Here is a 55,313-nt window from a genome sequence, read left to right on the forward strand (position 1 = left end):
CGGCATGCGCCGATTTACGCGCCCGCACCAGGCAGGCCTCGGAACGCAGGATCACGCCGTCCGTCAGGATCTTCAGATGGTTCGCCTTCAGCGTCGAGCCGGTCGAGGTGATATCGACGATGATGTCGGCCGAGCCGGACGCCGGCGCGCCTTCGGTCGCACCGAGGCTTTCGACGATGCGATAGAGCTGGATGCCGTGGCTTCCCGAGAAATGGTTCTGCGTCAGTCGCCAGTACTTGGTCGCGATCGCCAGGCGGCGGCCATGGCGGGCACGGAAGTCGGCGGCAACGTCGCCGAGATCGGCCATGGTGTCGACGTCGTACCAAATCTCCGGCACTGCGACGACGACATCGGCATGACCGAAGCCGAGACGGGCGCAGAACTCGACGCGGGCATCGGCATTGGCGAGCCCCTCGCGCACCAGGTCTTCGCCGGTGACGCCGAAATCGATCGAGCCATTGCCAAGTTCGCGGGAAATCTCGGAGGCCGACAGGAACGCGATCTCCACATCATCAGAACCTTCGACCCGGCCGCGATAGGAGCGATCGTTGCCGACGGCGACGATCTTCATTCCGGCCCGCTCAAAGATCGCCGAGGCGTCATCCTTCATCCGCCCCTTGGACGGCAGCGCGATGGTGATGGTCATTGAACGCCTCCCTGGGAGGTAATCGCCTTTTCGATGCGGTCGAGCCAGAGCGAGAAACCGACAGCGGGAATGTGTTCGCGGGCGCCGAGCAGCGTCAGCAGCCGGTCAAAGCGACCTCCGCCGGCCAGAACTGCCTGAATGCCGGCGACTTCGACCTCGAAGACGAGGCCTGTGTAATAGTCGAGCGGACGACCGAAGGCCGCGCGGTAGCGGATCGCGCCGATGTCGGCACCGGCCGCGGAAAGTGCTGCGACACGGGCATCGAAGCGGGCGAGCGCCTCATCGAGCTTGAGGCCGGACTTCTGCGCGAAGGCGAAGAGTGCCGCCGGAGCATCGGCGAGCGGAACGTCGAGCGCCAGGAACGCGCCAACCTGGTCCAGCGTCTTGCGATCGAGCTGCGTGTTCGCCAGCTCCATCTTTTCCTTCAGCCGCCGGGCGATGTCCTGCGGCGAGCGGCTGGCATTGGTGGAGTAGCCGGTCGATTCCATCGTTTCGGCGATATGGGCGATGAGGCGGGCTTCATCCTCAAGCAATCCGTCCATCGACAGGCGCACGACCTCGGGACCGAAGACACCGACCGTCCGCGGATGAGCGAGTTCGGTGAGCAGCTTCTGCAGGTGCTTCTGGTCGCCAAAGGCATGGATCAGCCGCTTCTGCCAGCCGACCGGCAGGCCGCAGGCGCCGACGACGGCTTCGAACACCGCCTGGTCACCGAGCGTCACGTTGAGACCCCGGCCCGGCAAGCGGTTGGCAACGACACGCATCGCGTCACCGACAATGCGTGCATCGGCTGTGGCGATATCCGTATCGCCGAGATCCTCGATGCCGGCCTGGTAAAATTCGTTGCCGCCCTCGCGGCGCTGGCGGAAGACCTCGCCGAGATAGGCGTAGCGCTTCGGCGTGCCGGTCACCGTCTCGATGTGGCGGAGGCAAACGGGAATGGTGAATTCCGGGCGCAGGCAGAGGCTTTCGCCGGTCTCGCTCTCGGTCATGAAGATACGGCGGCGCAGATCCTCGCCAGCCATGGCGAGGAAGGGTTCGGCCGGCTGGATCACCGGTGTGTCGACACGCAGCGTGCCAAGGCTTTCAAAGTCGGCAAGCAGATCGTCGGCGAAGGCAGGCAGATTGATGAGGGCCATGACCGTCAGCCCCTTGCCCGATCCTCGGCCTGCGCCGCCAGCATCTCGCGTACCTTTTTGACCAGCTCGGCGGTCGGAACGGAAACCTGGGCCACGCGCGCCTCGCGCCAGGCCGCATTGTCCTCGATCTCGCCCGACAGGCGCTTGCCCTCGATCAGATCCTTGATCTGCACGACACCGGCGGCGCGTTCGTCGCCACCCTGGATGATCGCCAGCGGCGAGCCGCGGCGGTCGGCATATTTCAGCTGATCGCCAAAATTCTTCTTGTTGCCCTGGTACATCTCAGCGCGGATGCCGGCGTGGCGCAGCTGCTGCACGAAACGCTGGTAGTGTCCCATGCTTTCGATGTCGCGGTCCATGACACAGACGACGACCGGGGCGAGCACTTCCGACGCGCCGAGCTTGCCGAGGTTCTTCAGCGCCGTCATCAGACGGGAAACGCCGATCGAGAAACCGGTGGCCGGCACCGGTTGGCCCATGAAGCGCGACACGAGGCCATCATAGCGGCCGCCGCCGCCAACCGAACCGAAGACGACCTTCTCGCCCTTCTCGTTGGTGACGGCAAACTGCAGCTCGGCCTCGAAGACTGGGCCGGTGTAGTATTCAAGACCGCGCACGACCGAGGGGTCGATCTTGATACGATCGGCCTCGTAGCCGACGCTCAGAACCAGACTGCGGATCGTGTTCAGTTCCTCGACGCCTTCCCCACCCTTGGCCGTACCGGCAACCAGGGCAGCGAGATCGGCGGCGCTTTCGGCATAGTCCTTGATGCCGACGAAGAAGAGCACCTTGTCGATCTGCTCGGCACTCAGGCCGGCGCCCTTGGTGAAGTCGCCGCTCTCATCCTTGCGGCCTTCGCCGAGCAGGAGCCGCACGCCTTCGGTGCCGAACTTGTCAAGCTTGTCGATGGCGCGCAGCACCGTCAGGCGCGCGTTCGCCTTGTCGTCACCGCCGAGACCGATCGCCTCCATGACGCCGTCGAGCACCTTGCGGTTATTGACGCGGATCACGTAGTCGCCGCGCGCGATGCCGAGGGCTTCCATGGTGTCGGCCATCATCATGCACATTTCGGCATCCGCCTGGACGCCGGCGGCACCGACCGTATCGGCGTCGAACTGCATGAACTGGCGGAAGCGGCCCGGACCCGGCTTTTCGTTGCGGAAGACGTAACCGGCACGGTAGGTGCGGAACGGCAGCTGGATCTCGTTGAAATTCTCGGCAACGTGGCGGGCGAGCGGCGCCGTCAGGTCGTAGCGCAGCGACATCCACTGGTCGTCATCGTCCGTCAGCGAGAAGACGCCTTCGTTGGGCCGGTCGCTATCCGGCAGGAACTTGCCGAGCGCGTCGGTATATTCGAACAGCGGCGTTTCGACCGGATCGAAACCATAATGCTCGTAGACCGCCCGGATCTTGCCGATCATTTCGTCGGTCGCACGGATATCGGCGGCGGAGCGATCGACAAAGCCGCGCGGCAGGCGCGCCTTGAGCTTCTGCGGTTTCTTCTGTTTCTCGGTCATGGGAGCATTCCGGACTGTCAGCGTGTTGGCTGCTTTCCCTATCGGATCAAGTGGGGGGCGGCAAGGGTTTGCACCGCGCAAAGCGCGCGTCGCGCTGGTCGTAGCAAGCGATGCGGGGTACTCGGCGCGAGCCGAAGCTGGAGCCGGTCGTCTCGACCTATCGATCGGAACGGGTTGATTTCAACCATAAGGCGCAATAAATCGCCAACAATCACTAAAAGTTTATCGCTCGATCGATCGCCGACGTTTCGATCATGGAGATCATCGGCTATTTTCGGTCCGGCATTTACCCGCAGGTCACTCCGGATGCAATGCGAGCATCGGACCCAATACCCCAACGGCAAAATGGAACGGCGAACCATTTCATCGGGAATGGCGGATTTCTGCGGAGACGTCTCGCCGTCGGCGCGAAGAGAGGGATGGGCATCATGTTGAGATTCATGACACCGGGCTGCGGGGCGATCCGGCCCGGACATCTGGGCGCACATCACAATTGGATGCGGGGCCTCGACGAGGGGACCTACCTCATGGAAGCCTGGCGCTGCGATCTCGCGACCGGCATTTTCCAGCTCGGCCAACAGACCGCCGCCTTGCTCGGCATCTCCGCTCCTTCCTGCGGCATCATCGATCTGGTGCGCGCCTATGACCGCAAGGATCGCCCGACCGTGCTCAACATTCTCGAACAGGCGACCGCCTCGTCATCCTCGTTCTGCTTTACCGCCATGGTGCGCGCGCCGACCTCGCAAGCGGCGCAGCTCTTCTGCGTCGGTCGGTCCTTGCTGGACATGCCTGATGGCAAGAATCTGCTGCAAGGCGTCTTCGCCTTTCCGCGCGAGCGCGTGATGCTCTGCGCTTGAGCGCAAAGCTTGAAACCGCGGACACTATTCCCTGGGTTGAAGCAGCTCTATGAGGCGCCTCGATGGCGCTCCCTCAAGCAAAGCCTTCACCGGGAAACTCCCACCCCCAAACTGATGACGGGCGCATCAATCAGGCCACGCGAGCCCTGGGTCTTGCGAGCTTGCCACGCAGTTCCTCGACAACCACGCGGCAATGGCAGCCTTCGATGTGATCGTTGACGAGACCCATGGCCTGCATGAAGGCGTAAATCGTCGTCGGGCCGACGAAGGTCCAGCCGCGCTTCTTCAGGTCCTTGGAAATCCGCATCGAGGTCGGGGTCGTCGGGTTGGCGACGATCGCCTCGTAGGTCACCAGTTTCGGGCGCTCGGCTGCCTGCGGCTCGTATGACCAGAAATAGCCCGCGAGCGAACCGAATTCCTGCCTGAGTTCCTGGGCGCGACGGGCATTGTTGATGGTCGAGACGATCTTGCCGCGATGGCGCACGATGCCGGTATCGGCAAGGCAGCGCTCGATATCGGTCTCATCGAACATCGCGACCTTGTCGAAATCGAAGCCGGCAAAGGCGGCACGGAATGCCTCGCGCTTGCGCAGGATCGTCAGCCATGACAGGCCGGACTGGAACCCTTCGAGGCAGATCTTCTCGAACAGGCGGCGATCGTCGGTGACCGGACGGCCCCATTCGTCGTCATGATAGCGACGGTAGTCGTCGAGATTGCCCTGCCAGGCGCAGCGCTGAAGTCCGTCCTCGCCGATCACTATGCCCTTGACCGTCATCGCTTTCCTCGCTCCATCCTGTTCATTTCCCTGCCTTTACCATTTGCAAACCAGATTCCTAAAGCGGCGGATAACCCTACCCAAAGCTTTATCGGCGCCTTCGCCTTTTAATGAAGCGCCGTTTACCATTCGGTGGCCCCCCGGTGACACGATCGCGCCATTGCCAAGGCGCATACCCCCCGCTCGAGCGTCCGGTTCTTCGGCTGTCTGCGCCCCTTGATGAATTTCGGCGAAAGGTAGCGAGTCCGTCCGATGTTGAAAAAATCCCTTCTTTTAGCAGTCTCCCTGCTGACCCTCGTCGCCGCTCCCGCCGTGGCGCAGGATCGGTATCAGAACCGGCCTCCGGTGGTCGTCAGCCCCGACCTCACCGCCCCCTGGGTAATGCAGCTCGGCGGGCAGCAGGCCCGCACGCGGCAGGTCATCTACCGGCAGCAGATTCCGGCAGCCACCCGAAAACAGTATTATCAGGGACAGGTCGCGCAGCCGCAGGTCAAACGCCGCGCCATCAACCCGCTGATCCAGCCGGCCAACGCCATGCGCGCCCAGCGGCCGGTCAAGTCGAAATTCGACCCGCAATACCTGCCGCAGACGGTCGCCTATGAGAGCAAGGAAAAGCCGGGCACGATCGTCATCGATACGAACAACCGCTTTCTCTATCTGGTGACCGGCAACGGCGAGGCACGGCGCTATGGCGTCGGCGTCGGCAAGCCGGGCTTCGAATGGGCAGGCGCCCACAAGGTCACCCGCAAGGCGGAGTGGCCGAGCTGGACGCCGCCGCAGGAGATGATCAGCCGCGAAGCCGCCAAGGGCCACTACCTGCCGGCGCGCATGGACGGCGGCCCGGAAAACCCGCTTGGCGCGCGCGCCATGTATCTCGGCTCGACGCTCTATCGAATCCACGGCACCAATGCGCCCTGGACGATTGGCTATGCCGTTTCCTCCGGCTGCATCCGCATGCGCAATGAAGACGTCGTCGACCTTTACGAGCACGTGAAGGTGGGCACGAAGGTTATCGTCATATAATTGGAGCATAGCATAGAATATTCCCTCCCCCTCGCACGTTTTGCTATTGCCTATGCGTGATTTTCAGGCAACAGCAGCATGAACAGATATAAGTTCGGCGGTCCGCCGGCTGTATGGCAGGCTTGAACTTCGGCGCATTTTGCTTAGCCTGCCTGCAACGAGGGTTAGAGGGAATCGTATATGAAGCGTCATGCCAGCAAAGTGGTCGCGATCGCCATCGCGACCAGCACTATTCTTGTCGCCGCCAGCGCCTCGGCTTTCACGCCGACGCCGGCGACAGGCTCCAAGGTCAAATCATCAGACGTTGTACTCGTGGCCACGCCGAAGAAGCCGGCAAAACAATACTGGCGCACCAAGGTTCGCTTCCGCACCGACGAAGCCCCCGGCACGATCATCGTCGATACCAACAACAAGTACCTTTACTACATCGACGGCCCGAACCGCGCGACGCGCTACGGCATCGGTGTCGGCCGCGACGGCTTCGGCTGGTCGGGTGTCGTGAAGGTTGGCCGCAAGGCCGAATGGCCGACCTGGACACCGCCGGCGGAGATGCGCCAGCGCGAGGCTGCCAAGGGCCGCATCCTGCCGGTCACCCAGGAAGGCGGCATCGACAACCCGCTCGGCGCCCGCGCCATGTATCTCTACAAGGGCGGCCGCGACACGATCTTCCGGATCCATGGCACCAACCAGCCCTGGACCATCGGCCAGAACATGTCATCCGGATGCATCCGCATGATGAACGACGACGTGGAACACCTCTACGATCGCGCCGACATCGGCACCAAGGTCATCGTCATCGGCCCCGGCAGCAAAGCCGGCGACACCTATTTCGACGATCGCGGCGTCGACATCTTCCGCCAGATCTTCGGCGGCTGACGGTCATCGACCATGCACAGTTTGAAAGGCCGGTTCCTCACGGAGCCGGCCTTTTGCCTGTCCATCAGAGCCCCTTGGGCTTTGCTCCACCATAGGCCCAGTCGAGCAGTTCGACCGTATGCAGGATGGGGATCGCAGTGCCGCTGGCGATCTGGGTAATGCAGCCGATATTGCCGGTCGCGATCGCATCCGGCTTCGTCGCCTCGATGTTCTTGACCTTGCGCGCCTTCAGTTTCGCCGAGATTTCCGGCTGCAGGATGTTGTAGGTGCCGGCCGAACCGCAGCAGAGGTGGCCTTCGGCCGGATCGCGGACGACGAAGCCAGCACGCTTCAAAAGCTGCTTCGGCGCCACGGTGATCTTCTGGCCATGCTGCATGGAGCAGGCGGAATGATAGGCAAGCGTCATGCCCCTCGCATCCTGTTCCGGCAGGTCTAGCGTAGACAGGTACTCGGTGATGTCTTTTGCCAGCGCCGAGACACGTGCCGCCTTTTCTGCATACTCAGGATCGAGCCGCAGCATGTGGCCGTAGTCCTTGATCGTCGTTCCGCAGCCCGAAGCGGTGATGACGATGGCATCGAGCCCGCCCTCGTCTGCGACCTTCAGCCAGGCGTCGACGTTGCGGCGCGCCGCCTCAAGCGCCTGGTTCTCGCGGCCCATGTGGTGCACCAGGGCGCCGCAACAGCCTTCGCCGGCCGAAACAACCACCTCGACACCAAAGCGCGTCAAAAGACGGATCGTCGCCTCGTTGATCTCCGGCTTCAGCACCGGCTGCGCGCATCCGGACAGGAGCGCGACACGACCGACACGTTTTCCCTGCGCCGTGTGGACGCCGGGCATGGCGGAAGTGGAGGGCTGCGGCACGGCGCTTGGCGCGAGATCGAGCATGACGCCGAAGGTCTTCAGCAACGGCATGCGCTTCATCATCCCTGCGAAGGGCCGGGCAAGGCCGACCGCCTTCAGCGACAGGCGGAAGCGCGCGGGATAGGGCAGCACCGCCGCCAGCACGGAACGCGCCAATCTATCCCTAAACGGGCGCCGATAGGTGTTTTCGATGTGGACGCGCGCATGGTCGACAAGATGCATGTAGTCGACGCCGGAGGGACAGGTGGTTGCGCAGGCGAGACAGGAGAGACAGCGGTCAATGTGGGTGACCGTTTCCTTGTCGGCCGCCCTGCCGTTTTCCAGCATGTCCTTGATGAGATAGATGCGCCCGCGCGGACTATCGAGTTCGTCGCCGAGCGTCACATAGGTCGGACAGGTGGCGGTGCAGAAGCCGCAGTGCACGCATTTGCGCAGGATGGCCTCGGATTCGGCCACATGCGGGTCGGCAAGCTGCGCGGGGGTAAAATTGGTCTGCAAACGCGAACTCCACTTTCCGGTTCCGCGGTAACGGGCACTTGCGACGTGCTTCGGTCACCGCGGCATTCTCATTTCAGCATCCTTCGACCGGACCCGGTTTCAGGGTTTGCGCCGTGGTCTACACCATCCAGCTTTCGGGATTGGTGATCGGCTCCTGGCGCGCGGCCCGTTGCAGGCCGACGACGCAGCGCACGACGATCCAGACGGCGGTGGCGATGAAACCGAGAACGCCGATCAACAGCACCGTCAGCAGCAACGATATTACGCCGAACAACAGGGCGATCCAAAAGGTCCGGATCGCCCATTCATAGTGCGTCTGGACCCACGGCGCACCCTTGCCGCGATTGAGATAGGCCATCACCACGCCGATGATCGGAGTGATCCCCACCGCAAAGCCCACGAGATAAAGGACATAGATCACCTGGACATTGATCTTGCCCGGCTCCAGCCAGCGATCAGTCTCGCGGGAAAACGGTGTCTGCGGACCATTATCGCTCATCAACTCCTCCCATGTTCACCGCCGTCGCCTCAGGAGACCGCAGCCATGCGGCCCGGATTGAAGATCCGGTGCGGGTCGAACTTCGCGCGGACGCGCTCGCTCAATTGTGCCACGGCCAAGGGTTGTGGTTCAAACGATGGAATGGCGGCACGATAACCTTCTTCGGCCCTGACCAGCGTTGCATGTCCGCCACCGAGAACCTTGATATAGCGACGCACGAGTTCCGCTTCTGGGTCGGCCTCCATGCGCAGCCAGACGAGACCGCCCTGCCAGTCATAGAAGGCATCGACCCCGGTCTGCAACCGGAGCGCCGCCACCAATTGATGGCCGAGCGACGGGGCGACGGAGACGCGCCAGAGCGGCTTCCTGGTGCCGTCGGCATAGGGTTTGACGTCGCGGATCTCGGCCCAGAGCTGCCGAGTCTGCGGCGCATCGAGCCGGGTCACCGCACCGAAGCGGCCGACCGCGTTCGTCAGTTTTTCAGCCCGGAGCGCAACCGATGCCTCCAGTCCTTCGAGCCGTAGTACCGTCGCGGCGCCGTCCGGAAGCCCGCCATCCAGGAACCGCCCACGCACGCTCTCCGGCAGATGTGCGGCACCCGAAACCTCCACCGTCTGCGCCATCGCCTCGGCCATGACCGCCGCGGCTTCGGCATCGTTGAGCCCGGAGACCACAATGGTCTCAGACGCTGGCGGCAGCGGCAGGACGCGGAAGGTGACTTCGGTGAGGATGCCGAGCGTGCCGTGCGAGCCGGCCAAAAGCTTGACCAGATCCAGGCCGGTGACGTTCTTCATCACCCGTCCGCCGGCCTTGATTGCCTCCCCCTCACCGTTGACGAAGCGAACGCCGAGCAGGCTGTCGCGGGCGGCACCGGCGACATAGCGCCTGGGGCCGGACACGTTGGCGGCGAAGACCCCGCCGATCGTCGGCTCGCCCGACGCGGCGAAAATCGGCCGATGGTCCATCGGTTCGAAGGCAAGCATCTGCCGGTTTTCCGCCAGTGCCTCTTCGATCGCGCGCAGCGGCGTCCCCGAAAGCGCGGTGATCGTCATCTCGGCCGGATTGTAGCTGACGATGCCGGACAAGCGGCGCGTCGACAGTACCCGGTCGGCACGCACGGGATTGCCAAGACCCGAGCGCGTGTTGCCGCCGATCACCGCGAGCGAAGCCCTATCGGCCGCCATCGCGCGAACGACGGTCGCAATCCCCTCTTCGCTTGCCGGTTCGAAATGCACGATCATGCGGCGGGACGCCCTTCGAGCGGGAAGACCTTGGACGGGTTCAGGATCCATTGCGGATCGAAGGCGGCACGTGCCGCCATCTGCTGGTCGAGGTCGATCCGGTTGTACTGGTGCAGCATGAGGTCCCGCTTTTCGATGCCCACGCCGTGCTCGCCCGTCAGGCAACCGCCGGCGTCAACACAGAGCTTGAGGATATCGTTGCCGGCGGCTTCGGCGCGCGCCGCATCCTCCGGGTCGTTGATGTTGTAGAGGATCAGCGGATGCATGTTGCCGTCGCCGGCGTGGAAGACATTGGCGACGCGCAGGCCGTAGCTCGCAACGATCTCACCGGTGCGACGCAGCACATGCGAAAGCTGGCTGAGCGGCACCGTACCGTCCATGCAGATATAATCGGCGATGCGGCCGGTGGCACCGAAGGCGGATTTCCGGCCTTTCCAGATCGCAGCCGCTTCCATGGCCGACTGGCACTCCTTGATCGTCGCCACCCCATGACGGCGCGCGACCGCAACGATACCGGCAAGCGTCGCATCCATTTCCGGCTCGGAGCCTTCGACTTCGACGATCAGCAGCGCTTCGACATCGAGCGGATAGCCGGCATGGGCGAAGGCTTCGCAGATCTCGATCGCCGGCTTGTCCATGAACTCGATCGCGACGGGGATGATACCGGAGCCGATGACATCGGCGACGCAAGCGCCGGCCGCTTCGGAAGAGGCAAAGCCGAAGAGCACGGGACGAGCGCCCTCCGGCTTGGCAATCAGTCGCACTGTCGCCTCAGTAACGATGCTGAGCTGCCCCTCGGAACCGCAGACGAGGCCGAGCAGATCGTAGCCCGCCGAATCCAGCCCCTTGCCGCCGAGCTCGATAACCGTGCCGTCGAACAGCACCATCTTCACGCCGAGCAGATTGTTGGCGGTGACGCCATATTTCAGGCAATGGGCGCCGCCGGAATTCATGCCGATGTTACCGCCGATCGTGCAGGCAAGCTGCGAACTCGGGTCCGGCGCATAGAAGAAACCGTCGGCGGAAACCGCCTCGGAAATATTGAGATTGGTGACGCCTGCCTGAACCGTCGCGGCGCGATTGAAGAGGTCGATATCGAGTATGCGCGACATCTTCGAAAGGCCGATGACGACCGCATCCTCTTGCGGGATGGCACCGCCCGAAAGCGAGGTTCCGGCGCCGCGCGGCACGACCGGGATGCCATAGCGGCTGCAATATTTGAGAAGGGCTGCGACCTGCTCGGTCGTCTCCGGCAGCGCGACGGCAAGCGGCATGCGACGATAGGCGATAAAGGCATCTGTCTCGAAGGGCTTCAGCCCGCGCTCGTCGCTGATCAGGCAGCCCTCGGGCAACAGGTCGGCGAGGTCGGCGACGATCTCGCGGCGCCGGGCGATAACAGCCTGTTTCGGTTGCAGAAAACCGATCGTCTCCGCCATCAGTTTCTCCCGCCGCATGTAAATTGGTCTATTTTCTTTACCACTAGGCTAGAGTCCCTGCAAATGCTATTGAGCTTTTCCGTTTTGGAAACAATGGCAACGATTGATGACGAATTTAGGCGATCTTGAGATTTTTGCACGGGTCGTTTCCACCGGCAGTATGTCGGCAGCGGGGCGGGCGCTGGGGTTTTCCCCAGCTGTGATCTCCAAGCGCATCAAGAGGCTCGAAGATCGCCTCGGAACGCGGCTTCTGCAGCGCACGACACGCCAGATCTCTCTGACCGAAGCCGGCCAGGGGTTCTACGATCGCGTACTCGGCATTCTCTCGGGCATCGAGGAGGCCGAGGCCTATGCCTCCGGACGCTCGTCGCATGCGCTCGGCGTGCTCAGAATCTCAGCGCCCACCTCCTTCGGCCGGATGCACATCGCGCCGCACCTGACGAAGTTCATGAAGGACCATCCGGACCTGAAACTGCACATCGTGCTGACGGACGAATTCACGGATATCGTCGCGGACGGCTTCGACATGGCGGTCAGGATCGGCGAATTGGTGGATTCGTCCCTGGTCGCACGGAAACTTGCGCCCGTCCGCCGGCTGCTCTGCGCCTCGCCGGAATACATTGCCCGCAATGGTGCGCCGACGGAAATTGGCGACCTCGCAGACCATCTCTGCCTGCCGGCGCACAACAACGACAACTGGAAGCTTGAAGGGCCGGAAGGCGCGCTGGTCTGGCACCCGGAGGGGCCGCTCGTGACCAATTCCTCCGAGATCGTGCGCGCCGCCGTCATCGCCGGCGCGGGGATTGCGCTGCGCTCCACCTGGGATATCGGCCCGGAATTGCGCAGCGGCCAGCTGGTACAGGTGCTGCCGCAATGGGAAGGCTCCAAGCAACTGACCCTCTCGGCCGTCTATCCGAGCCGCCAGTTCCTGCCGGCCAAGGTGCGCCTTTTCATCGACTACCTGGCCAGGCTTTACGGGCCGATCCCCTACTGGGAACAGTAGTTTCCAAGACGGGCTATTTGTTTTTCGCAATTCCGGACGCAAAACGCTGCACACTTTTGCTGGAATTGCTTACTTGTGCTCACCTTCCTCGTGATGGCGGCGGATGCGGCGCACGATCAGCCAGACGCCGGCAACGGCGAAGGGAACGGCAAGGCCAGTCAAGAGGCCCGGATCGATCGGCAGCTCGTGGCTGACTGCCTTGGCGAGATAGCCGAACAGGCCAACGACGTAGTAGGAAATGGCGGCGACCGACAGGCCTTCGACGGTCTGCTGCAGGCGTAGCTGCAGCTTGGCGCGCCGGTCCATCGAGTTCAAAAGCGCGCTGTTCTGCCGTTCGAGCTCGACATCGACCCAGCTTCTGAGAAGAGCGGTCGCGCGGGCGAGCTTCCGCGACAGGTTGGCCTGGCGCTCCTCGACCGACTGGCAGGTGCGCATCGCCGGCGCGAGGCGTCGTTCGAGGAAGGTGCCGATGGTCTCGTAGCCCGGAAGCGGCGTCTCGGAGAGCGTGCGAATGCGCTCCTGCACGATGCCGTAATAGGCGCGGCTGGCGCCGAAGCGATAGAGGCTGAGCGCGGCACCCGCCTCGAGGTCGGCGGCAAGCCGGGTGATCTCGGCCAGCATGTCGTCGGCCTCCTCGCGCACATTTTCCTTCATACGCTGGGTGATTCCGGTCAAGCCATCCTCGGTCCGGCGGATCTCCGGCGACAGCGACTGGGCGAGCGGCAGGCCCATCATCGCCAGTGTCCGGTAGGTCTCGATATCGAGCAGGCGCTGAATGAGCGCGCCGGTGCCCGCCTCGGTCATGCCACGGTCGATGACCAGTATCTGCGTCAGGCCGTCGCCGTTCTGGCGGAAGTCGGTGACGATTACCGCCTGGCCGTTCTTGGTTTCGCTGTAGCAGAGGCTCGTCGGATCGAAGAGCCCGATCGCGTCACGGGTTTCGGGCGTGTCCGGCCGGATCTCCAGGCGGATGCCCGAGATCAGCGAGCCCGGCGGCGAAAAGCCGTCGCCGAAGGGATGGATCGGCACCTCGCCGCCGAACTGCTCCGGCGGCGGCGCATCCCAGAAGTAGGTGGAGAACTCGGTGTGACGCTCCCAACGCAACGTGCCCTGCCCCCAGGGCATTGCATGATGGTTCGCGTCCCGCCCCGGCGGTGCGATGCCGCGTGCGCGCGACAGCTCCGACAACACGGCATGATCGACGATCGAGCCGCCATCCGTCAGGAAGGCGAGCTGAAAGATCACCCGCGGCGTGGTGACCAGCGCATAGGGGCGCGAATGAACCTCGCCCAAGGCCAAGGCGCGCATCGGCGCCACCGGAAATGCAAAACTACCCTTTGCCATGAAGCGCTCTTGTCCCCCTCACGCGTTCATCACGACTCTCTTATCAATCGAACGAGCAAAAGAAAAAGGACGCATTGCCGCAGTTTGACTTTTGTCAGCCGCACAAAGTGGACAAGCAAATTGACCACTTGCCGCCGGCTGCCTAGATTGCGGCGCAGAGCGGTGCGAGCAACCTAGGCGCGGATTTCCGTCCCCTCCCCCTCTAACCTATGAGAATCATGATCAATTTTGGGCCGAAAAGACCGAAATTCATCGTGATCCGGGAGACCAAGACGTGACCGACGACCAGATCGACCTCTTCGCCCGCATCAGCCACAGCCGCACGGCGGACGAAGTCGTGCATCAGATCGAGCTCCTGATCCTCGAAGGCGTGCTGCGCGACGGCGATCGTTTACCGGGCGAAAGGGAGCTTTCCAAACGCTTCGACGTATCGAGGCCGATCCTGCGCGAGGCGCTCAAGGAACTCGAAGGACGCGGCCTGGTCGAAAGCCACCATGGCGGCGGCACCTTCGTCGCCGATGTCGTAGGGAAGATTTTCTCCAGGCCGCTGATCGACCTGATTGCCCGTCATCACAAGGCGACCCAGGATTATCTCGAATACCGGCGCGAGCTGGAGGGCCTGACCGCAGAACTGGCCGCCACCCGCGCCACGGATTTCGACCGGGACATCCTGACCAGGATCATCGAGCGCATGCGTACAGCGCACGCCGCCGGCGACTTCGAGGCGGAGCTCGAGGCCGATATCGAGCTGCACCAGGCAATCGGTGAGAGCGCCCACAACATCATCCTGATGCATACGCTGCGCGCCTGTTATCGGCTGCTTCAGCAGGGCATCTTCTTTCACCGCAACTCGGTTTTCGATGCACCGGGCGCGCGCGATCGGCTGCTTGGCCAGCACGAGGCGATCTACGACGCGATCATGGCGAGGGATCCGGCGAAAGCAAAGGCCGCGTCGCAGAACCATATCGACTTCGTTGCCGCCGCAACCCGCGAGGCGGAGCGCACCGGCGAATGGAACCGTATCGCCCGCCTGCGCTTGCAGCAGCGCGACCGCGCGAACTGACGGAGCAGGCCTACGCCCACTTGCCCGCGATTGGCAAACCGACGCGGAAACACCATATTCTGTCGTATCTGAACCACAGTTCAGCGGAAAGCTGACTGCATATCCGGCTGCCCAATTGCCGTAACATTTACACGCAACAGGACGCTGCCATACTCGCTTTGACAGAAAACAAGAACACTGATTCGCTGAGAGGAGCGCTGACGACCTTGAACTTCTTGAACAGACTCACATCCGATGTCCAATTGATGCTGCGCCGCCCGGCGCGCATGCAATATGCCGCGCTCTGCTATCGGATCCGCAAGAAGACCAAGGCCCTCGAAATCCTCATGATCACCAGCCGTGACACCGGCCGCTGGGTCATTCCCAAGGGATGGCCGATGCAGGGCAAGCGCGCCCACGAGGTGGCCGAGCGGGAGGCCTATGAAGAGGCCGGCGTCAAAGGGCATGTGCAGAAGTCGACGATCGGATACTATCTTTACCAGAAGCGCATGGACCATGGCCTGAAGATCTCGGTCAAGGTGCAGGTTCATGCCCTCGAAGTCGACGACCTCTGCAAGCACTTCCCCGAGGAAGGCCGCAGGCAGCTCGAATGGGTCGACTACAAGGAGGCTGCTTCACGGGTGGCAGAGCCGTCGCTGAAGGACCTCATTCTCGCCTTCGGCGAACGCATGGCAGCACCGTCTGCGCCGATGCCGAAGGCTGCGATCGGCTAGCCTTCGAGATGATCCTCAGGGGCATCCAATGCCCTGAATACGGGTTCCCGGCGCGCGCAACGCCAATGTCCATCAAATCCACTTGAAAGCGTGTTGCAGTGGCCTTAGTGGCCATTGTGACAATGGAGTTCCAGGCAGTGGCACAGCCGCGCTTACGCCTCGCAAAACAGACGATCGACAAAGACCTCGACAAGCTGAGCCTTGCCGAAGAGGCGTCGCAGCATGTCCGCCGCAGCCTGGCGGCGCCGGCGCTCGCCGGCCTCTTTCTGCTCCTCAGCATGGCCTTTGCCGCGAGTTTCGTGACCCATTCCGCGAGCGCGCCGATCATCATCGCCGCGGCAGCGATCGCCGGCTACATGGCCATGAACATCGGCGCCAACGACGTGACCAACAACGTTGGTGCGGCCGTCGGCGCCAAAGCGATGTCGATGGCGACGGCGCTCATCATCGCTGCCATCTTCGAGATCGCCGGCGCGATGCTTGCCGGGCGCGAGGTCGCGCTGACGATCGAAGCAGGCATCGTCTACGGCGAAGATGTGCTCGGCCCGCAAGCGATCATCTGGATCATGATGTCGGCACTCGCTTCGGCTGCGGCCTGGATCAATATCGCCACCTATTCAGGGGCGCCTGTATCCACCACACACTCGATCATCGGCGGCATCGTCGGCGCCGGCATTGCCGCGGCCGGTTTTTCCAGCGTCCAATGGTGGTCGCTTGCCGGCATCACTTTGAGCTGGTCGGTCTCGCCGCTTCTCGGCGGCGCAATTGCCGCCGCATTCCTCGCCTTCCTCAAGGAATTCATCATCTACCGCGAGGACAAGATCGCTGCCGCAAGGCGATGGATGCCGGTCATTCTCAGTGTCACCGCGGGCTGCTTCACCGCATACCTCGCGGAGATTGCCCTAGTTCAGGTTGCGGCAATCTCTTTGCCAACAGGACTCAGCCTGGGCGTCATCATCGGTACTGCCGTCTATTTCCTGACCAAGCCGTGGATCTACAAACAGTCAGAGGGGCTGGACAACCGCAACCAGTCACTTCGCAAACTATTTCGCGCGCCGCTCATTCTGGCTGCAGCACTTCTCTCCTTCGCGCATGGCGCCAACGACGTCTCCAACGCAATCGGCCCGTTATCCGCGATCGTTTCGGCCCTGGACGGCGTCATCACCACGGAGAAATCGCCGGCTCCCTTGTGGGAACTGGCGATCGGCGCGCTCGGCATTTCGATCGGTCTTCTGCTCTATGGCCCGAAGCTTATCCGCGTCGTCGGTCAGGAAATCACCAAGCTCAATCCGATGCGCGCCTTCTGCGTCGCGCTCGCCACCGCGGTCACGGTGCTTTTGGCATCGGCGCTCGGACTGCCGATCAGTTCGACCCACACGGCCGTTGGTGCCGTCTTCGGCGTCGGCTTCTTCCGTGAATGGTACATCCGCAATTCCAAGCGTCGCCTACAATATGTCCGACAGCGCACAGGGCAGGCCGACTTCATGGAAACGGAAGAAACCAACTTCGCCGAAGTCCGGCGCCGGCGCCTTGTACGCCGTTCGCATTTCCTGACGATCGTCGGCGCCTGGGTCATCACCGTTCCCGCCTCGGCCGCGCTATCGGCCGTCCTCTACCTCATCCTCTCCAGCATTTTCATGTGAAGGCCCCGATATGCGCGCCAATTTTCGCATGCAGCGACTGTTCGTCGAACATACCCTCAATGCGGGCTCCGCCCACGAGGCGACCAAGGAGCAGTTCAACTACCTGGTCAACGTTCTTCGGTATGAGGAAGGCTCCTCGATCCTCGTCTTCAACGGACGTGACGGCGAGTGGCGTGCGGAACTCTCCTTCGCCAGCAAGAAGAAGCTGGTGCTGACCGCTGTCGAGCAGACGCGCCCGCAGCCCGAACCTTGCGATCTTGTCTATCTTTTCGCGCCGCTGAAGGTCGGCAGGCTCGACTATCTCGTGCAGAAGGCCGTCGAAATGGGCGCAGGCGTGCTGCAGCCGGTCATGACGCAGCATGTGCAGGGCAAGCTCGGCAGCATCGAGCGCGTGCGCGCCAACGTCATCGAGGCGGCCGAACAATGCGGCGTGCTCGGCATTCCCGATGTCGAGGAGCCGCGACGACTGGAGGACGTGCTGGCCACCTGGCCCACCGACCGACGCATCATCTTCTGCGACGAAGGCAGCGACAGCCAGAACCCGTTGCCAATTCTCGCCGCCGTCAAGGAGAAGAAACTCGCTTTGCTGATCGGTCCGGAAGGCGGTTTCTCCGAGACAGAGCGAACGTTGCTGCGCAGCCTCGATTTCGTCAGCAGCATTCCGCTTGGACCGCGGATCCTCAGGGCCGACACCGCCGCTGTCGCAGCCATGGCGGTCATCCAGGCGACTGTCGGCGACTGGCGATAGCCGGTCGCTCCGCAGCAAACCGGGAGCCGCTCGTTCTCCTAGAAGATGGCTCCTAGAAGAAGGGGACCTCTCAACACAAGGTATGGTTGGGTCGACGATACCCAGTTCCACGGAGCTTGCTCCAGCGCAAGCAATCGTCCTACTTTTTTTGATGAGATCTTGAAAGAAATTGACTTGCACCGCACCTGAATACGGTTCAAGCAGCCTTCATCAACTCCCGCTATCCAGTGGGAGCCGCCCAAACAAAAGAAGACGCTCATGGCCCGAGATACCACCGACCAGACGCCGGTAACCTCTGTCGCTGACCTGACCGCCTATCTGGCAGAAGGTTCGAAACCGGAGGAGCGGTTCCGGATCGGCACGGAGCACGAAAAGTTCGCCTTCTTTAAGGCGGACAACAGCTCCGTCCCCTATTTCGGCGAGGCCAGCATCCAGGCGCTTCTGAATGGAATGGCCGCAAAGAGCGGCTGGGAACCGATCGTCGACCAAGGCAACATCATCGGCCTTGCCGAGCAGTCGGGCAATGGCGCGATCTCGCTGGAGCCGGGCGGCCAGTTCGAGCTTTCCGGAGCGCCGCTCGAAAACCTGCACCAGACCTGCAAGGAATCGAACCAGCATTTGGCGGTTCTGCGCGAAGTCGCCGAACCGCTCGGCATCCGTTTCCTCGGCATCGGCGGCAGCCCGAAGTGGACCTTCGCCGAGACACCGCGCATGCCGAAATCGCGTTATGGCATCATGAGCCGCTACATGCCCAAGGTCGGCACCAGGGGCCTCGACATGATGTACCGCACCTGCACGATCCAGGTGAATCTCGACTTTTCCTCCGAAGAGGACATGCGCCGCAAGATGCAGGTGTCCTTGAAGCTGCAGCCGCTTTCGACGGCGCTGTTTGCGAGCTCGCCCTTTACCGACGGCAAACCGAACGGGCTGCTCTCCTGGCGCGGCGATATCTGGCGCGACACCGACAACCAGCGCGCCGGCCTGCTGCCGTCCGCCTTCCGTCCGGATTTCGGCTTCGCCGACTATGTCGAATGGGCGCTCGACGTGCCGATGTACTTCGTCGTGCGCGACGGCCACTACCATGACTGTACCCACGTCACCTTCCGCCAGTTCATGGGCGGCGCGCTGAAGGGCGAGATCGCCGACTGGCAGCCGAACATGGGCGACTGGACCAACCACCTTTCGACGCTGTTCCCCGACGTTCGGCTGAAGCGCTTCCTCGAAATGCGCGGCGCCGACGGCGGCCCGTGGCGGCGGATCTGTGCGCTGCCGGCCTTCTGGGTCGGCCTGCTCTATGATCGCGAAGCGCTCGATGCCGCCGAGACACTGACCCGCGACTGGACCCTCGAAGAGGTGAGCGCGATGCGCGACGCCGTTCCGGTTCAGGCGCTTGCGACAAGGTTCCGCACAGGCACCCTCTACGACATCGCCCGCGAAGTCATCGCCATTTCGCGCGGCGGCCTGAAGCGCCGCAACCGGCTGAACGGGGATGGCGTCGACGAAAGCCAGTTCCTCGCGCCACTCGACGAGGTGCTCGCCAAGAAGGCGACGCTCGCCGAAGACCTGCTGGCACTCTACAATGGTCGCTGGAACGGCTCGGTCGATCCGGTTTTCGCCGAATACCAATATTGAGGCGCCCGCCAGGCGCTCTCAAAAAGCGGTTTCCAGCCCCCGATTTCCCGTTATAGTGCAAGGATATGCGTCGCTTACAGCGCCGCGCGTCGAGATGCCGAAGGGGAACTGGGATGGCACCGCTTTTTGACATGTTCGCACAGGCCCAGAATGGTAAGGCCATCGAACTGATGGCTCAACAATTCGGCCTCGCCCAGGAGCAGATGACGAAGGCGACGGCAGCGTTGCTGCCCGCCTTCTCGGCCGCCTTCAAGCGCAACACGGCCAATCCATATGATTTCGGCGCGTTGCTCACGGCGCTCGGCAGCGGCAACTACGCCAAATACTTCGAAGACATGAGCCAGGCCTTCACGCCACAGGGCATGGTCGACGGCAACGGTGTTCTCGGACAGCTGTTCGGATCGAAGGAAATGTCGCGCGCGATCGCCGCGCAGGCCGCGCAGGTCACCGGCATCAGCCAGGAGATCTACAAGCAGATGCTGCCGGTCATGGCCGATACGCTGATGGGCGGACTGTTCAAGCAGACGACCGGGCAATTCGCCGCCGCAAGCGACGCCTTCGCCAACAACCCGATGGCAGCGGCGATGCGCCAGTGGATGGAAGCGGCCGGCTTTGCCAAGAAGCCGGAACCGCAGCCGAACCCCTTCGACAACCCCTTCACGCAGGCGATGCAGGGCTTCTTTGGCATGGCCAAGAAGGAAGAGAAGGCCAAGACATCAGACGTCTTTGCCGACAACCCCTTCGTCAAGGCATTTCAGGACATGATGCAGGCGGGCGCCGCCGGCGCGCAGAAGCCGGCATCGGACAATCCGGCCCTTGCCCAGTTCTCCCAGGTGATGAACAGCATGTTCGACACCGGGCTGGAAATGCAGAAGGAATATCAGAAGAACGTCGAGTCGCTGTTCGATATCTACAAGACCGGACCCGGCGCAAAAAGCTGAAACGCCCTTCCCTGACCACGCCTCCGTTGGACGGCGCAACCTTCTGCGCCAGAGAGGGCGCGCGCGCCCTTGCGCAAATTTCAAAAGAAAAAGGCCCGGTACATGTCTTGGTCATGTACCGGGCCAAGCGGCAGGGTCTATTGGCTCTACCCTGCGGGGAACGTTTGGGCGCGCGACCTCTAACGATCAGCAGCGCCGAACTCTGAAATTCGCAGCATGATCCGCGGCGGCGGCTGGCTTTCGCGGATCATGCTCGACTGGCACACCCTAAGCGGCGGGATGCGCCGTGAAGCGGGCCGAGGATGCGGTTTCCCGCTTTCATCCCGCTCCAACTCGTCAACGGTCAGTCGTGGCGGGTCCCCTTGTAGAAGAGGCTCGCCCGGTTTCGCGAAGCGCGCGTCAGGTAACTCGCCGGATTGTCGAAGAAGGGCGAGGTGATCGCCTCGCGCACATCTTCTCGCTTTAGCCCCATATCGAGGAGCTGGCGGTCATCCATGTCATTCAGACGGCCGATCGCATATCGGTTTCGGAGCTGGTGCCACGCGGACGTGAGCATGCCTGTCACGCCGACGGCGCGGGACTGCTTTCCTGCAACGAAGTCGAGATCGAGGACGTGCTGTGTCGTGCGCATGACAATTCTCCTTTTCAGGCACGAAGAGGCCCATCCCCTGCGGGGAGGTCAAACGCAGGGGCGGGCCAAAGGGTTTGGGAATCGCCGGCGAAATTGCCGGCCGGGGATCGATGAATTTGCCCCTAATTGATCGCAAATCCTTATTGATCAGTCCAACGAATGTTTTTAATGATATTCATCAAACAATTTTATGGATGCATCACGGCCATGTCCGCACCGCTCGATATCGACCAGCTCCAGACCTTTGTCGCGATCGCCGACACGGGCAGTTTCACCAAGGCAGCCGACCGGGTCTTCAAGACTCAATCCGCCGTGTCGATGCAGATGCGCCGCCTGGAAGAGCGCATCGGCAAGGCGCTGTTCATGAAGGATGGCCGCGGCAACCGGCTGACGGTCGAAGGCGACCGTCTGCTCAATTTCGCCCGCCGGATGATCCGCCTCAACAATGAAGCGATCGCCTCCTTTGACGACAACCGCCTTGAAGGAACGCTCCGCATCGGCACGCCCGACGACTACGCCGACCGCTACATGCCCGAGATCATCATGCGGTTTGCCAAGACGCATCCGAATGTCGAGCTCTATATCATCTGCGAACCTTCGGTGGATCTCGCCGAGAAGATGGCGAAGGGCGACCTCGACATCGCGCTCGTCACGCACAATCCGCGTGCACGCGCCTCGGATGTCGTGCGGACCGAACCGCTCTGCTGGGTGAGCTCGATCAACCATCCGCTCCCGGAAAACGCGCCGATCCCGCTCGCCGTCGGCCGGCGCGACTGCCTCTGGCGGCAGGCTGCCTGCGCGGCACTCGACGCGACCGGCCGCGAATACCAGATCCTGTTCACAAGCTGGTCGTCGACGGTCGTCGCCGCGGCCGTGCTTGCCGGCATGGCCGTCTCGGTCCTGCCGGAGTCGGCTCTTCGCCCCGGCATGAAGGTGCTGACGCTCGCCGACGGCTTCCCGGCGCTGGCACCGGTGCAGATCGGCATCATGAAGCGGCCGGGTCTTTCGCCCTCGCTCTCCAACGCGATCAGCAACCACATCACCGCCTGCCTCGACAATATCACTCCGATCAGCGCTAACGACGACCTCGAAGCCGATATCAAGGGCTTCCCGCGCTATCCGCGCCTGCGGCAGAGCCACATGCTGCCGGGCTGGTAATAGCCGGTAGAAACCAAAAAAGGCCACGCACCGACAGGTACGTGGCCTTTTTCTTTTCCGAAGACTGGCGCCCGCTTCGAGCGCCCGTCCAGCTCACTCCGCAGCCGTGCCGATCGCCTCGGCCTCATAACGATGCGCTGCACGAAGAGCCACACGTACGCCGGCCTCATAGTCCGGATGGACAAGCTTGAAATGGGCAAGCTGACGCTCGACGATCATCCCCGGCACCCCGCCCATGGCGGCCGCGATATTGGAGAACAGCCGCGCCTTCTGTCCCGCATCGAACAGGTTGAAGAGCGCCCGCGGCTGGCTGTAGTCGTCGTTGCCTTCACGGTGGTCGTAGCGGGCCATATCGCCGCTGATGCGCAGCGGAGGCTCCATTGCGGACGGCTGCTCGACCGGGCCGTTGAACGAGTTCGGCTCGTAATAGGCATCCGGATTGCCGGTCTGGATGCCGCCGAACGTGTTCATCTGGCCATCACGGTGATAGTGATGCACCGGGCATTTCGGTCGGTTGACCGGGATGTGCTCGTAGTGTGTGCCGAGCCGATAGCGGTGGGCATCGGCATAGGAGAAGAGCCGCGCCTGCAGCATCTTGTCCGGCGAGAAGCCGATGCCGGGCACGATGTTCGACGGCGAGAAGGCGGCGTTCTCGACCTCGGCGAAATAGTTCTCCGGGTTGCGGTTGAGCTCCAGAACGCCGACCTCGATCGGCGGATAGTCCGCATGCGTCCAGACCTTGGTGACGTCGAAGGGATTGTAGGGTGTCTTCTCCGCGTCGAGTTCCGGCATGATCTGCACCTGCAGCGTCCAGCGCGGATAGTTGCCCTCCTCGATCGCGCCATAGAGCGCTTCCTGATAGCTTTCGCGCGTCCGACCGATCACCTCGGCGGCTTCCGCATTGGTGTAGAACTTGTGACCGTGCTGGGTCTTGAAGTGGAACTTCACCCAATAGCGCTCGCCGGCGTCGTTCCAGAAGGAGAAGGTGTGGGAGCCGTAGCCGTTCATGTGCAACGGCGATACCGGACATCCGCGGTCCGACATCAGGATCGTCACCTGGTGCAGGCTTTCCGGCGAAAGCGACCAAAAATCCCACATGGCGGTCGCCGAACGCAGGTTGGTCTTCGGGTGGCGCTTCTGTGTGTGGATGAAATCCGGGAACTTGTAGGCATCGCGGACGAAGAAGATCGGCGTGTTGTTGCCGACGAGATCCCAATTGCCTTCCGGCGTATAGAACTTCAGCGCGAAGCCGCGCACGTCGCGTTCGGCGTCGGCAGCACCCAGTTCACCGGCAACAGTCGAGAAGCGCGCCAGCATCGGGGTCTCAGTGCCCGGCTGCAGAACCTTGGCCTTGGTGTATTTGGAGATATCGCCGGTGATCTTCAGCGTGCCATAGGCGCCCCAGCCCTTGGCGTGCACCGCGCGCTCGGGAATGCGCTCGCGGTTTTGATGCGACAGCTTTTCGATAAGCTGGTAGTCCTGCATCATGACGCCGCCACGCGGACCGGCCGTCAGCGAATTCTGGTTGTCGGGCACCGGCGCTCCGGCACTCGTCGTCAATATGGGTCGATCTGACATCGCGTCCTCCTGTCATAGGGTTCGCGCCCGGGAGATCGGACAAGATCTGCCCGACAGCAGCCTGAGGGGCTGCCAGCCGCAATTCGCGCGGCGCTCAAAGCCCGGACGCCTTGGCCAGACGGTTTTCCCACAGGGCTTCGATAATCTCCAATTGCATAAAAATTAAAAATTGATAGGATTTTCTTATCATGCTTACACTTCGACAGATGCGCTATTTCGAGGCTCTTGCCTCCGCTCGCCACTTCGGCAAGGCCGCCGAACTGGTCCATGTCAGCCAGCCGGCGCTCTCCGCCCAGATCATGGAAATGGAAAACCACCTGGGGGTGAAGCTGGTGGAGCGCAGCCGCAGCGGCGTTTTCCTCACTCGCAAGGGTGAAGAGGTGCTGGCCCGCACCCGCACCATCCTCGCCGACGTGGACATGCTGGAACAGAGCGCACGCGCCAGCTCCGGCACGCTCGAAGGGCGGATCCGCATCGGCGTCATCCCGACGCTTGCGCCCTATCTCGTGCCGCGGCTGGTGCCGCATCTGCGCCGCGTCTATCCGGCGATCGAGATCGAGTTGAAGGAATCGGTGACATCGAGGCTGGTCGCCGATCTCGGCGAGGGTCTGCTCGACGCCGTCGTCGCGGCCCTGCCGATCGAAACCGACGGGCTGTCGACGAAACCGCTCTTTTCCGACCGCTTCTACATGGCGATGGCGGACGACGAGCGAAACATCCTGATGTCGCCGCTGACCGAAGATCAGGTGGATGTCGAACAGTTGCTCCTGCTCGAAGAAGGCCATTGCCTGCGCGACCAGGCGCTCGCCGTCTGCAGCACCGCCGGCAAGCGCCGCCTTGTCTCGTTCGGCGCGACCTCGATGACGACGCTCCTGCAGATGGTTGCCAATGGCATGGGCATGACGCTGATCCCTGAAATCGCCATTGCGACCGAGGCCGCACGCAATTCGATCCGCATCGTGCCCTTCGCCGCACCCGAGCCGGCCCGCGAGATCGGCCTCGTCTGGCGGCGCAGCAGTCCGCGCGAGCGCGACATGGAAGCGCTCGCAACGGCAATCAGCGACTGCGCCGACGATATTATCCGGGCGGCGGCCGCCTGAGTTAAGACGCGCTCAGGCGAGCTTGGCCTTCAGGAATTCCACCGTCCGGCCCCAGGCGAGATCGGCGGCAGCCTTGTCATAGCGCGCGGCCGAGGTGTCGTTGTTGAAGGCATGGTTGACGCCGTCATAGACATAGATCGTCGCGTCCTTGCCGTCGTCTTTCAGCGCCTTTTGATAGGCGTCGATGCCGGCATTGATGCGTTCGTCGAGCCCGGCATAGTGCAGCAGCAGGGCGGCTTTGATCTTCGGCACATCCTCCGCCTTGGGCTGCGCGCCGTAATAGGCGACGCCGGCCCTGAGATCGGGCGAGCCGACAGCAAGCCGGTTGACGAGGCCACCTCCCCAGCAGAAGCCGATGGCACCAACCTTCCCCGTCGATTGCTGGTGCCCTTCCAGGAAGGCCACGGTCGCAACTGCATTCGCCGTCGTTGCTGCCGCATCCAGCGCGCCGATCATCTCGCGTGCCTTGTCCTCGTCCGTCGGCGTTCCACCCGACGGCGACAGGAAGTCCGGTGCAAGCGCCAGGAAGCCTTCGACCGCCATCCGTCGAGCAACGTCGCGGATATGCGGATTGAGCCCGCGGTTCTCGTGAATGACGATCACCGCCGGCAGTTTTCCGCTCACCTCCGCTGGGCGAACGAGGTACCCCTTCATGTCGCCGCCAGCCCCGGGGTAAGAGATATCCTCGCCGGTGATACGGGTATCGGCCGCCGCAACGATTTCCGCCTTGGCGCCGTTGGCAGCAAGCAGTGGCGCGATCGCCGCGGCCGCAGCCGCGGAACCGGCCAGTCCGGTGAGCTTTTCCATGAAGCGACGGCGATCGAGGGTCAGATGCGTGTATTCGTCATAGGCATCGATCATCGCCTGCGTGATTGTCGGTTCCTGCATGTCAGCCTCCTTCGGTTCGTTGTCCCGCGGCGGCAGACAGAACCGCCCGCGACAGAATAAGTCGGCGGGCGGTCGCGAACATACAAACTTGCGTTACTTCTGCGTGTTTCGTTTTTGGCCGATCAGCCGTTGAGATCGAGCACGATCCGGCCGTCGATCTTGCCTTCCTCCATACGCTTGAAGATCGCATTGATGTTCTCGATCTTGTCCCAGGTGAAGTGCGAGGCGACCTTGCCTTCGCCGGCAAACTCCAGCGACTCCTCGAGATCCTGGCGCGTGCCGACGATCGAGCCGCGGATGGTGATGCGCTTCAGCACCGTATCGAAGATCGGCAGGCACATCTGGCCGGGCGGTAGGCCGACGAGCGCCATGGTCCCCTTGGAGCGCAGCATGTTGAACGCCTGCTCCATCGCCTTGGGTGCCACGGCCGTCACCAGTGCGCCATGCACGCCGCCGGTCGCCTTCTGCACCTGCTCGACCGCGTCCTTGTCACGCGCGTCGACGACGAGGTCGGCACCGAGTTTTCGCGCAAGCGCCAACTTGTCCGGGAAGATATCGACGGCGGCGACATGCATGCCCATTGCCTTGGCATATTGCACCGCCATGTGGCCGAGCCCGCCGATGCCGGAAATCAGCGCCCATTCGCCAGGACGCACCTCGGTTTCCTTTAGGCCCTTATAGACGGTGACGCCGGCGCAGAGGATCGGTGCGGCCGGTCCGAATTCCAGCTTTGCCGGCAGACGCCCGACAAAATCCGGATCGGCAAGGCCGTACTGGGCAAAGGTGCCGTTGACGGAGTAGCCGGTGTTCTGCTGGCTGCCGCAGAGCGTTTCCCAGCCGGTGCGGCAGGGCGTGCATCCGCCGCACGCCGTGTGCAGCCACGGCACGCCGACGCGGTCGCCCTCCTTCAGGTGTGTGACGCCGCTGCCAAGCTTGGCGACATAGCCGACGCCTTCGTGTCCGGGGATAAACGGCGGCTTCGGCTTTACCGGCCAATCGCCGTTTGCGGCGTGCAGGTCCGTATGGCAGACGCCGGTCGCCTCGTATTTGATCAGCACCTGGCCGGGGCCGGGCTCCGGTATCGGCACATCCTCGATTACCAGCGGCTTGCCGAATTCGCGTACCACGGCGGCTTTCATCGTTGCGGTCATCTCGTCCTCCTCCGATGCGTTGTCGTCCAACGTCGGAAAGACTACCCGCAAAGGCGGCATCGGCTACTTGATACGCATCAAGGTGCGAGGATCGTTCGCGCAGACTGTCTCAGATTTGCGCCAATTCGCTTGGGGTGCGAACCGGGATCAGCTCATCGCCATCCAGACGGCAAGCCACACCCACATGGCAAAAAGCGTCGCGACGCCCCCCATGAACAGCGGGCGACGATAGCGGATGCGGTTGTTCGTGACATGTACGAAGGCGTGCACGTAGCGCAGGACGACGAAAAGCCAGGCAAGCGCGAGGGAGACGATGTTGTCGGCCTCGGTGATGTAGAGCAGCACGCAGCAGACGTAGAAGAGAACGGGCAGCTCGAACTGGTTGGCGATGCTGTTCTTCACCACCAGGCTTTCGCCCGGCTCGTCACGGTTCTCCCGAAACTGGGCCGCATGCACCTTACCGGCGCGCACCAGCCTCATCCGGCGGAAGGATAGGAGAGCGTAGAGGCAGAAGACGAGAAAAACATGGACCACGATCGGCCAGAAGATCTCGAAACCCGTCATGCGCTGCTCCCTGAAAAAAGCTTATTCTGAAAAACACTTAATCTGAAAAGGCGAAGGGCGCCGCGAGATAACGCGGCGCCCTTCGAATGCAATCGCGATCAGTGCGCGCCCGGATAGTTCGGGCTTTCGCGGGTGATCGTCACGTCATGGGCGTGGCTTTCGCGAAGGCCGGCGCCGGAGATACGTACGAACTGCGCGCGCTCCTGGTATTCCTTGATGGTCGGGCCACCGACATAGCCCATGGACGCCTTGAGGCCGCCGGCGAGCTGGTGGAGCACGCCTGCAACCGGCCCCTTGTAGGGAACCTGGCCTTCGATGCCTTCCGGAACCAGCTTCAGCGTGTCGCGTACTTCCGCCTGGAAGTAGCGGTCCGCCGAGCCGCGGGCCATGGCGCCGACGGAACCCATGCCGCGATAGGCCTTGAAGGAGCGGCCCTGGTAGAGGAACACTTCGCCCGGGCTCTCGTCGGTACCGGCAAGAAGCGACCCGATCATGACGGCCGAAGCGCCGGCAGCGATCGCCTTGGCAAGGTCGCCGGAGAACTTGATGCCGCCGTCGGCGATGACGGGAATGCCGGCCGCCTGGGCAGCTTCGACGGCGCTCATGATCGCGGCCAGCTGCGGAACGCCGACACCGGCGACGATGCGGGTGGTGCAGATCGAGCCCGGGCCGATGCCGACCTTGACCGCATCCGCACCGGCATCGATCAGCGCCTTGGTGCCGGCGGCAGTGGCGACGTTGCCCGCCATGATGCGAACGGAGTTGGAGAGCTTCTTGACGCGGGCGACGGCGTCGAGCACGCGCTGCGAGTGGCCGTGGGCGGTGTCGACGACGATCAGGTCGACGCCGGCATCGATCAGACGCTCCGCACGCTCAAAACCATCGTCACCGACGGAGATGGCGGCGGCGGCACGAAGGCGCCCTTGTGCATCCTTCGAGGCGTTCGGGTTGAGCTGCGCCTTCTCGATGTCCTTGACGGTTATGAGACCGACGCAGCGACCGTCGGCGTCGACGACCAAAAGCTTCTCGATGCGGTGCGCGTGCAGGAGGCGCTTGGCTTCCTGCTGGTCGACGCTTTCCTTGACCGTGACCAGGTTCTCATGGGTCATCAGCTCATGGATCTTCTGGTTCGGATCGGAAGCGAAGCGGACGTCACGGTTGGTGAGGATGCCGACGAGACGACCCTGTTTCTGGCCACCGGCGCCACCGTTCTCGACGACCGGGATGCCGGAAATGCCGTGCTGCTTCATGAGGCCCAGCGCATCGGCGAGCTTGGCGTCGGGGCCGATGGTCACCGGATTGACGACCATGCCGCTTTCGAACTTCTTGACCTGACGAACCTCTTCGGCCTGCTCGGCCGGCGTCAGGTTGCGGTGGATGACGCCGATGCCGCCGGCCTGTGCCATGGCGATCGCGAGGCGCCCTTCGGTCACCGTGTCCATCGCCGAAGACAGGATCGGCAGGTTGAGGTCAATGTCCTGCGCAATGGTTGTTGCGATATTGGTCTGACCCGGCATGACTTCGGAATGTCCGGGCAGGAGCAGGACGTCGTCGAAGGTCAAAGCCTCCAGACCAGTTGCCGTTTCGATGATGCGCGCCATGGCCAATTCCCTTCAATAAACGAAAACCCCCGGGGACGGGCTGCGATTTGTCCACCGGGCGACTTCAAAGCGTGTCTTGGAAGTTGGCGAGGGCTCGTAACACGGATATGTCAGGATGAAAATAGCCAAAGCCTGGAAATGTCCCGCCTTCGGCCGATATTTGTTGCAGAGCAGCAATTTCGCGAGATGCAGCCCCTCACCCGGCTCGATACCGATCAGATATCGAGCTGATAGCTGACGGGAACGAAGCGGTAGCCTTCGCCCTGCTTCTCGACGAAGCCGACGGCCGGGAACGGCATGTGGTAGCCGATGAAGGGCAGCCGCTCGCTGGCGATCATGTCGAAAACCCTGCGGCGCGTTTCGGCCGCCTTCGTCTTGTCCATGTCGAAGCGCACTTCCCAATCGGGGCGCTGCAGCGACAGCACATAGTGGTTGGCGGTATCGGCCGTCAGCATCATGCCCTTGCCGTCGGAATCGAGGCGGAACACCATGTGACCCGGCGAATGACCGAAGGCGGCGACGGCCGAGATACCGGGCACGACCTCGGCGCCGTCGCCGATGAAAGTCGTCTTCTCCGCCAGCGGCACTATCTTCTCCAGCACCGCCTTGTGCCCGTTTTCCGCCGGCGTGCCTGCTCGTGCCGGGTCCTTCCAGAAGGCATATTCGGTTTCACCCATCACGTAGCGGGCATTGGCGAATGCCGGCTTGCCGGCCTCCATGAGGCCGCCGATGTGATCGCCGTGCATATGGGTCACCACCACGACCGAGACCTGCTCCGGCGCATAGCCGGCGGCGCGGATGCCTTCGGCAAGGCGGCCCATACCGGCCTCGCGGCCGCCCTCGCCCATGCCGGTATCGAAGAGCACGACATCCGTTCCGGTATCGACGAGAACCGGCGAGAAACTGTTGACCAACGCTTCGGTCGGCAGAAAGTTCTGTTGCAGCAGTTCCGCCACCGCCTGCTGCGACTGGTTGGTGCCATAGATCTCATGCGGTTTCTCGGTGACGCGTGTGCCGTCATTGACCACGATGACCTTGAAGGCTCCGAGCTTGAGAGATCGGATCGGAGGAGCGCTTTTCATGTCCGTGTTTTCCGCCTTTTCCTCAGCCACCGCAGCACCTGTCAGCAGCGACGGCGCCGCGAGCACCCCAGACGTGCCCGCCCCATCAAGGTCCGGCGCTTCATCGACATCTCACTCATGGTCCATCCCACTTCGTTGCCCTGTTGAATCCGGTTGCCCCATGGACAACTGGGCCAGAAGTAGCGTCTTGACAGCAAAGGCCAGCCGGGATCACAGGCTTTTGATCCGCAATCACCGGTTTCGCCCCGACAAAAGCCATCACCGGCATTAGCTTCTCACTATCGCTGGCCGTCTTCGAAGCACATTCCATGAACCGTATCGTCCCGATGATCCTTGCCGTCGCTCTTTTCATGGAGCAGATGGATTCGACCGTAATTTCCACGTCGCTGCCGGCAATCGCCCGCGACATCGGCGTCGGGCCGATCACGCTCAAGCTGGCGCTGACCGCCTATATGGTGTCGCTTGCGATCTTCATTCCCTTGAGCGGCTGGATGGCGGACCGCTTCGGCGCCAAGAAGATTTTCCGCGCGGCGATCCTCGTCTTCATCGCCGGTTCCATTTTCTGCGCCATCTCCAACAGCCTTGTCGCCTTCGTCTTCTCGCGCTTTCTGCAGGGCATGGGCGGAGCGATGATGACGCCGGTCGCCCGCCTGGTGCTGGTGCGCGGCACGCCGCGCAGCGAACTCGTCTCGGCCATGGCGCTTCTGACAATTCCAGCGCTTGTCGGGCCGCTCGCCGGACCGCCGCTCGGCGGCTTCATCACCACCTATTTCTCCTGGCACTGGATCTTCCTGATCAACGTGCCTGTCGGCATCGCCGGCTACATCCTTTCCGGCATCTATCTGCCCAAAATGGAGCCGCGCGATCCTCCACCGGTCGACGCTCTCGGTTTCCTGCTCGGCGGCATCGCCGCCTCCGGCATCGTCTTCGGCCTGTCGGTGATCAGCCTGCCGGCCCTACCGCCCATCGTCGGTATCGCTTCGGTGGTTATTGGCGTGGTCGCGACCCTGCTCTATATCCGCCATGCCCGCCGCCATCCGGCACCGGTTCTCGACCTCAACCTCTTCAAGGACAGCGCCTTTCGCGCCGCCTCGATCGGCGGCACGATCTTTCGCATCTCGGTCGGCGCGGTGCCTTTCCTGATGCCCTTGATGCTGCAGGTGGGCTTCGGGCTCAACCCGTTCCAGTCCGGCATGATCACCTTCATCGGCGCGGTCGGAGCCATCACTACCAAGTTCTACGCGCGGCGCGTGCTCGCCTTCGCCGGCTTCCGTACGACACTGATCCTCGCCGCAATCCTCGCTGCGATCACCACCTTCGCCAATGGCTTCTTCACGCCGGCGACGCCCTACCTGGTGATGATCACCATCCTGCTGATTGCAGGCTTCGCCCGTTCCTTCTTCTTTACCAGCGTCAACGCGCTTTCCTTCGCCGATATCGACGATGCGGACGCCAGCAAAGCGACCTCGATGAGCGCGGTGCTGCAGCAGATCAGCCTGGCGCTCGGCGTTGCCGTTGCCGGCGCGATCCTGGAGATCGAGACCAAGCTCAGCGGCGGCCCGCTGCAACTCGACGATTTCCACACCGCCTTCATGATCATCGCCGGCGCCAACCTGATCGCGGCGATCCCGTTCCTGACCATGGCAAAGAACGCCGGCGCCTCGGTTTCCGGGCACCGGCTACCGGTGCGCGAAGTCGAGTCGGCCGCGGGGAAGTAAGGATATTTCAGGGAAACGCGCGGCGATTTTCCGTCCGAAAGGACGGCGCCAACAGCGAGAGCTATTCAGGGCGCTCGCACACGGCGGCGAGCTTGTTGCCGTCGAGATCGCGAACCCAGGTGCCGTAGAAGTTCGCGTGGAACGGGCGAAGCCCCGGTGCGCCCTCATCGATACCACCATTGGCAAGGGCTGCCGCGTGGAAGGCATCGACGGCTGAGCGCGTCTTGGCGTCAAGCGCGATGCTCACGCCGTTGCCATAGGTGGCGGGCGCGCGATTGAAGGGCGTCACCACCCAGAAGCGGATGCGGTCGCCCGCAGCACCGTAACCGATCTCGGTCTCGTCCTGCCGTTGGCGGTGATAGCCGAGCGCCGGCAACACCGCGTCATAGAACGCGCCGGCGCGTTCCAGATCGTTTGTGCCGACGGTCACGTAGAGCAGCATGCTATTCCGCCGCCTCGTCTTCGGTTTCCGTTTCGTTTCCGGCCTTCTGGCGCCCCTTGAAGCCCTTGGCGAGCAGGAACATTTCGACCGATTCGGACCGCGACGATGCCGGCTTCACATGGATGACCTGGCGGAAATTCTGCTTGAGCATATTGAGCAGTTCGCGCTCCGTGCCGCCCTGGAAGGTCTTCGCCAGGAAATGCCCACCTTCGGCAAGCACGTCGACGGCGAAATAGGCCGCGACTTCGCAGAGATGCATGGTGCGCAGGTGGTCGGTCTGGCGGTGTCCGGTCGTCGGTGCCGCCATGTCCGAAATCACGAGATCCGGCGTACCGCCGATCGCTTCCATGAGCTTCCCCGGCGCTTCGGGATCGAGGAAATCCATCTGCAGGATACGCACGCCCGGGATCGGGTCCACTTCGAGGAAATCGATCGCCGCGACGCGCGGATCGGCGTCGGTCGAATTGGTGACCTTGGCGGCGATCTGCGTCCAGCTTCCGGGGGCGGCACCGAGGTCGATGATGCGGCGGGCGCCGGTCAGGATCTTGTGCTTCTCGTCGATCTCCAAAAGCTTGAACGCCGCACGGGCGCGATAGCCCTCGAGCTGGGCGCGCTGCACATAGGGATCGTTGATGTGGCGCTCCAGCCAGCGGCGGGAGGATGCCTTGAGCTTGCCCTTCTTGACCTTCTGGCCAAGCTTGCGGCCGCTGCGGTTGCCGCCAACAGGGGGTTTCGTCATGCCTTGTTTCCTTCCTGGCTGCCGGCGTTGGCGCCGCGCTGGTGACGGCGCGGCCGCGAGCGGCGCCAGGCTCCATCATCCGCCATCATATCGGTGAGCAGCCCTTCGCGCAGGCCGCGATCGGCGACACGCATGCGCGTCGACGGCCAGCGGCGGCGGATCGCCTCGAGGATCGCACAGCCGGCCAGCACCAGGTCGGCACGATCCGGACCGATACAGGGATTGGCGGCGCGCGCATTGAAATCCCAGGAGAGCAGGCGCGCCTGCATGGCCGAAACTTCGTCGTCGGTGAGCCACAACCCATCGACGCGGCGGCGATCATAACGCGGCAGGTCGAGATGCACGCCGGCAAGTGTCGTGACCGTGCCGGATGTGCCGATCAGGTGGAAGCCGCTGCCGGAGGCGCCGTTTGCCAGCGCCTCGACCGGTGGGCTGTCGAAGCGAGCGAGCATGCCTTCGACCTCCTGCACCATCGCCTCGAAGCTTGCCGGCGTCACGTGCTGCCCGCCATGGCGCTCCGAGAGCGTGACGACGCCAACCGGCAGCGAGGTCCAGTGGGTGATGTGATTGGCAAGCCGGTTCGACCTGGAATCGCCGATGCGGATGACGGCGATCTCGGACGAGCCGCCGCCGATATCGAAGAGCACGACCGAACGGGTCTCGCGATCGACGAGCGACGAGCAGCCGGAGACGGCAAGCCGTGCTTCGGTCTCGCGGTTGATGATTTCGAGATCAAGGCCGGTCTCCCGCGCCACACGCTCAAGGAAGCTTTCGCCGTTTTCGGCGGCGCGCGCGGCCTCCGTCGCGATCAGGCGGCTGCGGCGAATCGTGCGGGCGCCGAGCTTCGAGGCGCAGACCTTCAACGCTTCGACCGCGCGCTCCATCGCCTCGTCCGACAACCGGCCGCTGGCACCGAGCCCCTCGCCCAGGCGAACGATGCGCGAAAAGGCATCAACCACCCGGAACTGGCCGGGGCGAGTCGGCTGCGCAATCAGCAGGCGGCAATTGTTGGTGCCGAGGTCGAGCGCGGCATAGAGCGGCGCCGGCGGTTCGCTGGCGGCAACATAGGGCGCGCGCGGTTGATCGGCGCGCTGGCCGGGCCGCTGCTGTGACGCCGTCTGCCCGTTGGAAGCGGAGGGCCCCGATCGCGCATTGCCGCCATCGGCAGCTCTTTGCTGGGCTGGCTGGCGCTCGCCGCTTGTGAGTGGACGACCCTGGAGCCCACGGCGATGCCGCGCCTTCTTGCTGCGCTTGTGGCCCTTGCGCTCGCCGAGCGACGACTCAACGAGTTGTGCGCTGCCGCCCTGCGGCGCGGACGCGACTGCGGCCTGTTGTTTTGCGGATTTCGAACGACGACGCCGTTTGCGCTTGCGCGCCGGTTCCGCCTCGTTCTCTCCTGCGGGACGCCGTGCCATGCCGGCAGTGCCGGGCTGGCTGGCAATTGCAGACGGCGAAGCAGACGACTTGCGTCGTTTCCGCTTGCCCTTGCCGTTGCGCGGACCGAGCTTCGATCCATCACTGCGGCCTGCTGCCGACGCCCCGGATTCGGACGGCTTTTCGCCGTGATCGGGGTCTTTCACTTGTCTCAACCATGGCGCCGCGCAAGCCCAGGGGCCGCTCAAGGCGCTCTCTCGATTTTCGTTGGCGCGACTGTACCAGCGCCAGCCCCATTCGCCAAACTGTTTTTGACTGTGCTGCCAAGGGGTAAGGCCGGATACGGTCAACACTGCGGACGGCGATGGCGATCTGCACCCCCTCGCAATCGTGTCCAGCGCCGCCGCCCGGCCGCAAATGGGCGGCACCACGACGTACCGTCGGTACCGGCAAATCGGTGCAAAAATCCCGCCGCCACATCGAGATCGCATTTTTTTGCCAAAAGGTATTTGCATTGGCCGCGCTTTTGTTTATAAGCCCGCCACACCGACGCGACGGGCAGCGCCCGACAGCGACCTTGGGGAATAGGTTAACGGTAGACCAGCGGACTCTGACTCCGTTAGTCCTGGTTCGAATCCAGGTTCCCCAGCCAAACTCTTCCTGCAATACATCCGAATATGTAACAGAACGGCCCGTTGGCCGCCGCTAACGCGCGTCTTGCCGCGCGTAATCTGCCCGATGGCAGTCCGCCAAGCCTAGAAAGCCAGGGCGCAGCCGTCCTTGCGCGGGTCCGAGCCCGCCTGCAGCACACCGTTGACCGAATCGATCATAATCGCCTGGCCGCCGCCGTGCGGCATCTCGGCCATCTTGATCTCGTGGCCGAATGCGGCGAGCCCTTTCAGCACGTCCTCGCGGATGCCGCGTTCAGCCTCGAAGCGGCCCATCTGGTGGAAACCGCGGGCGCAGTCGATCGCCTCCTGCACGTTCATGCCGAAATCGACGATGTTGGTCAGCACGTGGCTCTGCCCAACCGGTTGGAAGCCGCCACCCATCACCCCGAAGGAGAGCCACGGCTTGCCCTCCTTCATCGCCATGGCCGGAATGATGGTGTGCAGCGGGCGTTTGCGCGGCCCCACGCAATTGGGGTGGGCGGGATCGACGCGAAAGCCGACGCCGCGGTTCTGCAGCAGAACACCGGTCTTCGGGCTGCTGAGGCCGGTGCCGTAAGGCCAGAACAGCGAATTGATGAAGGAACAGGCGTTGCCCTTTTCGTCGACGACGCCGATGTAGACGGTGTCGCGATAGGTGGTGGCACCGGCTGGACCAACCGCCGGCATGGCCTTCTTCAGGTCGATGCGGCCGCGCAAATCGTCGGCAAAGGCGGCTGAAAGCAGCTTTTGCACCGGCACATCGGCAAAGTCGGGGTCGGCGACATACCTGTCACGCGCCTGGAAGGCCAGCCTCGTCGCCTCGGCTTCGATATGGAAACGCTCGACGCCGACCGGATCGTATTTCTTCAGATCGAAGCCGCTCAGGATATTGAGTATCAGCAAGGTGGTAATGCCGACTCCGCTTGGCGGGATTTCCAGAAGTTCTATGCCGCGATAGGTCGTAGAAATCGGATCGACCCAGAAGGCCTCCTGCGTGGCGAAATCGTCGAGCGCGTGCATGCCGCCGAGGCTGCGCAGGTAGCCCACCATGTCCTCGGCGACCCAGCCTGAATAGAAACCATCGCGGCCCTTGGCGGCGATCTCCCGCAGGACTTTCGCGTGCTCGGACTGGCGGAAGACCTCACCGGTCCGCAGGGCGCGACCGTCCTTCAACCACATGCGGGCGCTGTTGGGGTCCGCCTTCAGCTTGTCTTCGTTGCGTTTCCAATCGACGGCGACCCTTTCGGTGACCGCAAATCCCTCCTCCGCGTGGCGGATGGCGGGCTGCAGCAGTTCACCGAGCGGCATGGAACCGAAACGCCGGTTCAGCTTGCTCCAAGCATCGACCGCGCCGGGGATGGTGACGGCGTGCACCGAGGTGAGCGGGATCTCGTTCAGTCCCTGTTTCAGCAGGTGTTCGGCGGTGAGGCCCTCGGGCGCGCGACCCGAACCGTTGAGGCCATAGACCCGACCGCCTTCGGCGAGATTGGTGCCGGCGGGGGCGAAGAGAACGAAATTGTCGCCGCCGATGCCGGTCGAGCCCGGCTCCACCACGCATTGCACGGCGCAGGCGGCAATCGCGGCGTCGGCGGCATTGCCGCCGCGACGCAGAATCTCGATGGCGGCGAGCGTGGCAAGGGCGTGCGAGGTGGCGGCGGCGCCATGCCGGCCCATGACGACGGAGCGGCCAGGCAAGTGCAGGTCACGCATGGAACGGGAACTCCCGGGAACAAGGACAACTCAGGCTCGCGAGCCTATGCGCCTGCCGGGCGGATGAAAAGGCCGATGTTGACGCGCCGGGGGACTGGTGCGGCGCATGCTGCAGAGGCGATTGGCGGGAGAACACGTCCGGGCTGCCCAAAGCTACGCAGCAGGCGCATAATGGCCACTTGCAAGCGATCACAGGCGGAGGACGGCCCATGTTCGATGCTGGCAGAAAGACGGACGCCGAATATGCGATCGAGTATATCCAGGAAAATCCGGAAGCCGGTCTTTGTTGCGAGAATCGGCGCTGGTGGATTACGCCGAACGCGAACGAAACCGATCGGCAGGTCCTGTTTCTCGACGCCGCGGAGGCGGAACGGCTGAAGGACGATGCGCGGCTTCAAGTCGTGCCCGACATCGCCCACCCCGGCCGGGCGCTCTGGGTCATGCGGAAAATGACGTAGCTACCCGCGACCGGAATAGGTCGGGCAAAGGAAGCGGCCGATCGCGCTAAAGCAGGCCGCGTCCTGCGAGGTTGCGCATCAGCGCCGCAGCACCGAAATTCCAGGGCGCGCATTCCGTCGAAAGCCTGACGGTGTTGGTCAGCCGGCCGAGTTCGGCATTGGCAATCGTCACCACGTCGCCAAGCTTGTGGGTAAAACCCTGGCCGGGTTCGTCGCGGTCTTCGACAGGGGCAAAGAGCGTGCCCATGAACAGCATGACGCCATCGGGATATTGGTGGTGCGGACCGATGGTCTGGGCGACGAGATCGAGCGGATCGCGGCTGATCTCCGCCATCGAGCTTCGGCCGGTGAGCCGGTAGCCGTCCTCCCCTTCGACAAGCAGGGTGAGCTCGGCCTTGCGGACATCGTCGATCGTGTAGGTTTCGTCGAACAGGCGAATGAAGGGGCCGATGGCGCAGGAGGCATTGTTGTCCTTAGCCTTGCCGAGAAGCAGCGCGGAGCGGCCCTCAATGTCGCGCAGGTTGACGTCGTTGCCGAGTGTTGCGCCCTTGACCTGGCCTCTGGAGCAGACCGCGAGCACGATCTCCGGCTCCGGATTGTTCCAGCGCGAGGCAGGGTGCAGACCGACAGCGGCACCAGGGCCGACCGCCGAGAGCACCTGGGCCTTGGTGAAGACTTCGGCATCCGGGCCGATGCCCACTTCCAGATATTGCGACCAGACGCCCTCCTCCTGGAGCGCTGCCTTGACGCGGGCTGCTTCCGCCGAGCCGGGCTTCAGGTTGCGCAGGCTGTCACCGATGACGGCGGTGACGCGGCTGCGGATCGCTTCGGCGCGGGACGCATCGCCCGCCGCCCTCTCCTCGATGACGCGCTCGATCATCGAGCGCGCGAAGGTGACGCCACAGGCCTTCACTGCCTGCAGGTCCGAGGGCGCGATGAGATGGAGGGTCGATGCATCCGCTTTCCGCGCGAGACACTCTTCAAGCGAGGCAAGCCGCTCGCCGGCTACGGAGCGCACATGCGCGACCGGATCCGGGAGCTCAAGCAGGTCGCGCATCGTCGGCGTTGCCTTCGAGGTGATGTCGAACAGAGCGCCGTCGCGGATCGTGACAAGCGACGGCCCGCCGAGATCGGGACGCCAGACGCGGCCGACAAAAGTGCCCTTGCCAAACGCTGTATCGGTCATGCCGCCCATCCTCCGTGCGCACTCTATTTCTTGCAGCCGAGAAGGGAGATGTAAAGCCGACGGCAGCGCGCAAGCGTCCCTTGGGTTGTAGCGTCCGGAACATTGCATATTTTCACGCGTTTACGGTTATGCCACGCGCCCTCCGGGCGCCCTTGTCGCTTCGCGACGGCGCGAAATCCGCTGCCTACGGCTGCCCGGAAGGTTCAGGAGCAGTCGCCTGAGGCCAGGAGGACGCCAAGAAAAGGATGAACGCAATGAACCAGCACGAAGAGTTCAAGGAAAAGCCGGTGATCGATCCGGTGACAGGGCAGCCTCTGCCGCAGACGCAAGCGCAGATGAGCGATGTGCCTCCGGCCCGGTCGGGGCGCAGCAACTGGCCGATCGTCATCATCCTGCTCGCCGGTCTGGTGTTGGCGCTGATCGCCTGGCTGCCGGCTGAACTGAGCCGGGATACCGCCGATACCGCGGCACCGCCGCCGACTACGGACCAGCCGGCAACGGGTCAGGCAACTCCGGACACGACGGCACCGGGTACCGCGACACCAGGCACGACGGGTCGGGTTACTCCGCCGGCCGATAGCAGCACGGCGCCCTCTGGTGAAACGACGACCCAGCCGGCGCCCGAAGCGACGCCGCAGCAAGGCACCCCGACGCCCGAAACGCAGGGTTCGACCCCGAACTCGACGCCGGGCACAACTCCCGGCATGACCCAGCCGGCACAGTAACGGCTGACCGACGGCCTTGGCTGGAGGGCTCTCCCTCCGGCCATTGACGCTTTAAGACAAGCGCTCAGTTCGGCCGCTCAGTTCGGCTTGATCGATGCCGCGACCATGGCGTCCCAGCCGGCGGCGGCGCAGTCGGCGATCGCCAGCAAGGTTTCCCGTGTTGCCCCGTCGCGGGCTTCGATCGACATTCCATGCTGGAGCGAGGCGACATAGGCCGCGATTGCCGCGCACGGCGTGCCCTCAGGCAGATCGCCGTCCGCAACGCCGCGCTCAAGCCGCCGCTCCAGTGCGACCTGCTTCTCAAGCCGGCGCGCCTTCAACGCCTCACAGACCTCCGCATCCCCGCCCGCCATCTGCGGCGCCGAAAGCACGACCATGCAGCCGCGCGGCTCCGCGCCGCGGGTGAAATTGTCAGCGGTCCGTCTCAAGAGGTCATGGACCGCCGCCTTGGCCGTTGGGGCCGTTTCCAGCTCATCCCAGATGCCGGCGCCGTCCGTCCGGCCATAGAGATCGACGGCCTCGATGAAGAGCTGTGCCTTGCTGCCGAAGGCGGCGTAGAGGCTCGGCGGTTTCAGCCCCATCGCCTGGGTCAGATCGGTTAGCGACGTGTTGTCGTAGCCCTTGTCCCAGAAGAGCCGCATGGCGCTCGCGAGCGCCTCCTCTCGGGAAAAATTGCGTGGACGGCCACGGCTCGACATCGGAACGGCTCCTTTCTGTATCGATCAATACATAAATCGCTTGACAGCGACTGGCAAGTCGTCTCTCCATATATGTATCGATCACTACATATATGGAGAGACCAGTGACGAGCTTAAAAAACAAGGTGGCTCTGGTGACGGGCGGCAGTCGCGGCATCGGCGCGGCGATCGCAAAACGTCTGGCGGATGAAGGCGCAACCGTCGCGGTGACCTACAGCCAGTCCAAGGCAAAGGCTGAGGCACTGGTGGCGGAGATCACCAAGGGCGGCGGCAGGGCGCTGGCGATTCTGGCGGACAACCGCGATCCGGGCGCGGTCGAGGCTGCTGTCGGCGCGGTTGCCGAGAAGCACGGCCGCATCGACATCCTCGTCAACAATGCCGGCGTGTTCGATGCCGGAACAGTGACGGAGGTGACTGCCGAGGATTTCGACCGGACGATCGACGTCAATGTGAAGGCGGTGTTCCTTGCAACGCGTGCTGCAGCGGCGCACATGCCCGAGGGCGGACGCGTCATCTCGATCGGCAGCAACCTTGCCGCCCGCGTTCCGTGGCCGGGGATGAGCCTCTATGTGCTGAGCAAATCCGCGCTCGTCGGCTTTACCAAGGCGGTGGCGCGGGACCTCGGGCCGAGGGGCATTACCGTCAACATCGTCCATCCCGGTTCGACCGATACCGACATGAACCCCGCCGATGGTGAGCACGCCGGTCCGCAGCGCGGGCTGATGGCCATTCCCCGCTTCAACGACGCCACAGACGTGGCGGGTCTCGTCACCTGGCTTGCGGGCCCCGATAGCCGCGGCGTCACCGGCGCCGAATTCACCATCGACGGCGGCACCAACGCCTAGACCGGCTTGTCAAAAGCAAACAAGGCCGGAAGCATTACTCCGGCCTTGTTCAAACATTGCCAGGCAGCCTCCCGCACGTGGCTTATTCTCCTTGAAATGGTGCAATTCCGGGAGAAAACCGCTTCGCACTTTTCCTGGACTTGCTTTAGACGAGGAAACGCTCCGGGCGGTATGGCGCGATATCGATGACCGTCTTTTCTCCGGTCATCGCTTCCGCCAGTGCCCGTCCGGTGACTGGCCCGAGCGTCATGCCGTGATGCGCATGGCCGAAGGCAAACCACAGGCCCTCGTGGCGCGGCGCCTTGCCGATGACAGGCATCATATCCGGCGTGCAGGGGCGCGCGCCCATCCACGGCTCTTCGTCGCGGCGTTCGGCAAGCGGGAAGAATTCGCGCGCCACCCGTTCGGCGCGGGTCAATTGTACCGGCGTCTTCGGCGCATCGCGCCAGGCGAATTCGGCGCCGGTCGTCAGACGGATGCCGCGCAGCATCGGCGCCAGGAAATAGCCTTTCTCGGCATCAAGCACCCAGTTGTTGAGCTGCGCGCCCTCCTGCATGCCATAGTGCATGTGGTAGCCGCGCTTGACCGCGAGCGGGATATGGTAGCCGAGCTTGCGAGTGACCGTGTCGGCCCAAGGACCGAGCGCCACGACGACTTCGCGGGTCTCGAGCGGGCCCTCCGGTGTCGCGACGCGCCAACCGGGACCTTCGAGGATATGTTCAGTCGTGGCTGCGTCGCCGGAAACGAGGCGCCCGCCCAGCGATTGGAAATAGGCGAGATAAGCCTTGTTGAGACTGTGCGGGTCGCGGATCGACCAGGGATCGCTCCAGCGCAGACCGCCGACGAGATCAGCCTTGATGGACGGTTCGATCGTCTTCAGTTCGCTTGAAGACAGTTTCTGGTGATTGACGCCGAAGCCAGCCGAAAGCTTCTCCGCCTCCTTGTAGGCCGAATCGCGCTGCTTCTCGGTGCGGAAAACCTTCATCCAGCCGTCTTTACGGATGAGTTCGCCCGCGCCTGACGCCGCGATCAGGTCCTGGTGTTCGCTGATCGAATGCTCGATCAGCGGCGCATAGAGATGGGCGATGCGTTGGTGCTGGGTAAAGCCCGAATGCCACCAGTACCGCGCCAGGAACGGCACCAGCCCCGGCAAGGCCCGGAAATGATAGGACGCGTCGATCGTGTTGTTCAGCGCGTAACGGAAGAGCGCGCCGAAATCATGCGGGAAGCCATAGGGAAACACACCCTCGCGCTGGATCAGCCCCGCATTGCCGTAGGAGGTTTCCTCGCCGGCGCCGCGACGGTCGAGAAGCACCACCGACTTGCCGCGCCGCGCCAGATGGATGGCGGTGGAGATACCGACGATGCCGGCGCCAAGAACCACTACGTCAGTCTTCATTTGCAGCTGCCCCGTTTTCCGATCAAGACAAGCCGCGGCTTTGCTCGAGCCACGGCGCCAACGTCATTTCTTCTTCAGCGAGCGGCTGGAGAGGATGATCTGCTCGACGAGCAGTTCCAGCGATTTCATGATCTTCGGTATCCTCAAGGCAAAAGCGGCGGTATCGGCATCAATAGCCAAGCGGGCCTGCAAGGGCAAGCAAGGCGAGCCGACGGAGCGGACCTGCGGATGCAAGAAGGGCGACGTTGCCGCCGCCCATGTCCAACTACCTTGCGTTTGCGACCGCTCCCGTCAGCCTCGACGCACCAGGCCCGCGACCAGCGAAATCACCAGGAAGACGAGGAAGAGGAAGAAAAGGACCTGCGCGATACCCGCCGAGGTACCCGCAACGCCACCGAAACCAAGTACACCCGCTATGATTGCCACAACGAGGAAGACAAGCGCATAGTATAACATAGCAATTCTCCTTGCCAGGATTACTGCAAAGCAAACGCCACAACTATCACTTTGTTCCAAATATCTTATGAAATGCGCTCTGAGAAAATCTTCATTCCCACGGACATTAACCATTCATTTGCCATGATAGACAAAAGAGTCCCAAATCGAGACGGTTTGTACCGGAAATGCCCGGAACATTCGAGATACTCTGACGTTCCTCCTCCATGGAATATGCAGGGTCGAAATGAAGATGCCGATAGCACATATCTGGAAAACGGCGGTTGCAGCGGGTCGGGAGAGAAAAGATCTCCAGGCTGGCAATCTTCACATCGGTAAGACGATGCGCGATCTTTACGTCAATAGCAGCGAAGATCAGAGTGCGAAACTCGAACATCTTCTCGAAGAACTTCGCCGGCGCGAACGGATGGCACAGAAGAAATAACCAAGCTTCCGCAAGACAATTGAAAAGCCGCCGCGGCCAGGGCCGGGCGGTTTTTCTTATGTCATCGCCTGTCTTCTTCTGTTTGCAACTTTACGCGCCTCTGGTTGCCGAGCTTGTGTCGACCCTTTTCCTAGCGCCGTGACATCCACTCGTCGATCTGACGCTCCGCCTCGTCGCGTGCGACCCCGTAGCGGGCCTGAATACGCCCCGCAAGCTCCTGCCGACGACCATCGATGACGTCGAGATCGTCGTTGGTGAGCTTGCCCCATTGCGCCTGCACCTTGCCTTTCAGTTCATGCCATTTGCCTTCGACGATATCCCAATTCATTGCTTTGCCTTTCGGTTTGATGGGCCGCCACACGCGCGGCCCGTGAACTCAGTTGCGGGTCTTCGCATGGCTGTCGTGGCGCGCGGCAACCGTGTAACTGCCATCATCGACCTGCACCTTGACCTGCAAGCGGCCCGCAGGAGTGACGTGCCATTCGATGGTCGCGTCCTCGACAAGCAGAGCCGGGTCAACCTCGGCGCAGGCACCATAGGCGTGCTTGAAGGCCCCGGCGGTCGCCTTGATCGCCGGCGAAAGCAGTTCGCGGCATTCGTCTACGGTTTCGAACGCCTCGGTCGGCGCCGGCACCTCGCGGCAGGCGTCCGTGGCCTGCATGCAGCCGACCAGGACCATGATGGCAGCTATGTGTTCCATGGGCATGCTCCCCAACGTCAAACTTGAGAACGGCAAACGGGGACGACTGCCCTCCTGTTCCACCGGACGAGATCTAATTTTTGTTGGAACCTTTGCCCACGTAGCGCGTTCGCCGCGCCCATGCCTCGCGCTTCAGATGCGCATGGACGCCGTTCCGGCAGCCGTCGCTGCCGGCGAGAGATGCTATGCCGGACCGGCGGCTATGGAACAAAACGCAGCAGTCGTCGTTTTCGCAACGATAACAAGTGCTGCGACTGCGGCCGAGCGATGGAGGAGATGCTGGGAGGCAAGGACACACCACACGTAGCTCGCCCATTGCGAGCAAGTCAAAGCTGGCCAATGACGCGGCACCGGGTGCGACAGATGCCTCATTGTCGTCATTCTGTTCGTCATCAGTCCCGACAAATCAAATTCAAGTAACCGATTCTATGTTCAACAGAGCAACCGGATAGGAACGCGTCATGAAGAAGATACTGATCGTAGCAAGCCTCATTCTCCCGCTGGCCGCCTGCACGCAAACAGAAAAGGGTGCGGCAATCGGCGCAACCGGTGGCGCCATTGTCGGCGGCGCAGCAACGGGCAATGTCAGAGGTGCTGCCGTGGGCGCAGCGATCGGCGGCGTTGCCGGTGCACTCATCGGGAATGCCAACGAACCGGGCCGCTGCATCTATCGCGACCGCTACGGCCGCCGCTATGAGGCCGCCTGCTGATCGGCACGAACAATGGAGAAACGGGCCTTGGCCCGTTTCTTCCGTTAAGGCGGGTTAGGCTCAAGGCCCGCGCTCAGCCGCCGCCGCTTCCGCTTTCTCCAGCTTTTCAAGCAGATCGACGAAGAGCTCAGGAACCGGCTCCTGTTCCAGCGCTTGATAGAGCGCCTTCAATCTGGCGCCGATCAGCCCGTGGGCATCCGAATTTTCCGCGGCCACACCCGGTCCTCCGCCCTGCCCTTCCCCACTTTCGGTCCCGTCGTCCATGTTCCGCATCTACCGCCGCTTGCGGCCTTTCCGTTGTTTTCCAACCATCCGCACAGAAGACCGCCTGGCGAGTGTGCCGGATTTGCTCTAGGCCGAAAAACGTGTTCAAAACCATTCACGTATTCCGCCAGATGTCCCCTATCCTCAGAAAACAAACGAATCGTATTGCACCTAAGGAAGTCGTTGATGTCCCTTTCGACCCGGATCGCGCCACACCTGCCCTTCCTGCGCCGCTACGCCCGCGCCGTCACCGGTTCGCAGGCCGCGGGTGACGGATATGTGGCCGCCGTTCTCGAAGCCCTCATCGAAGACATCGGCCTCTTCCCGGATACGTCGAACGATCGAATCAGCCTCTACAAGCTATTCTGCTCGCAGTTCGAGAAGATTTCGATCGATCGGACGGAAAACGCCTCGCCGTTTGCCTGGGAACAACAGGCGGCCGCGAACCTGTCGCTGATCGCGCCTGCGCCGCGCCAAGCCTTCCTGCTCGTCTCGGTCGAAGGCTTCTCGATCGCCGATGCGGCGGAGATCATGGGTCTGAGCCAAGGCGAATTTTCGAAGCTCTTGACGGTTGCCTCGGAAGACATCTCACGCCAGGTCGCAACCGATGTGCTGATCATCGAGGACGAGCCGCTGATCGCGCTCGACATCGAAGACATGGTGACAAGCCTCGGCCACAGGGTCACGGGCATCGCCCGCACCCATCAGGAGGCGCTGGATCTCTATCGCAAGACATCCCCGAGGATGGTGCTCGCCGACATCCAGCTCGCCGATGGCAGCTCGGGCATCGATGCCGTCAACGAAATCCTCACGCAGGCGACGGTGCCGGTGATCTTCATCACCGCCTTCCCCGAGCGACTGCTCACTGGCAAGCGGCCGGAACCGGCCTTCCTCGTGACCAAGCCGTTCAATCCGGACATGGTGAAGGCTCTGATCAGCCAGGCGTTGTTCTTCGACGAGCACGCCCGCTCGGCTCGGCGCTGATCTTTCCCCTTCAGCCAGGCAGTTGCCGTTCCGGCGGCTGCTCACGGATTTCTTCGACGATTGCAAGGACGATGAGAGAAAGCGGCAGCGCCAGCATGGCGCCGACCGCGCCCCACATCCAGGTCCAGAAGACGATCGCAATGAACACCAGAAACGGATTCACCTCGAGTTCACTGCCGAGGATGGCCGGAATGGCGAGATTTTCCATGGCCAGGTGAACGACGAAGAAAGCCACGGCCGGCGCCAGCGCCAGCCACAGCACCTCGTGCGTCATCAGCCCGCCGACGACAAGGCTCAGCGTCATCACCGTCACGCCGAGATAGGGAATGAAGCTTGAGACAAAAGCAAACAGGCCCCAGAGCGGCGGCATGGCGAGGCCACCGACGAGTGCGATGACCATCGTCACAGTTCCGAGTGCCAGATAGATCAGGCTGGCGATGGAGAAGTACCGCGCCAGTGCATCTTCAATGGCATTCATGATGCGGATGGCGCTGAGGCGCTGCTCGCGGCCGGCAAAGGCGAGAATGATGGCTTTGCGCAGTTCCAGCCGGCCAAGCAGAAACAAACCGAGCGCTGCGAGAAAGATCAAAGTCTGTACGAGGGCCGGTGTCAGTCCCCCGACGGTGGCAGCGAGCATCGGGCCGGCGTTCTTCATAACGGTATCGGCAATCGCATCGTTCCCTACGCTCCGCGCGACCGCCAGCCGCAACCACTCAAACCGGTCGACAAAGGGCATGATGCGCGCCACGACGCCCTCGGCAAGCTTCGGCGCTTCGGAGGCGAGTGCCGTCAGCGGGCCGAGCAATGCGTTGACGAGGAAGGACAGACCGATCACGAAAATCATCGCCAGCAGCAGGCCGCCGAAGATCGGCGGCAAACCATAGCGCGCCAGTGCGTCAGCCGTGCGCCCGAGAACGATACCGACAACGATCGCGAGCGTGATGGGCAGCAGGATCGTCTCCATGGTGTAGATGGCAGCGGACCCGGCAATGACGAAGAGGCCGACGATGCTCCAGGCAACCATCAGATCGATACCGTCACGCCGCGGCGCGGTCGACGGCGCCGCCGTCGCAACGGCCGCCTCCTCTTCGACAATGCGTCTTGCGCGCTTGTACTCGTGTGAAGCACCGGCTCGCCGCAAGGTTTCCAAGATCACGCCTCGCTGTCCCTCAGGCATGCCTCGCTGTCCTTCAGGCACGGACGCGCGACTGCCGTCCGGTCTTGCGGGCAGGACATCGAACTGCCCAGCCGCAGGCTTCGCCTCAGATTGCGGCACGCCGCCTGGATCGCGCTCGATCAATGACGTTCCGGTGGAAAGATATGCAGGGTCAGCGAGAGCAGACCGAGGCCGAGAATGATGACGAGCAAGGTGTTAGCGACACCCGCAGCGGTGTCCGGAATGAGACCGAAAGCGATCAGGACGCCCGCGAAAAGAAGGACACAGACCCGTGGTAGCCAATAGAGCATAGACAGTCCTCCCAAAGGTTGGCCCGGTTTTTTGGCCAGATTCTTGGTTCGGACGATAACGTGCGGGCTCGCCAATTGGTTCCCTGCGCGACCCAAGCGGCGCCACGAAAAACGCCGCCGGACAGGAGGTCCGACGGCGCTGAAAGCGTGATGCGGAAAAGCCCGTACCGCAGGGCTTAGGCGGCAGCGACGACGATGACCTCGACGAGGTATTCCGGGGTCGCAAGCTTGGCTTCGCCGGTAGCGCGCGCGGGGGTATGGCCCTGCGGAGCCCAGGCATCCCAGACGGAGTTCATCTTCGGGAAATCGGCCATGTCGGCAAGCCAGATGGTGGCCGAGAGGATGCGGGTCTTGTCGGTGCCGGCGAGCGCCAGAAGACGGTCGACTTCGGCAAGCGCCTGCTTCGTCTGCGTCACGACATCGTCACCGGCGTTACCGACCTGGCCGGCGAGGTAAACGGTGTTGTTGTAGACCACGGCCTGGCTCATACGGGGGCCGGTTTCGAAACGCTTGATTTCCATGATCGTGTTCCTGAGGTTGGGCCGAACGGTCGTCCGGCCGAAAAGCGGCTGCCCGCCGCCCAGAGGCGAGAAGTGAAGGCGGCGCGACACCTCTACACCATCGTGTCTTGATGTCAAAGAAGCCGGGCAGTGGCTGCCCGGCTTCTCTTGTTTCCTCGGCGAAAATCAGCGGTGATGGATCAGGCCGCCTGCTTCTTCTTCGCCAATCGTGCCTTGATGCTCTCCACGTCCGCACGCGGCGTCGCGGCAAACAGCGTCCTGGTATAGCTGTGTTTCGGATCGGCGAAGACCTCGTCACGGCTGCCATATTCGACGGCTTCGCCGAAATACATCACCATGACGTCGTCGGCGATGTAACGCACGACCGAGAGGTCATGGCTGATGAAGACGTAGGTCAGCTTGAGCTCGTCCTGCAGATCGGCGAGCAGGTTCAAGACCTGTGCCTGAACCGAAAGGTCGAGCGCCGATACCGGCTCGTCGAGCACCAGCAGCTTCGGGTTCAGCATCAGCGCGCGCGCAATGGCGATACGCTGGCGCTGGCCACCGGAGAACATGTGCGGGTAGCGGTTGAAGTGCAGGTCGGTGAGACCGACCTTCTTCAACATCGTCATCGCCCGATCGCGACGCTCGTCGGCGGGCGTATCGGTATTGATGACCAGCGGCTCCATCAGGATGTCGCCGATCTTCTGACGCGGGTTGAGCGAGCCGTAAGGGTTCTGGAAGACGATCTGCACCTTGCGGCGCATCTCCGGCGTCATGTCGCCCTTGGCGATGTCGATCTTCTTGCCTTCGATCAACAGCTCGCCCGAGGTCGCCGGATCGATCAGAGTGAGGATGCGGCCAAGCGTGGACTTGCCGCAACCACTCTCGCCGACGATCGCCAGCGTCTTGCCCTGTTCGACGCTGAAGCTCACGCCCTTCAAGGCATGAACGGTCTTTGCCTTCTTTATAAGGCCGCCGGGGATATGGTAGTCGCGCACCAGGTTGCGCGCTTCGAGGATCACGCTCATTGGGCCGCTCCTTCATCGACGAAGAGTTCGGAGATCGTCGGCAGACGATCGCCGGTCGCATTGTCCGGCAGAGCCGCCAGAAGTGCGCGCGTATAGTTGCTCTTCGGATTTTCGAAGAGCGTCAGCACGTCGGCCTCTTCCATCTTGCGGCCCTTGTACTGAACGACCACCCGGTCGGCGGTCTCCGCGACCACGCCCATGTTGTGCGTGATCATGATCAGGCCCATCTTGTGCTCGGCCTGCAGCTTCATCAGCAGGTCGAGGATCTGCTTCTGGATCGTCACGTCGAGCGCAGTGGTCGGCTCGTCGGCGATCAGAAGCTTCGGGTTGCAGGCGATTGCGATCGCGATCATCACACGCTGGCACTGGCCGCCTGACATCTGATGCGGGAAGTGACCGAGCCGCTCGGCCGGATCGGGAATGCCGACCGCCTCGAACAGTTCGATCGCCCGCTTGCGGCGACCGGCCTTGTCGAGACCCATGTGGATGCGCAGCACTTCCTCGATCTGGAAGCCCACGGTGAAGCACGGGTTGAGGCTGGCGATCGGCTCCTGGAAGATCATGGCAATGTCCTTGCCGATGATCTTGCGTCGCTCGTTCGCCGACATGCCCAAGAGGTCGCGGCCGTTGAAGGTGAGCTTGTCGGCCGTCACCTTCGCCGTCCAGGGCAGAAGTCCCATGGCGGCCAGCATCGACACGGACTTGCCCGAGCCGCTCTCGCCGACGATCGCCAAAACCTCGCGTTCGTGGACCTTCATGGAGACGCCGTTGACGGCGCGGAAGGGACCGGCGGCCGTCTGGAATTCGACGACCAGGTTTTCGATTTCGAGAAGCGCCATGATCAGGACCTCTTCAGCTTGGGATCGAGAGCATCGCGCAGGCCGTCCCCCATCAGGTTGATTGCCAGCACCGTGATCAGGATCGCGATACCCGGAAGCGTGACCACCCACCAGTGGCTGCTGATGAACTCGCGGGCTTCGGCGAGCATCGTGCCCCATTCCGGTGTCGGCGGCTGGGCGCCCATGCCGAGGAAGCCGAGGGCTGCAGCGTCGAGAATGGCGCTCGAGAAGGAGAGCGTCGCCTGGACGATCAGCGGCGCCATGCAGTTGGGCAGGATCGTCTTGAACATCAGGCGGCCGTGACCGGCCCCCGCCACCTTGGCGGCGACGACATAGTCACGGGTCTTTTCGCTCATGACGGCCGCGCGCGTCAGGCGCACGAAGTGCGGCTGGAAGACGAGCGCGATCGCGATCATGGCGTTGACGAGGCCCGGTCCGAGAACAGCCACAAGCACCAGGGCGAGCAGCAGCGACGGGAAGGCGAGGATGATGTCCATCACGCGCATGATGACGGTATCGACCCAGCCACGGAAGTAGCCGGCGATGACGCCAAGCGCGATGCCGCCGACGAGCGACAACGTCGTGACGATGACGCCGACGAACAGCGAGAAGCGCGTGCCGTAGATCAGACGGGACAGCATGTCGCGGCCGACGGCGTCGGTACCGAGCAGGTAGCCGGCGCGGCCGCCCTCCTGCCAGATCGGCGGAACCAGAACCGCATCACGGTACTGCGCCACCGGATCATGGGGCGCGATCCACGGCGCAAAGACCGCCAGCAGAACGAGGAGCAGGAAGAACACGAGGCCGATGACGGCGCCGCGGTTCTCGGAGAAATAATACCAGAACTCGGCCAGTCGCGCCCGGCGGGACGGATCGGTCGAAACGGCGCTTGTTGCAGCAGCTTGAGACATGACGCCCTCCTTAGTGCCGGATACGCGGATTGATCAGACCGTAGAGCAGGTCGACGATGAGATTGACCACCATGATCACCGCAGCGATGACCAGCAGGCCCCCCTGGATGACGGCGTAGTCACGACGCGACACCGAATCCACCATCCACTTGCCGATACCCGGCCACGAGAAGATCGTCTCCGTCAGGATCGCGCCGGCGAGCATGACGCCCACCTGCAGACCGATGGTGGTAACCACCGGGATCAACGCGTTGCGCAGCGCATGGACGCCAACGACGCGGAAGGTCGAAAGACCCTTGGCGCGCGCCGTGCGGACGTAATCTTCAGAGAGGACTTCAAGCATCGCCGAGCGCGTCTGGCGCGCGATGACCGCAAGCGGAATGGTGCCAAGCACGATCGTCGGCAGGATCAGGTGGCTGACCGCCGACTTGAAGGCGCCGGCCTGGCCGGACAGCAGCGAGTCGATCAGCATGAAACCGGTAACCGGCGGGAAGAAGTACATCAGCGAGATACGGCCCGAGACCGGCGTCCACTGCAGCATGCCGGAGACCAGCATGATGAGCAGCAGGCCCCACCAGAAGATCGGCATGGAGAAGCCGACGAGTGCGGTGCCCATCATCGCCTGGTCGATGGCCGAGCCGCGCTTGATCGCCGCAATCACGCCGGCCGGAATGCCGAGGATGATCGCAAACAGGATCGCGCAGAGCGAAAGCTCGACGGTCGCCGGGAACAGCTCGAAGAACTGGTCGATGACCGGCTTCTTGGTCACGATCGAAGTACCGAAATCCCCGTGGAGCACGCCCCAGAGATAGTCGAGGTACTGGACCACGATCGGCCGGTCGAAACCGAGCGCATGTGAAATTTCAGCATGCCGCTCCGGCGACATGACGCGCTCGCCCGAAAGCAGCGCCACCGGATCGCCCGGAAGCAGGCGAATGAAGGAGAAGGCGATGATGGAGACCCCGACGAAGGTCGGTATCAGGACAGCCAATCGCCCCAAGAGAAATCGGAACATGTTAAACCCCGCGCCATGTTGCCGCGGCATTGTATCCCGCCGCTGGCACCACTGCATGCTTTCCCACTTAACGGCGAAGCATACAGCAAGTCGAAATGCCACAGCGACCTTTTGCGCTCCAGGAGGAACTCGGGTCGCTATAGTGGATGCAAAGAGGGGCGCTTGCCCTTGGCAAACGCCCCCTTAAGGATCAGTTAACTAAATTACTCGGTGATGTCCACGCCGTCGAAGGCAAAATCGCCGAGCGGGCTCTGAACGAAGCCCTCGACATTCTTGCGCATCGGCACGACGGAGAGCGAGTGGTCGATCGTCGCCCACGGCGCCTCGCGCTTGAAGACGGCCTGGGCCTCTTCGTAGAGCTTGGTGCGCTCGGCGATATCCGAGGTTTCCTTCGCCTTCTTCACGAGGGTGTCGAATTCCTGGTTGCACCACTGCGCACGGTTGTTGCCGCCGACAGCATTGCAGCCGAGAAGCGTGTCGAGGAAGTTGTCCGGGTCGCCGTTGTCGCCGGTCCAGCCGAGGATGACGGCACCGTCACGATCCTTCGCCTTGGACTTGTCGAGGTATTCGGCCCATTCGTAAGAGACGATCTCGACCTTGACGCCGACCTTGGCGAAGTCCGACTGCATCAGTTCAGCTGCGCGGCGAGCGTTCAGCATGTACGGACGCGAAACCGGCATTGCCCAGAGCTTCATCGACAGGTCCTTGACGCCTGCGTCCTCGAGCATCTTCTTGGCTGCTTCCGGCTCGTAGGTGTCGTCTTCAAGCTTGTCGTTGTAGGACCACATCGTCGGCGGGATCGGGTTGACGGCCGGCTGGGCAGCGCCCTGGAAGACGGCGTCGACGATTGCCTGCTTGTTGATCGCCTTGTTCAGCGCCTTGCGCACTTCCGGCTTGTCGAACGGAGCCTGGGTCGTGTTGTAGGCGAGGTAGGCGACGTTGAGGCCGGCCTGTTCCATGACCTTCAGGTTCGGGTCAGCCTTCATCTTTTCGACGTCGGCAGCGTTCGGATACGGCATCAGGTGGCATTCGCCGGCCTGGAGCTTCTGGAAGCGAACCGAAGCGTCGGTGGTGATTGCGAAGACGAGGTCGTCGATCTTCTGCTTGCCGCCCCAGTAGTCCGGGTTCGCCTTGTAGCGGATGACAGCATCCTGCTGGTAGGCGACGAAGGCGAACGGACCGGTGCCGAGCGGCATCTGGTTCATCTGCTCCATCTTGCCGTCAGCCTGCAGCTTGTCGGCATATTCCTTCGACAGGATCGAAGCGAACGGCATTGCGATGTTGGCGAGGAACGGAGCTTCCTTGCGCGTCAGGGTGAACTTGACGGTCAGGTCGTCAACCTTTTCGACCGACTTGATGACTTCCGGGAAGCCCATGCCGGCTGCGTATTCCCACGAAGCGCCGGTGATGTACTTGTTCCACGGATTGTCGGCCTTCAGCTGGCGCTCGTAGGAGAACACCACGTCGTCGGCGGTCAGCTCGCGGGTCGGCGTGAAGAACTCGGTCGTCTGGAACTTGACGCCCGGACGCAGCTTGAACGTGTATACGAGACCGTCGTCGGAAATCGTCCAGCTCTCGGCAAGGCCCGGCTCGACTTCGGTCGTGCCCTTCTTGAACTCGAGCAGGCGGTTGTAGACCGTGTGTGCCGCCGCGTCGAACGTCGTGCCGGCGGTATACAGGCCCGGGTCAAAACCCTCAGGCGAACCTTCCGAGCAATAGACGAACGTCTTCGACCAGGCAGAGCCGGCCATCAGCGTGGCAAGCGCCGTCGCTGCAAACAGAGTAGTGAGCTTTTTCATGAGCTTTGCTTCCCAGATTTGTTTTTGTTCTCGAGTTTTCCTGACGCGGAATGCCGTTGCCCCCCGGTCAAGGCCGGATGGAACGACATTTGGCGTCGCATTGCAATAAGTCGCCGCATAAATTTGTCTATGCGAAAAATTCGCCCGCAGGTAGAGCCGGGATCTCTGTCCACTGTTTTAGAATCGACTGACGAATCAATGCAGCGCGACACCTTCGAACCAAGGCTTCCCGGCTGTTTCCGCAGGGTTTACAACGTGCCTTGTTCGTCCCTCCACCGGGGCTAGTCTCGCCCCGGATGCCCGCCTTTATTCTAGCGCGAACGGCGGGCCTGCGGAATACACGATCATTCGCCTCACGAGAGTGAGATTCGGTACCGACAGGTTTCCGTCAATCCCAAGATACTATGGTAGAAATCACCAACAGGATTGTGCAATAGAATGTATACAAAACTCGGGGGAGACAATCGACGTGCCCAGACGTCCTTGGGAGGGACCGGCAGCCGCCTTTTACAGTTTGCCGTCTTTCGGCAGGTTTGCCGAGGGACGGGCATGATGCTTGCTGCCAGCAATGCCGGCGCCGATCTTTGCCGGTTGATCGCTCCGGCGCGCCGGATAGACTGCCGCGCGACGACAAGGGGATAGCCATTCCGTGGCGGCTTTGCTGGAAAATCACAGGCGATACGATCTTCGCGACGAACTTGAGAAAGCGCTGAACCGCGTAGACTTCTTCCGCATCTTCCACACGATGGCGCTCAGGTTCGGCTTCAGCCATTTCGGCATTCTTCAGCTCGGCAACGAGAACGACGCGTGCATGCTGTCCACCCGCCTGGTGCTGCATGATCTTCCGTCCGGGCTTGCCGAGGAATACGACAAGCGCCACCGCTTCGGTGACTCCCTCTTCTACAAGACGCTGCACCGGTCGGCGATTTCCTCCATCTGGCGGACGGACGACCCGGGCTGCGACACCAGCCAGAATTTGCTCGTGCAGCTCGGTTTCGAGCTGCTGCTCAGCGTGCCCGTGCATGCGGCTGCCACCGGCGCGCGCTACGCCGTTCTCTTTCTCGGTGATGGCGATGACATCGGCCGCACCGAGCATGTCGAAGTCGCCTATGACGCGGTCTCAGCCTTCGACTACTTCTATCGCATCGCGCTGGCCAACAAGACCGGCATGGGCCTAACGCCGCGGGAGACCGAAATTCTCAAGTGGATCTCGCACGGGAAGACGGCAAGCGAGATCGCTCTCATCGTTTCCGTGTCGGAGCACACCGTGAATTCCCACACCGCAACGATCCTGAAGAAGCTTGATGTCGTCAACCGCACCCAGATGGTGGCGAAGGCGATCCGAGAACAGATCATCCAGTGACAGCCGATGCGTGGTATCCCACTACACCACGCCCAACGAACAGGACGCCTGCAAATCAGCAAGGGTATCGGTCATGACGCGAAAAGCTCACATCCTGCTCGTTGACGACGATCCGACTGAAAACCTGATCCTGCGCGCCTTGATCCGCAAGGTGAGCAATATCGAGATCGAGCTGCATTACTGCCAGACGATGGAGGGCGCGCTGGAGTTCCTGCGCTCGGGCAAGCCGGTGTCGATGATCCTCCTGGACAACCGACTTCAGCCGCAGCGCGATTTCCGCGAGACCGTGCCGGCGCTTCGGCACCAGGGTTACATCGGGCCGATCGGGGTGATTTCGGCGTCGCTCGCCGATCCCTACTTTCAGAATCTGGAGGAGTATGGTGCCGACTTCCGCATCGACAAGGCGGAAATCGACCCGACCGCGATCGATTTCATATTGCGGGAATATCTGCCGCAGGGGTGAACCCAGCGAAGCTCCGCTACAGCGCCGCGCGTTCTATCAGACGCGCAAAGGTCGCTGTAGCACTTTGATTTGCTGCATATCTTTGTCCTTAAAACGAGGTCGATTTAAGGTGACATGCACTAGGCCCTGGATCGTCAGGCAGCCGTGGTCTGCGGACGCTTCGTTTCTTCGAGACCGAGCAGGAAGTTGATCTGGGGACGCGCCTTGACGAGGTCGTCGATCGTGTAGCCCTGA

57 protein-coding genes and 1 tRNA gene (2 of these 58 cut by a window edge) are annotated in these 55,313 nt (G+C 62.7%); 22 read left to right on the forward strand and 36 right to left on the reverse strand.

The genetic code is table 11. The features are described from left to right. The 3 genes in view from hisG to hisS are tightly spaced (at most 5 nt apart) and all read right to left on the reverse strand, a layout consistent with a single transcriptional unit that may run on beyond the window. Positions 1-646 carry the 5' portion of an ATP phosphoribosyltransferase gene (gene hisG, locus ACTJKM_RS01640; RefSeq protein WP_057250885.1) on the reverse strand. It extends 50 nt beyond the left edge of the window, so only the first 646 of its 696 coding nucleotides appear in the window; its start codon is at positions 644-646; the stop codon falls past the left edge of the window. Next, positions 643-1,785, reverse strand: a complete 1,143-nt coding sequence (locus ACTJKM_RS01645; RefSeq protein ID WP_440659881.1) for an ATP phosphoribosyltransferase regulatory subunit — start codon at positions 1,783-1,785, stop codon at positions 643-645. Before ACTJKM_RS01645 ends, hisG begins: the two co-directional genes overlap by 4 nt. A gap of 5 nt (positions 1,786-1,790) precedes the next feature. Further along, entirely contained in the window at positions 1,791-3,302 is a 1,512-nt protein-coding gene (gene hisS / locus ACTJKM_RS01650; protein WP_110878024.1) for a histidine--tRNA ligase, read from the reverse strand. Positions 3,303-3,730: 428 nt separating this feature from the next. Between hisS and ACTJKM_RS01655 the strand changes: the two genes are divergently transcribed. Continuing rightward, positions 3,731-4,159, forward strand: a complete 429-nt coding sequence (locus ACTJKM_RS01655) for a hypothetical protein (protein ID WP_440659882.1) — start codon at positions 3,731-3,733, stop codon at positions 4,157-4,159. Positions 4,160-4,289: 130 nt separating this feature from the next. On the opposite strand, the gene ACTJKM_RS01660 is transcribed toward ACTJKM_RS01655, so the two are convergent. Further along, positions 4,290-4,934 carry a DNA-3-methyladenine glycosylase I gene (locus tag ACTJKM_RS01660; RefSeq protein WP_112994558.1) on the reverse strand — a complete coding sequence of 215 codons (645 nt, stop codon included), beginning with the start codon at positions 4,932-4,934 and terminating at the stop codon, positions 4,290-4,292. Between the two features lie 252 nt (positions 4,935-5,186). Here ACTJKM_RS01660 and ACTJKM_RS01665 point away from each other — a divergent pair, with 252 nt between their 5' ends. Together ACTJKM_RS01665 and ACTJKM_RS01670 are read left to right on the forward strand one after the other, a co-directional pair. Further along, a complete protein-coding gene (locus ACTJKM_RS01665; RefSeq protein ID WP_110878022.1) occupies positions 5,187-5,957 on the forward strand; it encodes a L,D-transpeptidase in 771 nt (256 codons plus the stop codon). A 180-nt stretch (positions 5,958-6,137) separates the two neighbouring features. Next, positions 6,138-6,833, forward strand: coding sequence for a L,D-transpeptidase (locus ACTJKM_RS01670; protein ID WP_057250895.1), 696 nt, complete (start codon positions 6,138-6,140; stop codon positions 6,831-6,833). Positions 6,834-6,897: 64 nt separating this feature from the next. Here the strand turns inward: ACTJKM_RS01670 and glcF are convergent, their stop codons facing one another. The 4 genes from glcF to ACTJKM_RS01690 all read right to left on the reverse strand — a co-directional run bounded on the left by glcF (position 6,898) and on the right by ACTJKM_RS01690 (position 11,369). Beyond that, positions 6,898-8,193 (reverse strand): glycolate oxidase subunit GlcF, encoded by a 1,296-nt coding sequence (gene glcF / locus ACTJKM_RS01675; RefSeq protein ID WP_058325433.1) that lies wholly within the window; start codon positions 8,191-8,193, stop codon positions 6,898-6,900. Positions 8,194-8,311: 118 nt separating this feature from the next. Beyond that, positions 8,312-8,692, reverse strand: a complete 381-nt coding sequence (locus tag ACTJKM_RS01680; RefSeq protein ID WP_057250898.1) for a DUF4870 family protein — start codon at positions 8,690-8,692, stop codon at positions 8,312-8,314. A gap of 29 nt (positions 8,693-8,721) precedes the next feature. Further along, complete coding sequence (gene glcE, locus ACTJKM_RS01685; RefSeq protein WP_113133209.1) at positions 8,722-9,933, reverse strand: glycolate oxidase subunit GlcE; 1,212 nt, start codon at positions 9,931-9,933, stop codon at positions 8,722-8,724. Then, positions 9,930-11,369, reverse strand: a complete 1,440-nt coding sequence (locus ACTJKM_RS01690) for an FAD-linked oxidase C-terminal domain-containing protein (RefSeq protein WP_440659883.1) — start codon at positions 11,367-11,369, stop codon at positions 9,930-9,932. The genes glcE and ACTJKM_RS01690 overlap by 4 nt, the downstream gene beginning before the upstream one ends. Before the next feature lie 106 nt (positions 11,370-11,475). Between ACTJKM_RS01690 and ACTJKM_RS01695 the strand changes: the two genes are divergently transcribed. Further along, the gene (locus tag ACTJKM_RS01695; RefSeq protein ID WP_440659884.1) at positions 11,476-12,372 is read left to right on the forward strand and encodes a LysR family transcriptional regulator; all 897 of its coding nucleotides are present in this window, start codon (positions 11,476-11,478) and stop codon (positions 12,370-12,372) included. A 69-nt stretch (positions 12,373-12,441) separates the two neighbouring features. Here the strand turns inward: ACTJKM_RS01695 and ACTJKM_RS01700 are convergent, their stop codons facing one another. Further along, positions 12,442-13,716 (reverse strand): DUF3422 family protein, encoded by a 1,275-nt coding sequence (locus tag ACTJKM_RS01700; RefSeq protein WP_057250905.1) that lies wholly within the window; start codon positions 13,714-13,716, stop codon positions 12,442-12,444. Positions 13,717-13,990: 274 nt separating this feature from the next. On the opposite strand from ACTJKM_RS01700, the gene ACTJKM_RS01705 reads away from it, so the two are divergent. From ACTJKM_RS01705 to ACTJKM_RS01730, 6 genes are all read left to right on the forward strand, one after another. Next, a complete protein-coding gene (locus ACTJKM_RS01705; protein WP_082615829.1) occupies positions 13,991-14,779 on the forward strand; it encodes a FadR/GntR family transcriptional regulator in 789 nt (262 codons plus the stop codon). Between the two features lie 206 nt (positions 14,780-14,985). After that, entirely contained in the window at positions 14,986-15,492 is a 507-nt protein-coding gene (locus ACTJKM_RS01710) for an NUDIX hydrolase (protein WP_057251102.1), read from the forward strand. A 137-nt stretch (positions 15,493-15,629) separates the two neighbouring features. Further along, the gene (locus ACTJKM_RS01715; RefSeq protein ID WP_440659885.1) at positions 15,630-17,135 is read left to right on the forward strand and encodes an inorganic phosphate transporter; all 1,506 of its coding nucleotides are present in this window, start codon (positions 15,630-15,632) and stop codon (positions 17,133-17,135) included. A gap of 10 nt (positions 17,136-17,145) precedes the next feature. Continuing rightward, complete coding sequence (locus ACTJKM_RS01720) at positions 17,146-17,883, forward strand: 16S rRNA (uracil(1498)-N(3))-methyltransferase (RefSeq protein ID WP_057250909.1); 738 nt, start codon at positions 17,146-17,148, stop codon at positions 17,881-17,883. Positions 17,884-18,141: 258 nt separating this feature from the next. Then, positions 18,142-19,515 carry a glutamate--cysteine ligase gene (locus ACTJKM_RS01725; RefSeq protein ID WP_058325432.1) on the forward strand — a complete coding sequence of 458 codons (1,374 nt, stop codon included), beginning with the start codon at positions 18,142-18,144 and terminating at the stop codon, positions 19,513-19,515. Between the two features lie 113 nt (positions 19,516-19,628). Next, positions 19,629-20,456 (forward strand): DUF937 domain-containing protein, encoded by an 828-nt coding sequence (locus tag ACTJKM_RS01730; protein ID WP_058325431.1) that lies wholly within the window; start codon positions 19,629-19,631, stop codon positions 20,454-20,456. A 343-nt stretch (positions 20,457-20,799) separates the two neighbouring features. Here ACTJKM_RS01730 and ACTJKM_RS01735 read toward each other — a convergent pair whose 3' ends face one another. Further along, the gene (locus ACTJKM_RS01735; protein ID WP_057250915.1) at positions 20,800-21,087 is read right to left on the reverse strand and encodes a DUF1127 domain-containing protein; all 288 of its coding nucleotides are present in this window, start codon (positions 21,085-21,087) and stop codon (positions 20,800-20,802) included. A gap of 207 nt (positions 21,088-21,294) precedes the next feature. Here ACTJKM_RS01735 and ACTJKM_RS01740 point away from each other — a divergent pair, with 207 nt between their 5' ends. Beyond that, entirely contained in the window at positions 21,295-22,245 is a 951-nt protein-coding gene (locus tag ACTJKM_RS01740; RefSeq protein ID WP_034800917.1) for a LysR substrate-binding domain-containing protein, read from the forward strand. A 93-nt stretch (positions 22,246-22,338) separates the two neighbouring features. On the opposite strand, the gene katA is transcribed toward ACTJKM_RS01740, so the two are convergent. After that, entirely contained in the window at positions 22,339-23,823 is a 1,485-nt protein-coding gene (gene katA / locus ACTJKM_RS01745; protein WP_440659886.1) for a catalase KatA, read from the reverse strand. A gap of 188 nt (positions 23,824-24,011) precedes the next feature. Between katA and ACTJKM_RS01750 the strand changes: the two genes are divergently transcribed. Next, on the forward strand, positions 24,012-24,923 hold the full coding sequence (locus ACTJKM_RS01750) for a hydrogen peroxide-inducible genes activator (protein ID WP_057250919.1): 912 nt from the start codon (positions 24,012-24,014) through the stop codon (positions 24,921-24,923). Positions 24,924-24,935: 12 nt separating this feature from the next. Here ACTJKM_RS01750 and ACTJKM_RS01755 read toward each other — a convergent pair whose 3' ends face one another. The 5 genes from ACTJKM_RS01755 to ACTJKM_RS01775 form a co-directional block, all read right to left on the reverse strand. Further along, entirely contained in the window at positions 24,936-25,811 is an 876-nt protein-coding gene (locus tag ACTJKM_RS01755) for a dienelactone hydrolase family protein (protein ID WP_058325429.1), read from the reverse strand. A gap of 122 nt (positions 25,812-25,933) precedes the next feature. After that, positions 25,934-26,962 carry an alcohol dehydrogenase AdhP gene (gene adhP, locus ACTJKM_RS01760; protein ID WP_058320456.1) on the reverse strand — a complete coding sequence of 343 codons (1,029 nt, stop codon included), beginning with the start codon at positions 26,960-26,962 and terminating at the stop codon, positions 25,934-25,936. Positions 26,963-27,109: 147 nt separating this feature from the next. After that, the gene (locus ACTJKM_RS01765) at positions 27,110-27,526 is read right to left on the reverse strand and encodes an MAPEG family protein (RefSeq protein ID WP_057250923.1); all 417 of its coding nucleotides are present in this window, start codon (positions 27,524-27,526) and stop codon (positions 27,110-27,112) included. Positions 27,527-27,624: 98 nt separating this feature from the next. Beyond that, positions 27,625-29,127: an IMP dehydrogenase gene (guaB, locus tag ACTJKM_RS01770; RefSeq protein ID WP_057250925.1), complete on the reverse strand. Its 1,503-nt coding sequence runs from the start codon at positions 29,125-29,127 to the stop codon at positions 27,625-27,627. Positions 29,128-29,342: 215 nt separating this feature from the next. Further along, on the reverse strand, positions 29,343-30,209 hold the full coding sequence (locus ACTJKM_RS01775) for an MBL fold metallo-hydrolase (protein ID WP_440659887.1): 867 nt from the start codon (positions 30,207-30,209) through the stop codon (positions 29,343-29,345). A gap of 308 nt (positions 30,210-30,517) precedes the next feature. Here ACTJKM_RS01775 and ACTJKM_RS01780 point away from each other — a divergent pair, with 308 nt between their 5' ends. Beyond that, complete coding sequence (locus tag ACTJKM_RS01780; protein WP_440659888.1) at positions 30,518-31,927, forward strand: DHA2 family efflux MFS transporter permease subunit; 1,410 nt, start codon at positions 30,518-30,520, stop codon at positions 31,925-31,927. A gap of 61 nt (positions 31,928-31,988) precedes the next feature. Here the strand turns inward: ACTJKM_RS01780 and ACTJKM_RS01785 are convergent, their stop codons facing one another. Genes ACTJKM_RS01785 through ACTJKM_RS01795 form a run of 3 tightly spaced genes read right to left on the reverse strand, consistent with a single transcriptional unit; the run spans position 31,989 to position 34,688 of the window. Then, positions 31,989-32,369 carry a VOC family protein gene (locus ACTJKM_RS01785; protein WP_093231994.1) on the reverse strand — a complete coding sequence of 127 codons (381 nt, stop codon included), beginning with the start codon at positions 32,367-32,369 and terminating at the stop codon, positions 31,989-31,991. A 1-nt stretch (position 32,370) separates the two neighbouring features. Then, positions 32,371-33,108 (reverse strand): RlmE family RNA methyltransferase, encoded by a 738-nt coding sequence (locus tag ACTJKM_RS01790; protein ID WP_058325426.1) that lies wholly within the window; start codon positions 33,106-33,108, stop codon positions 32,371-32,373. Continuing rightward, positions 33,105-34,688, reverse strand: a complete 1,584-nt coding sequence (locus ACTJKM_RS01795) for a Ppx/GppA phosphatase family protein (RefSeq protein ID WP_110878010.1) — start codon at positions 34,686-34,688, stop codon at positions 33,105-33,107. The genes ACTJKM_RS01790 and ACTJKM_RS01795 overlap by 4 nt, the downstream gene beginning before the upstream one ends. 372 nt (positions 34,689-35,060) lie before the next feature. Here ACTJKM_RS01795 and ACTJKM_RS01800 point away from each other — a divergent pair. Continuing rightward, positions 35,061-35,134: transfer RNA gene (locus ACTJKM_RS01800), tRNA-Gln, on the forward strand. Between the two features lie 103 nt (positions 35,135-35,237). Here the strand turns inward: ACTJKM_RS01800 and ggt are convergent. Next, positions 35,238-36,842 (reverse strand): gamma-glutamyltransferase, encoded by a 1,605-nt coding sequence (gene ggt / locus ACTJKM_RS01805; RefSeq protein ID WP_440659889.1) that lies wholly within the window; start codon positions 36,840-36,842, stop codon positions 35,238-35,240. A gap of 209 nt (positions 36,843-37,051) precedes the next feature. Here ggt and ACTJKM_RS01810 point away from each other — a divergent pair, with 209 nt between their 5' ends. Further along, the gene (locus tag ACTJKM_RS01810) at positions 37,052-37,300 is read left to right on the forward strand and encodes a hypothetical protein (RefSeq protein ID WP_058320461.1); all 249 of its coding nucleotides are present in this window, start codon (positions 37,052-37,054) and stop codon (positions 37,298-37,300) included. A 46-nt stretch (positions 37,301-37,346) separates the two neighbouring features. Here the strand turns inward: ACTJKM_RS01810 and ACTJKM_RS01815 are convergent, their stop codons facing one another. After that, positions 37,347-38,486 (reverse strand): fumarylacetoacetate hydrolase family protein, encoded by a 1,140-nt coding sequence (locus ACTJKM_RS01815; RefSeq protein ID WP_058325424.1) that lies wholly within the window; start codon positions 38,484-38,486, stop codon positions 37,347-37,349. A 254-nt stretch (positions 38,487-38,740) separates the two neighbouring features. Between ACTJKM_RS01815 and ACTJKM_RS01820 the strand changes: the two genes are divergently transcribed. Continuing rightward, positions 38,741-39,211 carry a hypothetical protein gene (locus tag ACTJKM_RS01820; protein WP_057251687.1) on the forward strand — a complete coding sequence of 157 codons (471 nt, stop codon included), beginning with the start codon at positions 38,741-38,743 and terminating at the stop codon, positions 39,209-39,211. Positions 39,212-39,288: 77 nt separating this feature from the next. On the opposite strand, the gene ACTJKM_RS01825 is transcribed toward ACTJKM_RS01820, so the two are convergent. Beyond that, complete coding sequence (locus ACTJKM_RS01825; protein ID WP_058320464.1) at positions 39,289-39,909, reverse strand: TetR/AcrR family transcriptional regulator; 621 nt, start codon at positions 39,907-39,909, stop codon at positions 39,289-39,291. A 92-nt stretch (positions 39,910-40,001) separates the two neighbouring features. Between ACTJKM_RS01825 and ACTJKM_RS01830 the strand changes: the two genes are divergently transcribed. Next, positions 40,002-40,754, forward strand: coding sequence for an SDR family NAD(P)-dependent oxidoreductase (locus ACTJKM_RS01830; protein WP_058320465.1), 753 nt, complete (start codon positions 40,002-40,004; stop codon positions 40,752-40,754). A gap of 145 nt (positions 40,755-40,899) precedes the next feature. Here the strand turns inward: ACTJKM_RS01830 and ACTJKM_RS01835 are convergent, their stop codons facing one another. Together ACTJKM_RS01835 and ACTJKM_RS01840 are read right to left on the reverse strand one after the other, a co-directional pair. After that, complete coding sequence (locus ACTJKM_RS01835) at positions 40,900-42,153, reverse strand: NAD(P)/FAD-dependent oxidoreductase (RefSeq protein ID WP_058320466.1); 1,254 nt, start codon at positions 42,151-42,153, stop codon at positions 40,900-40,902. A gap of 291 nt (positions 42,154-42,444) precedes the next feature. Continuing rightward, on the reverse strand, positions 42,445-42,609 hold the full coding sequence (locus ACTJKM_RS01840; protein WP_065372751.1) for a DUF1328 domain-containing protein: 165 nt from the start codon (positions 42,607-42,609) through the stop codon (positions 42,445-42,447). Positions 42,610-42,835: 226 nt separating this feature from the next. Here ACTJKM_RS01840 and ACTJKM_RS01845 point away from each other — a divergent pair, with 226 nt between their 5' ends. Then, a complete protein-coding gene (locus ACTJKM_RS01845; protein ID WP_057250939.1) occupies positions 42,836-43,033 on the forward strand; it encodes a hypothetical protein in 198 nt (65 codons plus the stop codon). A gap of 130 nt (positions 43,034-43,163) precedes the next feature. Here ACTJKM_RS01845 and ACTJKM_RS01850 read toward each other — a convergent pair whose 3' ends face one another. Both ACTJKM_RS01850 and ACTJKM_RS01855 read right to left on the reverse strand, forming a co-directional pair. After that, the gene (locus ACTJKM_RS01850) at positions 43,164-43,361 is read right to left on the reverse strand and encodes a CsbD family protein (RefSeq protein ID WP_057250941.1); all 198 of its coding nucleotides are present in this window, start codon (positions 43,359-43,361) and stop codon (positions 43,164-43,166) included. Between the two features lie 48 nt (positions 43,362-43,409). Next, positions 43,410-43,733 (reverse strand): hypothetical protein, encoded by a 324-nt coding sequence (locus ACTJKM_RS01855; protein ID WP_057250943.1) that lies wholly within the window; start codon positions 43,731-43,733, stop codon positions 43,410-43,412. 461 nt (positions 43,734-44,194) lie between these two features. Here ACTJKM_RS01855 and ACTJKM_RS01860 point away from each other — a divergent pair, with 461 nt between their 5' ends. Continuing rightward, entirely contained in the window at positions 44,195-44,443 is a 249-nt protein-coding gene (locus tag ACTJKM_RS01860) for a glycine zipper domain-containing protein (protein WP_034800856.1), read from the forward strand. A 60-nt stretch (positions 44,444-44,503) separates the two neighbouring features. Here the strand turns inward: ACTJKM_RS01860 and ACTJKM_RS01865 are convergent, their stop codons facing one another. Then, entirely contained in the window at positions 44,504-44,707 is a 204-nt protein-coding gene (locus ACTJKM_RS01865; RefSeq protein WP_113477629.1) for a NepR family anti-sigma factor, read from the reverse strand. Positions 44,708-44,893: 186 nt separating this feature from the next. On the opposite strand from ACTJKM_RS01865, the gene ACTJKM_RS01870 reads away from it, so the two are divergent. Beyond that, a complete protein-coding gene (locus tag ACTJKM_RS01870) occupies positions 44,894-45,691 on the forward strand; it encodes a response regulator (RefSeq protein ID WP_113477600.1) in 798 nt (265 codons plus the stop codon). 10 nt (positions 45,692-45,701) lie between these two features. Here ACTJKM_RS01870 and ACTJKM_RS01875 read toward each other — a convergent pair whose 3' ends face one another. From ACTJKM_RS01875 to ACTJKM_RS01910, 8 genes are all read right to left on the reverse strand, one after another. Continuing rightward, a complete protein-coding gene (locus tag ACTJKM_RS01875; RefSeq protein WP_373419808.1) occupies positions 45,702-46,832 on the reverse strand; it encodes an AI-2E family transporter in 1,131 nt (376 codons plus the stop codon). 155 nt (positions 46,833-46,987) lie between these two features. Then, positions 46,988-47,158 (reverse strand): hypothetical protein, encoded by a 171-nt coding sequence (locus ACTJKM_RS01880; RefSeq protein WP_093231984.1) that lies wholly within the window; start codon positions 47,156-47,158, stop codon positions 46,988-46,990. A gap of 176 nt (positions 47,159-47,334) precedes the next feature. Then, positions 47,335-47,679 carry a RidA family protein gene (locus ACTJKM_RS01885; protein WP_057250950.1) on the reverse strand — a complete coding sequence of 115 codons (345 nt, stop codon included), beginning with the start codon at positions 47,677-47,679 and terminating at the stop codon, positions 47,335-47,337. Between the two features lie 179 nt (positions 47,680-47,858). Then, positions 47,859-48,689 carry an ABC transporter ATP-binding protein gene (locus ACTJKM_RS01890; RefSeq protein WP_057250951.1) on the reverse strand — a complete coding sequence of 277 codons (831 nt, stop codon included), beginning with the start codon at positions 48,687-48,689 and terminating at the stop codon, positions 47,859-47,861. Then, entirely contained in the window at positions 48,686-49,528 is an 843-nt protein-coding gene (locus ACTJKM_RS01895; RefSeq protein ID WP_082615831.1) for an ABC transporter ATP-binding protein, read from the reverse strand. The genes ACTJKM_RS01890 and ACTJKM_RS01895 overlap by 4 nt, the downstream gene beginning before the upstream one ends. A 2-nt stretch (positions 49,529-49,530) precedes the next feature. Beyond that, on the reverse strand, positions 49,531-50,439 hold the full coding sequence (locus tag ACTJKM_RS01900) for an ABC transporter permease subunit (RefSeq protein ID WP_058325419.1): 909 nt from the start codon (positions 50,437-50,439) through the stop codon (positions 49,531-49,533). Positions 50,440-50,449: 10 nt separating this feature from the next. Then, on the reverse strand, positions 50,450-51,454 hold the full coding sequence (locus ACTJKM_RS01905; RefSeq protein WP_057250955.1) for an ABC transporter permease subunit: 1,005 nt from the start codon (positions 51,452-51,454) through the stop codon (positions 50,450-50,452). Between the two features lie 203 nt (positions 51,455-51,657). Beyond that, positions 51,658-53,253: an ABC transporter substrate-binding protein gene (locus tag ACTJKM_RS01910; protein WP_057250957.1), complete on the reverse strand. Its 1,596-nt coding sequence runs from the start codon at positions 53,251-53,253 to the stop codon at positions 51,658-51,660. Positions 53,254-53,902: 649 nt separating this feature from the next. Between ACTJKM_RS01910 and ACTJKM_RS01915 the strand changes: the two genes are divergently transcribed. After that, complete coding sequence (locus ACTJKM_RS01915; RefSeq protein WP_058325418.1) at positions 53,903-54,616, forward strand: helix-turn-helix transcriptional regulator; 714 nt, start codon at positions 53,903-53,905, stop codon at positions 54,614-54,616. 73 nt (positions 54,617-54,689) lie between these two features. Then, a complete protein-coding gene (locus tag ACTJKM_RS01920) occupies positions 54,690-55,079 on the forward strand; it encodes a response regulator (RefSeq protein WP_057250960.1) in 390 nt (129 codons plus the stop codon). 134 nt (positions 55,080-55,213) lie between these two features. On the opposite strand, the gene rirA is transcribed toward ACTJKM_RS01920, so the two are convergent. Continuing rightward, on the reverse strand, positions 55,214-55,313 hold the end of the coding sequence (rirA, locus tag ACTJKM_RS01925; RefSeq protein WP_057251106.1) for an iron-responsive transcriptional regulator RirA. Its footprint extends 365 nt past the window's final position; only the last 100 of its 465 coding nucleotides appear in the window; the start codon falls outside the window, past its right edge — the gene reads right to left on this strand; the stop codon is at positions 55,214-55,216.

It is taken from the genome of Ensifer sp. 22460 (assembly GCF_052044935.1).
GTDB lineage: Bacteria > Pseudomonadota > Alphaproteobacteria > Rhizobiales > Rhizobiaceae > Ensifer.

Bases quoted from the DNA above. Each gene is read 5' to 3' on its own strand.
- katA (WP_440659886.1), bottom strand. From the start codon at position 23,823: ATGTCAGATCGACCCATATTGACGACGAGTGCCGGAGCGCCGGTGCCC.
- ACTJKM_RS01825 (WP_058320464.1), bottom strand. From the start codon at position 39,909: ATGTCGAGCCGTGGCCGTCCACGCAATTTTTCCCGAGAGGAGGCGCTC.
- ACTJKM_RS01835 (WP_058320466.1), bottom strand. From the start codon at position 42,153: ATGAAGACTGACGTAGTGGTTCTTGGCGCCGGCATCGTCGGTATCTCC.
- ACTJKM_RS01855 (WP_057250943.1), bottom strand. From the start codon at position 43,733: ATGGAACACATAGCTGCCATCATGGTCCTGGTCGGCTGCATGCAGGCC.
- ACTJKM_RS01730 (WP_058325431.1), top strand. From the start codon at position 19,629: ATGGCACCGCTTTTTGACATGTTCGCACAGGCCCAGAATGGTAAGGCC.
- ACTJKM_RS01885 (WP_057250950.1), bottom strand. From the start codon at position 47,679: ATGGAAATCAAGCGTTTCGAAACCGGCCCCCGTATGAGCCAGGCCGTG.
- ACTJKM_RS01750 (WP_057250919.1), top strand. From the start codon at position 24,012: ATGCTTACACTTCGACAGATGCGCTATTTCGAGGCTCTTGCCTCCGCT.
- ACTJKM_RS01765 (WP_057250923.1), bottom strand. From the start codon at position 27,526: ATGACGGGTTTCGAGATCTTCTGGCCGATCGTGGTCCATGTTTTTCTC.
- ACTJKM_RS01690 (WP_440659883.1), bottom strand. From the start codon at position 11,369: ATGGCGGAGACGATCGGTTTTCTGCAACCGAAACAGGCTGTTATCGCC.
- ACTJKM_RS01665 (WP_110878022.1), top strand. From the start codon at position 5,187: ATGTTGAAAAAATCCCTTCTTTTAGCAGTCTCCCTGCTGACCCTCGTC.
- guaB (WP_057250925.1), bottom strand. From the start codon at position 29,127: ATGGCGCGCATCATCGAAACGGCAACTGGTCTGGAGGCTTTGACCTTC.
- ACTJKM_RS01895 (WP_082615831.1), bottom strand. From the start codon at position 49,528: ATGGCGCTTCTCGAAATCGAAAACCTGGTCGTCGAATTCCAGACGGCC.
- ACTJKM_RS01755 (WP_058325429.1), bottom strand. From the start codon at position 25,811: ATGCAGGAACCGACAATCACGCAGGCGATGATCGATGCCTATGACGAA.
- ACTJKM_RS01880 (WP_093231984.1), bottom strand. From the start codon at position 47,158: ATGCTCTATTGGCTACCACGGGTCTGTGTCCTTCTTTTCGCGGGCGTC.
- ggt (WP_440659889.1), bottom strand. From the start codon at position 36,842: ATGCGTGACCTGCACTTGCCTGGCCGCTCCGTCGTCATGGGCCGGCAT.
- hisS (WP_110878024.1), bottom strand. From the start codon at position 3,302: ATGACCGAGAAACAGAAGAAACCGCAGAAGCTCAAGGCGCGCCTGCCG.
- ACTJKM_RS01815 (WP_058325424.1), bottom strand. From the start codon at position 38,486: ATGACCGATACAGCGTTTGGCAAGGGCACTTTTGTCGGCCGCGTCTGG.
- ACTJKM_RS01900 (WP_058325419.1), bottom strand. From the start codon at position 50,439: ATGTCTCAAGCTGCTGCAACAAGCGCCGTTTCGACCGATCCGTCCCGC.
- ACTJKM_RS01910 (WP_057250957.1), bottom strand. From the start codon at position 53,253: ATGAAAAAGCTCACTACTCTGTTTGCAGCGACGGCGCTTGCCACGCTG.
- ACTJKM_RS01840 (WP_065372751.1), bottom strand. From the start codon at position 42,609: ATGTTATACTATGCGCTTGTCTTCCTCGTTGTGGCAATCATAGCGGGT.
- ACTJKM_RS01860 (WP_034800856.1), top strand. From the start codon at position 44,195: ATGAAGAAGATACTGATCGTAGCAAGCCTCATTCTCCCGCTGGCCGCC.
- ACTJKM_RS01785 (WP_093231994.1), bottom strand. From the start codon at position 32,369: ATGCTGCTCTACGTGACCGTCGGCACAAACGATCTGGAACGCGCCGGC.
- ACTJKM_RS01810 (WP_058320461.1), top strand. From the start codon at position 37,052: ATGTTCGATGCTGGCAGAAAGACGGACGCCGAATATGCGATCGAGTAT.
- ACTJKM_RS01680 (WP_057250898.1), bottom strand. From the start codon at position 8,692: ATGAGCGATAATGGTCCGCAGACACCGTTTTCCCGCGAGACTGATCGC.
- ACTJKM_RS01700 (WP_057250905.1), bottom strand. From the start codon at position 13,716: ATGGCAAAGGGTAGTTTTGCATTTCCGGTGGCGCCGATGCGCGCCTTG.
- ACTJKM_RS01775 (WP_440659887.1), bottom strand. From the start codon at position 30,209: ATGAAAAGCGCTCCTCCGATCCGATCTCTCAAGCTCGGAGCCTTCAAG.
- ACTJKM_RS01720 (WP_057250909.1), top strand. From the start codon at position 17,146: ATGCGCGCCAATTTTCGCATGCAGCGACTGTTCGTCGAACATACCCTC.
- ACTJKM_RS01655 (WP_440659882.1), top strand. From the start codon at position 3,731: ATGTTGAGATTCATGACACCGGGCTGCGGGGCGATCCGGCCCGGACAT.
- glcE (WP_113133209.1), bottom strand. From the start codon at position 9,933: ATGATCGTGCATTTCGAACCGGCAAGCGAAGAGGGGATTGCGACCGTC.
- ACTJKM_RS01830 (WP_058320465.1), top strand. From the start codon at position 40,002: ATGGAGAGACCAGTGACGAGCTTAAAAAACAAGGTGGCTCTGGTGACG.
- ACTJKM_RS01870 (WP_113477600.1), top strand. From the start codon at position 44,894: ATGTCCCTTTCGACCCGGATCGCGCCACACCTGCCCTTCCTGCGCCGC.
- ACTJKM_RS01735 (WP_057250915.1), bottom strand. From the start codon at position 21,087: ATGCGCACGACACAGCACGTCCTCGATCTCGACTTCGTTGCAGGAAAG.
- ACTJKM_RS01725 (WP_058325432.1), top strand. From the start codon at position 18,142: ATGGCCCGAGATACCACCGACCAGACGCCGGTAACCTCTGTCGCTGAC.
- ACTJKM_RS01865 (WP_113477629.1), bottom strand. From the start codon at position 44,707: ATGGACGACGGGACCGAAAGTGGGGAAGGGCAGGGCGGAGGACCGGGT.
- ACTJKM_RS01695 (WP_440659884.1), top strand. From the start codon at position 11,476: ATGACGAATTTAGGCGATCTTGAGATTTTTGCACGGGTCGTTTCCACC.
- ACTJKM_RS01905 (WP_057250955.1), bottom strand. From the start codon at position 51,454: ATGTTCCGATTTCTCTTGGGGCGATTGGCTGTCCTGATACCGACCTTC.
- ACTJKM_RS01850 (WP_057250941.1), bottom strand. From the start codon at position 43,361: ATGAATTGGGATATCGTCGAAGGCAAATGGCATGAACTGAAAGGCAAG.
- adhP (WP_058320456.1), bottom strand. From the start codon at position 26,962: ATGACCGCAACGATGAAAGCCGCCGTGGTACGCGAATTCGGCAAGCCG.
- ACTJKM_RS01645 (WP_440659881.1), bottom strand. From the start codon at position 1,785: ATGGCCCTCATCAATCTGCCTGCCTTCGCCGACGATCTGCTTGCCGAC.
- ACTJKM_RS01670 (WP_057250895.1), top strand. From the start codon at position 6,138: ATGAAGCGTCATGCCAGCAAAGTGGTCGCGATCGCCATCGCGACCAGC.
- ACTJKM_RS01820 (WP_057251687.1), top strand. From the start codon at position 38,741: ATGAACCAGCACGAAGAGTTCAAGGAAAAGCCGGTGATCGATCCGGTG.
- ACTJKM_RS01740 (WP_034800917.1), top strand. From the start codon at position 21,295: ATGTCCGCACCGCTCGATATCGACCAGCTCCAGACCTTTGTCGCGATC.
- ACTJKM_RS01780 (WP_440659888.1), top strand. From the start codon at position 30,518: ATGAACCGTATCGTCCCGATGATCCTTGCCGTCGCTCTTTTCATGGAG.
- ACTJKM_RS01890 (WP_057250951.1), bottom strand. From the start codon at position 48,689: ATGAGCGTGATCCTCGAAGCGCGCAACCTGGTGCGCGACTACCATATC.
- ACTJKM_RS01920 (WP_057250960.1), top strand. From the start codon at position 54,690: ATGACGCGAAAAGCTCACATCCTGCTCGTTGACGACGATCCGACTGAA.
- ACTJKM_RS01845 (WP_057250939.1), top strand. From the start codon at position 42,836: ATGAAGATGCCGATAGCACATATCTGGAAAACGGCGGTTGCAGCGGGT.
- ACTJKM_RS01660 (WP_112994558.1), bottom strand. From the start codon at position 4,934: ATGACGGTCAAGGGCATAGTGATCGGCGAGGACGGACTTCAGCGCTGC.
- ACTJKM_RS01790 (WP_058325426.1), bottom strand. From the start codon at position 33,108: ATGACGAAACCCCCTGTTGGCGGCAACCGCAGCGGCCGCAAGCTTGGC.